The following is a 56412-nucleotide window of genomic DNA, read 5'->3' on the forward strand; positions in this document are numbered from 1 at the left end:
TTCGGGACATCCGCATTGATCGAGGCGGTGTTGATGATCGAACTGCCGGGCTTCATATGCGGCACCGCTGCGCGGGTCAGATAGAACATCGCATGGATGTTGACGCGGAAGGTCAGCTCCCACTCCTCGTCGGTAATGTCTGCGATATCCGGGAAGGAGGCCTGATGGGCGGCGTTGTTGACGAGAATGTCGATGCCGCCGAGCTCGTTGACCGCTGTCTCGGCAATTCGCTTGCAATGGGCCGACGTCTGGATATCGCCGGCCACGAGGACGCCTTTGCGTCCGGCCTCTTCGACGAGCGCCTTGGTCGATTTCGCGTCCTCGTGCTCATTGAGATAGGCGATCAGCACGTCGGCGCCCTCGCGGGCGTAGGCGATCGCCACGGCCCGGCCAATGCCGCTGTCTCCGCCGGTGATGATGGCTTTCTTGCCCTCCAACCGTCCCGATCCCTTGTAGGTTTTTTCGCCGTGGTCCGGCAGAGGCTTCATGCGCTCCGTGGTTCCAGGCATGGGCTGGCTCTGACGCTCGAACGGCGGGCGCGGGAATTTCTCCATGGTCCAAAACTCCTCTTGGATCTGTGCGACATGATTTCGGCCCATCCGGCAACGGCCGCAGCGTCCAAACTCGGGTTCGCCAGGCTTTGTTCCGATTGGAAGACCTGGGCTCGTGTGATGGAACTTCGCCTTGGGGCTGGCGTTCACCCAGCGACCACCCTGAGGAGGGCCGAGAAATGGCAAATGCTGAAAACAGACCGACGAACGTCCGGTCGGACAGCAGCGCGCCTGTCAAGACCGACAGCGACCTGCATCCGGAGGCCGCCACGCAGCCGCTGGAGCCGGACGAACTCATCAAAAAGCGAGCCGCGCGCGAGGCGATGCGCAGGAAGAGGGACGACTATGTCGTCGAATCCGACCTCGAGGATGAAGACCAGCGCTTCCCGCTGCCGACGATGAAGGACCAGGACTGACCGGCGGCCCGCAGAGGAGAAAGATCATGAAAACCCCAAAGGACGGAGCGCCCGGCACCACGGAACAATCGCCGCGGTGGGAAGGGCCGAAGGAGACCCGGCCGAGAGGCTACCTGCCGGCCAAGGACGACCCGGAGGATGACCGCGATGCGGCCGGCGAAAACTTGAAGGATCCGCATCGCGGCAAGGTCTCGGACGCACTCAAGACAAAGGACGATTGACCCCGCTTCGCACGACGTAGCGGGTCGGCCGTTGCGTGCTGTGCGCAGCGGAACCGTGACGCTGTTCGCTGGTTTGAAGCAGCGACAATGCTGAAGGAAGTCGAAAGAAAGGAGCACCAAATGGTCAAGAGAAAAGAGTGGAGGAGCGACGATCCCTATTGGCGTTCGCGTGAAGCCGGAAGGGATTGGTACGGCGATGAAAGACGCAGCCGGCGGCGCTTCGCGCAGACGGTCGAGCCGCGCGGAGCCGACTACGAGAACTCCGAGTATTTCCCGGATGCCGAGGCCGGCCCTGGCCCTTATCGCCGGATGGGCGAGGACTACGGGCGTTGGAGCCAGGATCGCCGACACGGCGACCATGGTTCCGACTACGGCTATCGGGGGCGACCTGCCTATTCGCGTCCCGGCCGGGACTGGGACGAGGACGAGGAGCGTGGCTTCTTCGAGAAGGCCGGCGACGAGGTGGCCTCCTGGTTCGGCGACGAGGAAGCGGAGCGCCGCCGCCGGATGGATCAGTTTCGCGGCAAGGGGCCGAAGGGCTATACCCGCTCGGACAGCCGTATCCAGGAGGATGTCAGCGACCGCCTGAGCGACGACGGAGCGCTGGACGCTTCCGACATCGAAGTCTCGGTCACCGGTGGCGAGGTTCAACTCAGCGGCTTCGTCGAGTCCAAATGGGCGAAACGCCGCGCCGAAGACCTGGCGGAAAACGTCTCCGGCGTTGGTCACGTCCAGAACAATATCCGCGTCCGGAGCGCCGGTGGATCGGCCGGCGGAACGCCCGGCTGGAACACTGGCGACACCAGCCGGAATCTGTGATCAGATGACGGCGGGGGCCAGTCCCGCCGTCATACCATTGATGGCGGCTGCCGCCTTCGGCTCCGATCGTACCGCGCGCGCAAGAAAAGTCAGCAGGCGCGCCTCTTCCACACGAAGTTCGGGCTTTGCACGCCCACGTCGACGCAACTGCTTGGCGGTCGCCGGGCAGGCCGTATCCGCGAGACCGATGATTTCCGGATGGATGTAGCTCTTGCGGCAGATTGCCGGCGTGTTGCAGAGGACTGCGGCGGCCGCCTCGCACATCCTCTTGACGGTCGGGCGCTCGCCCTTCTCCATCGCTTCCCGAGCGGCTGCGAAGGCGGCAACGCTCCCCGCCCAGGTCCGGAATGTCTTGGCCGAAACCGGGAAGCCGGCGACCTCCGCCAGGTAGCGGTTGAGACGACCCGAATCGACCGGGCGCAGCATATCGTTGTCGTCCCGCCACACGAAGAGCTGCCGCCCCGGCAGGTCGGCGATATCCTCGAGCAAGCGCTGCAGCTTCGGGCGCCGCAGCCGTCTCTGGACCCGTTTGCCTCCCTTGGCGGTGAACCGCAATTCTATGCAGCCATCGAGCAGCCGCAAATGGCGCTTCAACAGCGTCGTCGCACCATAGGTCGAATTCGCCTGGGCATAGGCGGGACTTCCCGTCCTGAGATGCACTTCGTCGAGCAAGGCGACCAGCGCGGCAAGAACTGTGCGTGCATCGTCGGTCCCGCCTTCCATGTGACGGCGAATCATGCGCCGGATCCTCGGCAGCGCCTTGCCGAACAGAAGAAGCTGGGCGAACTTGTCGCCGCTCCGCAGCGCCTGCCATTCCGAGTGATAGCGATATTGCTTTCGACCGCGTGTGTCATAGCCGGTCGCCTGCAGATGACCGTTCTCGTCCAGGCAGATCCACACATTCTCGTAGGCGGGCGGCAGGCCAAGCGATGCGATACGGGCCTTGACGGCCGGGTCGGTCAGGATGGAACCGTCCGGCAGCCGGTAGGCGAATCCCTTGCCGGAGCGCTGGCGTCGGATGCCAGGCTCCGAATCGCTGACATAGACGAGCCCGCTTTCCTTCGGCGGAACCTCGCCCACGGCCCGATCGCGCCCGTTACGGCTGCGCCCGGCGCCGGGCCGATCAGGCATCCTCGCCGCGCGGCGGACGGGGTTGGAAGCGATTTGCAGGGGCATCGAGCGGCCCTTCCTTCAGGCGGTGAAATTTCGACCGAAGACTAACGCACGCCCGTGTGGGTAAGGTTCCATTCCGGATGCGGCGCCGGATCGATTTAGGCACCGGGCCCTGCATTGGTAGCGGAACATAATCGGTCGCACGCGGTTCCACCGACACTTGATTGAGGAAGACGCACCATGAGGAAAGCGCTCAAAGATGCGGTGGTGGTGATCACCGGCGCCTCGTCCGGAGTGGGACAGGCGGCGGCGGAGGAATTTGCCCGCCGGGGATCGAAACTCGTGCTGGCCGCGCGCGACGCGGTGGCGCTGCAGCGGGTGGCGCGGACCTGCCGAGACGTTGGAGCGGCCGTGCTGGTCGTGCCGACCGACGTGACGGACGCCGACGCGGTCAAGGAACTGGCAAAAAAAGCCCTGAGCTTCGGCAAGATCGACGTCTGGTTCAGCAATGTCGGCGTCGGCGCGGTCGGGCGGTTCCAGGAAACCCCGATCGAGGCTCACGAGCAGGTCATTCGGACGAACCTGATCGGCCACGTCAACGATGCGCATGCCGCCATTCCGGTTTTCCTGAAACAGGGCCGCGGCACGTTCATCAACATGATTTCGCTCGGCGGCTTCGCCTCGACGCCCTTTGCGGCGGCCTACAGCGCCAGCAAGTTCGGGCTTCGCGGCTTTTCCGAAGCGCTGCGCGGCGAACTCGCCGACGAACCGGATATTCACATCTGCGACGTCTATCCGACCTTCCTCGACACGCCCGGCGTCGCCCATGGCGCGAACTATACCGGCCGGAGGCTCAACGTTCCCCCACCCGTCTATGATGCGCGCCGGGCGGCGCGCGCCATCGTTCGCCTGGCTGAACGCCCACGCAGCGCCGTCACCGTCGGCGCCGTCGCCGATCTGGCGCGGCTGGCACATTTTCTCGCCCCCAACACCACCGCCCGCCTCCTGGCGCGCCTGACCTCGTCCTATCTCAGGCGAGCGCCACGCGCCGAAAGGAGCAGCGGCAACCTGTTCAAGGCTCCGGTCAATCCCGGCGGCATCGAAGGCGGCTTGCGTTCGGATCGCAGACTCCCGATCGCCGCCGTTGCGGCCGCGGCGGTCGTCGGTCTGGCACTTGCGGCGGTGATCGGCGGCCTACCCCGCACCTCATACCGGCGACACTGAAAACCGCCTCGGCCCGACACAGTGGAGGAATCCCGCAATGAAGGCTTTGACCTGGCACGGCAAAGGCGACATCCGCTGCGAGAGCGTTCCCGATCCCAACATCGAGGCCGAAGACGACGCGATCATCAAGGTCACCGCCTGTGCGATCTGCGGCTCCGACCTGCATATCTACAACGGCCTGATCCCGGCAATGGAGCGCGGCGACGTCATCGGCCACGAGACCATGGGCGAGGTGGTCGAGGTCGGCAAGGCTGCCGCCACGAAGCTGAAGGTCGGCGACCGCGTCGTCGTGCCTTTCACCATCGCCTGCGGTGCTTGCTTCTTCTGCGAGCGGGGCTTCTACTCCGCCTGCGAGCGAACCAATCCGGACCGGGAAAAAGCGGTGAAGATGTGGGGCAATTCGCCCTCCGGCCTGTTCGGCTACTCGCATCTCCTCGGCGGCTACAGCGGCGGACAGGCGGAGTATCTGCGCGTGCCGCATGCCGATGTCGGGCCCATCAAGATCCCGGAGGAGCTCACCGACGAGCAGGTCCTGTTCCTCTCGGATATCTTCCCGACCGGTTACATGGCCGCCGAATTCTGCGACGTTGAGCCCGGCTCCACGGTCGCCGTCTGGGGCTGCGGGCCCGTCGGCCAGATGGCCATCCGTTCGGCCTTCCTGCTCGGGGCGGAACGGGTCATCGCTGTCGACACCGTTGCCGAGCGGCTGCGGCTTGCCGAAACGGCGGGCGCGGCGACGCTCGATTACATGCAGGAGGACATTTACGACCGGATCATGGAAATGACCCATGGGCGCGGCGCGGACGCCTGCATCGACGCGGTGGGGACCGAGGCGGACAGCCGCGCAAGCCTCGATTCGCTCGTCGACCGCGTCAAGGTCGCCACCTATCTCGGCACCGATCGTCCGCATGTACTGCGCCAGGCGATCCATTGCTGCAGGAACTTCGGAACGGTTTCCATCGTCGGCGTCTATGGCGGCTATCTCGACAAGATACCCTTCGGCTCGGCGATCAATCGGGGACTGACCTTCCGGATGGCGCAGACACCCGTCCAACGCTATCTGCCGGTGCTGCTCGACCGCATCCGCAAGGGCGAAATCGACCCCTCTTTCGTGATCACCCATCGTGGCTCGCTCGACGACGGACCGGACCTCTATCAGACCTTCAACAAGAGGGCGGACGGCTGCGTCAAGGTCGTCCTGAAACCTTGAAGGGAAGTCCGGCCTTAGAGCGGGATGAGGAAAAGTGTGTGCGGTTTTCCGCCCGCATCCCGCTCTAACCTATTAGAATCGATCACGTTCATGATTTTAGGTCGATCCGACCTAAAATCATCGTGATCTAGCGTGATCAGAATTCCAGGATCGCGTAGGGCCGGCCGGTCGGCTTCTCGACATGGGTGGCGACGTTGAAGACGGGCGCGCCGCCCGGCGTGGTGCCCTTGTACGTGCCCTTGTGAGCGTGGCCGTGGACGACGGCGCTGACACGGAACCGGTCGATGGTTTCCGCAAAGCGCGAGGAACCGAGGAAGGGATAGATCTCTTCCGGCTCTCCTGCGACAGTCTCGGCGATCGGCGCGTAGTGCAGCACGACCACGGAATGCTGGGCGCTGGTTTTGCGCAGGGCGTTTTCGAGGCGCATCGCTTCGTCGACGGTCGCCGATACCATGGCTTTCAGGGCGGTCTCGCCGAAAGAACCGAGCATGTGCCGGCCGAAGCCGCCGACGAACCCCTTCGTGCCGGCAAAGCCGATGCCGGCGATCTCGACCGCCTGCCCATCCAGCAGATGGACACCCGCCTTCATGAGGATCGACGAGATCTCCTCGACGGCATCGCATTGGTGGTCATGATTGCCGAGAACCGCCACCACCGGGACCGTGCAGTATTTCAGGTCGGCGGCGAGAAGCTCCGCTTCGGCCGGCTTGCCGAGATCGGTCAGGTCGCCGGCGATCACCAACACATCGGCGACTTTTGAAATCTCCGAAAACAGTTCGGTATAGGAGACCGAACCATCCTCCTTCATATGGAGGTCCGCGACCGCGGCTACTTTCAGCTTGCCCATGGCAGCAACTCCCTATTTTCCTGGCCGCATCTCGAGGTCGCCGCCGACGTCGGCAAACCCCCATTCGGTGACGTCGATCTCATAATCGCGCCGCGAGTAAAGCCGGCCGCGGCAGATCTTCGTCTGGGGCAGCGGCAGGTCACGCTGCGCCGCCAGTCGGCTCAGCAGCTCGTCCATCAGCCACAAGGGCACCCTGTCGCGCTCCGAGGGATAGATCCACCGGAAATTGAGGAGATGGATCAAGAGCACTTCCCAATGCACTTCCATGTATTCGAGCAGCCTGCGCCAATCGATCCGGTCGTGGGTCTTGAGGATCGTGTGGGCTACGTCGGCGCCGTCATAGCGCTCGCGAAGCTGGATGAAGGACTTGGACCAGACCAACTCGGTCGGAGCGACGATCGACACGGGCGAGGCGCTGATCTCGACCGGCAAGGCGTGCTCGAACCAGGCGTCGTTGACGAGCATCGTTCCGTTCGGCGAGGCGAAGATGACGTCGAAGAAGAACTTGCCCTTGTAGACTTTGCCGAGCCACCGGTCGTCCTCGATCTCGACCGAGTAGCCGAGCGACTTGAAGTATTGAAGGATGCGGGTGTAGTCGCCTGCCTTGCAGAAGACGTCGAGATCCTTCGTCGGTCTCGAAATGCCGGTATAGGCGCTGACGGCGAAGGTCCCGGCGACCAGAAACGGGATCTTGGATTTGACGAGCTCCGTTATGGCGGTGGCGACGAAGGCTTCGGCTTTCTCGTCGACAAGCTGTGGCAGCGCGAGTGGCGTGCGGACCGTTCGCGGCGATTTCGACTTCGGTGGCATTGCCGATCGCATGCTTTCTCTCCTGCGAAGGAATACCTACGAGAACACGCGAGAACTCGGCTAGGTTCCGCAGCATCGAAGCGATCGCCGCGGGAGTGGCGGCGGGAGAGGAAACGCCGGCGCAGCCGCTGGCGACTGCGCCGAGAGAAATGCCGAACCGCTTATAGTGCCGGTGGACGGTAGCGGTCGCGCTCGCGCTCAACCTCATCGAGGCTCAAGGGCGCCGACGCCGCGTCGAAGGTGCTCCAGCCTTCTTCGACGTAGGCGCGCCGGCGAACCGAGGTGTCGACGGCATTGCGGTTCCTGAGGATCGCATCGGCCTGCGGCAGCAGGGCCTCGTCGACCTTCGCCACCACCAGCGTGCCGCCGCGGCGCACGCCCTCGGCGTAAAGATGCGCGTCCTCGTCCGGAATGCCCGAATCCGTCAACGACCCGATGATGCCGCCGGTCGCGGCACCGGCCACCGCCCCGGCAATCGCGCCCGCCGCTGTCGATGCGAGCCAGCCGGCGGCGACGACCGGCCCGACGCCGGGAATGGCCATCAGCCCCAGCCCGGTCAAGAGACCGACCGCGCCGCCGCCGGCCGCACCCAGCCCTGCCCCGACCCCTGCCCCTTCAGCGGCTCCGGAACTCTCGTCCGCATGGCGATCGCCGGCATTGTTGGCGACGATGCTGATATCCTGCGTCGGAATGCCGGCCGTCTCGAGGTCGTTCACCGCCTGTCGGGCGTCGTGATAATCGTCGAAAAGCCCTGCCACAGTTCTCATCTTCTTCTGCCTTTCTGTCGCGCTGGAGGGGAAGCGAGCGGATTTTTGCCCGTCTGCCCGCAATCATTGATCAGAGCACGGTGACGTTGCCCTGGTAGTCGAGAGAAACGGTGACGGTCTTGCCGTCCTTCATTGCCGTTCCCCGCCAGACCCCCTGGTCGTCGAGCTTCAGTCCCTTGACGTCGGCGTAACCGGCTTCCTGGATCCGCTCGCGCGCCTGGTCTTCCGTAAAACTGTTCTTGCCGGCGACCGGCGCTTCAGGATTCTGCGTACCCGGCGTGGTGATCGCCGGTGTGCTTCCGCCCGAGGTCGCCGATTGCGCAAAGGCCGGCATTGCTGCAGCGCTCAGGAGCACGGCAACGCCAAAGATCATGGTTTTCATCGTTTTTCCTCTCTCGGGGATGCTTTTCCCAACCAACCAAACCGGCCCGACATGGTTTGGTTCCGAGGTGTTTTCCAGGAAGAATCGAAGTGAGAGGGCACCCGGGAAAGGCACGTCCTGCGGAACTTTCTTGCGACTTGCCGGTTGCCGCTGCCGTGAACCGAGACCTTCGAGGAAAGCGCAATGGCAACCAACGTGAAGGACGGCAAGGCGCCCAAGAGTTCCGATGGAACGCGTGGCGGAAACCGTGCCGGCGACAAGGGCAAGAGGGACGCGGCCCGGAAAGACGAGGCCAAGAAGAGCAGTCAGGCGGCCGGCAAGGACCCGCAGCGGGGCAAAGGCTGACGGCACCCCAAACAAAAAGGCCGGGCTCAGCCCGACCTTTCATCGTCCCTCCCGCCGCTGCCAGTACATCCGTGGTCAACGACGAGAGGGACAGTAAGGAGAGTGTAGGCGCCGATTGTTACAGTGGCAAGACTGTCCGAAAGGGTGAGGTCGACAAAACCTGTTCGAGGCTCGCACCTTGATCGCGATCGACTGGCTTTCGCGCGCCCTTGGCTTCGCGACCGATTGTCGGTGCTTCCGGGAAAACAAGGAAATGGTGATCCCGGCGCGATTCGAACGCGCGACCCCCAGATTAGGAATCTGGTGCTCTATCCTGCTGAGCTACGGGACCACTTGCTATAGACCCATACAAAAGCAAGGCCATTTCGCCAAGTGTTTTTGCGCCCGCGGCCGGCGGTTTGCGAAAAGTCGGATGTGGCGATGCGAAATCATGGGGCTAGCGTGATCGACAAAGTGAGTGCTAAGCAGAAGCCGGCGGCGGTCGGAGGCGATGCCGCCTTTCCCGAATCCATCCTGGGACCTATCCGCATATGCTTATCGGAATCGATTGGGGCGGCACCAAAATGGAAGTCATTGCGCTCGACCGCAATGGCGGGACGCGTGCCCGGCACCGTGTTGCAACCCCGACCAGCGGCTATGACGCGTGCATCCGCGCCGTGGTCGAGCTCGTCGCCGCGGCCGAAGACACGGCCGGTGAGCGCGGCTCGATCGGCATCGGCATTCCGGGCAGTCCCAATCCGCGCACCGGCATCGTGCGCAACTCCAACGCCGTGCTGATCAACGGCAAGCCGCTCGGGCGCGACCTCGAGGCCGCCCTTGGCCGCCAGGTTCGGCTTGCCAACGATGCCAATTGCCTGGCGGTCTCCGAGGCGGTCGATGGGGCCGGCAAGGATGCGCATGTCGTCTTCGGCATCATCGTCGGCACCGGGCACGGCGGCGGGTTGGCGATCGACGGGAAGGTGCATGCCGGCTACCAGGGCGTCGCCGCGGAGATCGGTCATTATCCGCTCCCCTGGATGAAGCAGGACGAGTATCCCGGTCACAAATGCTGGTGCGGCAAGTTCGGCTGCCTCGATATGTATGCCTGCGGCACCGGGCTCGAGCTCGACTATCGCCTGACGACCGGCGTCGAGCGCCGCGGCCGCGACATCATCGAGGCGAAGCGTGCCGGCGATCCGGCCGCCACCGGCGTCTACGACCGCTTCGTCGACCGGCTGGCCCGCAGCCTGGCGCTGTTGACCAATATCGTCGATCCGGATGTCTTCGTGCTCGGCGGCGGCATGTCGAATGTCGACGAAATCTATGGCGAATTGCCGGAGCTGATTACCAAATATCTGTTCGGCGACAGTTTCGAAACGCCGATCCGCAAGGCCGTGCATGGCGACAGCTCCGGCGTGCGCGGCGCCGCCTGGCTGTGGAAGGAGTAGCGCGTGTCGAGTTTCGGCGGCCGCCCTGTTTCCCCCTCTGGCCTGCCGGCCATCTCCCCCACAAGGGCCCACAAGGGGGAGAATACGGGCGGCTCACCTCTCTCTCTCTCCGGCCGAGACGCTGCTGAACACGAAACTCTTAAGTGGATGCGTAGACCGTGCCACATCCTTTCCCCCCTTGCGGGCCCTTGCGGGGGAGATGGCGGGCAGGCCAGAGGGGGCATCGCCATCACCCCAGTCCCATCCGTCCAGCTCCCCTAACGACAGCGGAGGCATCATGAACAATATCGACAATGATCTGCGCCGGATCGCGCTCCAGGAACAACAGTTGCAGTTCGAGCGCTTCGACCTCGACACGGCCTGGACGCTCGGCTCGACGCTCCGCCGTATGGCGGCCGAGCGCAAGCACGGTGTCGTCATCGACGTCACGCTGTTCTCCATGCAGGTCTTCTATGCGGCGCTCGACGGCGCAACGCCGGACAATCCGAACTGGGTGCGGCGCAAGCGCAACACGGTTTTCCGGCTGTTCAGAAGCAGCTATGCCACCGGTCTCGGCCTTCTCAAGCAGCAGACCAACCTGCAGGCGAAGCTCGGCCTGCCGGATCAAGAGTTCGCCGCGCATGGCGGCAGCTTTCCGATCGTCGTGAAGGGGACCGGCTGCATCGGTGCCGTCACGGTGTCCGGACTGCCGCAGCGCGACGACCACAATTTGGTCGTCGAAGCGCTGGCCGAACTCCTCGGCGCGGATCACGATGCGCTGAAACTCGAGAATTGACGGACGGGCCGATGGACGTTTCTTTGCAGGCGACGGAGTTCGGCCGCTGGCTCATGGAAGCCGCCCTGCCGCTCTGGCGCGAAAAGGGGTTCGACGCGGCCGGCGGCGGCTTCGTCGAGACGATCGACATGGCCGGCGAGCCGACGCAGGCCAATCGCCGCTCTCGCGTCCAGCCCCGCCAGGTCTATTGTTTCGCGGAAGCCGGGCGGCGTGGCTGGCAGGGAGACTGGCGCAGCGTCGCGGAGGACGGACTCGCCTATTTCGATCGCATCTATCGGCAGCCGAGCGGCTTCTACGGCGCGCTCGCCAAGGCCGACGGGGAGATCATCGATCGGTCTTTCGACCTCTACAACCAGGCCTTCGCGCTGCTCGCCTTCGCCTATCTGGCCGAAGTCCTTCCGGATCGGAAGACCGAGATGATCGGCCGCAGCAATGATCTCCGGCAGAAGCTCGAAGCCCATTGCAAGCATCCGGTCGCCGGCTTCGAGGAGGACAACCCGCCGCGCCTGCCGCTTGGCTCCAACCCGCATATGCACCTCTTCGAAGCCTGTCTCGCCAGCGAAGTCGTCGACGGGTTCGACCGGGTCGCCTGGGCCAATCTCGCCGACGAGATCGCCCATCTGGCGATGGATTGCTTCATCGACGCAAGGACGGGCGTGCTGCGGGAATTCTTCGACCGCGACTGGACGCCCTTTCCGGGCGAGAAGGGCCGCATCGTCGAGCCCGGCCACCAGTTCGAGTGGGCATGGCTGCTCCTGCGCTGGGCGGAACGGCGCGGCAATGCGAAAGCGATCGTCAAGGCGCGGCGGCTGTTCGAGATCGGCGAAGCGCACGGCATCTGCCCGAGGCGCGACGTGGCGATCATGACGCTCTTCGACGACCTGTCGGTCGCCGACCCGGTGGCGCGGCTCTGGCCGCAGACGGAATGGCTGAAGGCGGCAATCCGCTTCGCCGCGCTTTCGGACGGCAGCGAACGGCAACGCTATCTCGCCTCGGCCTCGCGCGCCGCGGCAGCGCTGCAACGGTTTCTCGAAACTCCGGTCCGCGGGCTCTGGCGCGACAAGCAGAAGGCGGACGGCAGCTTCGTCGACGAGCCCGCGCCGGCCAGCAGCTTCTATCACATCGTCTGCGCGATCTATGAGCTCAAGGATTGCCTGAAGCGGATGTGACGGGCGTTGATTGCCCCTCACCCTCGCCCTCTGCCTGCGGGGAGAGGGGACTTGGGCGACGCGACATATCGCTTCGCCCCGCTTGCGGGGAGAAGGTGCCGGCAGGCGGATGAGGGGGATACGCCGGCTCCGCGAACGTCATGACGGATATCCAGTCAGCCCGCCGCGCTCGCGGCGGCTTTTTTCTTGCCCTCGCGGTATTATTATGATCGTATGTTGACATAAAGATATCTTTATGTGACTTAATCGACAAAATAATTGTCGTTTTCAGAACGGGAGATTTCCCATGTCCGCCGCGTCCCTCTTCGGAGAACTCTCCCCCAAGCCCGACGGCTCGGAAATCTTTCGGGCGCTCAACCAGGCGGCGGCCGAGCGCATCCTGATCATGGATGGGGCGATGGGCACCGAAATCCAGCAACTCGGTTTCGTCGAAGACCATTTCCGCGGCGAGCGCTTCGGCGGTTGCGCCTGTCACCAGCAGGGCAACAACGACCTCCTGACGCTGACGCAGCCGAAGGCGATCGAGGAGATCCACTATCGCTACGCCCTTGCCGGCGCCGACATTCTCGAAACCAACACCTTCTCCTCGACGCGGATCGCCCAGGCCGACTACGGCATGGAGGACATGGTCTACGACCTCAACCGCGACGGCGCCCGGCTGGCGCGGCGGGCGGCGAAGCGGGCCGAAGCGGAGGATGGCCGGCGACGCTTCGTGGCCGGCGCGCTCGGGCCGACCAACCGCACCGCGTCGATCTCGCCCGACGTCAACAATCCCGGCTACCGTGCCGTCAGCTTCGACGATCTCAGGCTTGCCTATGCCGAACAGGTGCGCGGCCTGATCGATGGCGGCGCCGATATCATCCTCATCGAGACGATCTTCGACACGCTGAACGCCAAGGCGGCGATCTTCGCGACGCAGGAAGTGTTCGCCGAGAAGAAAATCCACCTGCCGGTGATGGTTTCCGGCACGATCACCGATCTTTCCGGCCGCACCCTCTCCGGCCAGACGCCGACCGCCTTCTGGTACTCGGTGCGCCATGCGGCGCCCTTCACCATCGGGCTCAACTGCGCGCTCGGCGCCGACGCGATGCGCGCCCATATCGACGAGCTTTCGACCGTCGCCGACACGCTTGTCTGTGCCTATCCGAATGCCGGCCTGCCGAACGAATTCGGCCGCTACGACGAAAGCCCCGAAACGATGGCGGCACAAATCGAGGCCTTTGTCCGCGATGGCCTCGTCAACATCGTCGGCGGCTGCTGCGGCTCGACGCCGGCCCATATCCGCGCCATCGCCGAAGCGGTGCAAAAATATCCGCCGCGCCAGGTGCCGGAAATCGAACGCCGCATGCGGCTCTCCGGCCTCGAGCCCTTCACGCTCACCGACGAAATCCCCTTCGTGAATGTCGGCGAGCGGACCAATGTCACCGGCTCGGCGAAATTCCGCAAGCTGATTACCACGGGCGACTATGCCGCGGCACTCGACGTGGCGCGCGACCAGGTGGCCAACGGCGCGCAGATCATCGACATCAACATGGACGAGGGGCTGATCGATTCGACCCGCGCCATGGTCGAGTTCCTGAACCTCGTCGCTTCCGAGCCGGACATCGCCTGCGTGCCGGTGATGATCGATTCCTCCAAATGGGAAGTCATCGAGGCCGGGCTCAAATGCGTCCAGGGCAAGGCGCTGGTGAACTCGATCTCGCTCAAGGAAGGCGAGGAGGCGTTCCTGCATCACGCGCGGCTAGTGCGGGCCTATGGCGCCGCCGTCGTGGTGATGGCTTTCGACGAGAAGGGCCAGGCCGACAGCAGGGCGCGCAAGGTCGAGATCTGCCGGCGCGCCTATCGGCTGCTGACCGAAGAGGTCGGCTTCCCGCCGGAGGACATCATCTTCGACCCGAACATCTTCGCGGTCGCCACCGGCATCGATGAGCACAACAATTACGGCGTCGATTTCATCGAGGCGACGCATGAGATCATCGCCACGCTGCCGCATGTCCATGTCTCGGGCGGGGTGTCGAACCTCTCCTTCTCCTTCCGCGGCAACGAGCCGGTGCGCGAGGCGATGCACGCCGTCTTCCTCTATCATGCGATCCAGGCGGGCATGGACATGGGCATCGTCAATGCCGGCCAGCTTGCCGTCTACGACGCGATTGACCCGGAGTTGCGCGAGGCCTGCGAGGACGTGGTGCTGAACCGCCGTCCGGATGCGACCGAGCGCCTCCTGGAGATCGCCGAGCGCTACCGCGGCCAGGGCGGCGCACAGGGCAAGGAGAAGGACCTCGCCTGGCGGCAATGGCCGGTTGCGAAGCGGCTCGAGCATGCGCTCGTCAACGGCATCACCGAGTTCATCGAGGCGGATACGGAAGAGGCGCGGCTTGCCGCCGAGCGCCCGCTGCACGTCATCGAAGGACCGCTGATGGCCGGCATGAACGTGGTCGGCGACCTCTTCGGCGCGGGCAAGATGTTCCTGCCGCAGGTGGTCAAGTCGGCGCGCGTCATGAAGCAGGCGGTCGCCGTGCTCCTGCCCTACATGGAGGCGGAAAAGCTTGCGAATGGCGGCGAGGGCACCCGCGCGAGTGCCGGCAAGATCCTGATGGCGACCGTCAAGGGCGACGTGCACGATATCGGCAAGAACATCGTCGGCGTCGTGCTCGCCTGCAACAATTACGAGATCATCGACCTCGGCGTGATGGTGCCCTCGGCGAAGATCCTCGAGGTGGCGCGGCAGGAAAAGGTCGATGCGATCGGGCTTTCCGGGCTCATTACCCCGTCGCTCGACGAGATGGTGCATGTCGCCTCCGAACTCGAGCGCGAAGGCTTCGACATTCCTCTGCTGATCGGCGGAGCGACGACCAGCCGCGTGCATACGGCGGTCAAGATCAACCCGCGCTACGGCCTCGGCCAGACCGTCTATGTCACCGATGCCAGCCGCGCCGTCGGCGTCGTGTCGAGTCTGCTCTCGCCGGAGGCGAGGGACGGCTACAAGGAGACGGTCCGCGCCGAGTATCTGAAGGTTGCCGATGCACATGCGCGCAACGAGGCGGAAAAGCGCCGCCTGCCGCTCTCGCAGGCCCGCGCCAATGCGTCGAAACTCGACTGGGACGCGTATCGGCCGAAGACACCCTCGTTCCTCGGCACGCGCGTCTTCGAGAGCTGGGATCTGGCGGAGCTTGCCCGCTATATCGACTGGACGCCCTTCTTCCAGACCTGGGAGTTGAAGGGCGTCTATCCGCGCATTCTCGACGACGAGCATCAGGGTCCGGCCGCACGGCAGCTCTTCGCCGACGCACAGGCGATGCTCGAGAAGATCATCGCGGAAAAGTGGTTCGCGCCGAAGGCGGTGGTCGGTTTCTGGCCAGCCGGCAGCGCCGGCGACGACATCCGCCTCTTCACCGACGAGAGGCGCGAGCGCGAGCTTGCCACCTTCTTCACGCTCCGCCAGCAATTGGCGAAGCGCGACGGCCGGCCAAATGTCGCGCTCGCCGATTTCGTCGCTCCGGTCGAGAGCGGCAGGCGCGACTATCTCGGCGGCTTCGTGGTGACGGCCGGCATCGAGGAAGTGGCGATCGCCGAGCGCTTCGAGCGCGCCAACGACGATTACTCCTCGATCCTCGTCAAGGCGCTTGCCGACCGCTTTGCCGAGGCCTTTGCCGAGCGCATGCACGAATATGTCCGCAAGGAGCTGTGGGGCTATGCGCCGGACGAATCCTTCACCCCACAGGAACTGATCGCCGAGCCCTATACGGGGATCCGCCCGGCGCCGGGCTATCCGGCACAGCCGGACCACACCGAAAAGGAAACGCTCTTCCGGCTGCTCGATGCGGAGGCGGCGATCGGCGTCAGGCTGACGGAGAACTACGCCATGTGGCCGGGCTCCTCCGTCTCGGGTCTCTATGTCGGCCATCCGGACGCCTACTATTTCGGCGTCGCCAAGATCGAACGCGACCAGGTCGAGGATTACGCAACTCGCAAGCGGATGGGGGTTCGCGAGGTCGAGCGCTGGCTCTCGCCGATCCTCAACTATGTGCCGATGCGGGAGACGCAAGCGGCCGAGTAGGCCGCTACCGGTTTGCCGCGACGATCATCGCGGCTGCCTTTTCGGCGATCATGATGGTCGGCGATTGGTGTTGCCGGAGGTGATCTCTCGCGGCTGGCCCGCGCGCGCTTCGTCACGCCGTCATGCTGGAACTCGACGCCGGCGACACGCGCCCCTTCGAGGATCAGCTTGCGGACATGCGCCTTGGTCAGGATCGTCAGGTTGCGCCGCTGCCTGGCGGGCTTCAGAAAGGCCTTGGCGGTGTTCCAGCGGATGCCGGAGCGCTGGTTGACGTCGAAATAGCCGGAACCTTCATTGGTGCCGCGGTTGAAATCGTCGGTTTCCGGAATGCCTGCCTCGGTTGCCGCCTTCTGGAAGGCGTCGAGCACCGCCCAGCGGACGCGCGCCTTCTCGACCCGCCACTCGCCGCCGGCGCCGTGCATGTCGTCGGCACCGCGATAGTGATCCTCGGATTTTTTGAAGAAGGGCAGCACCTCGTCCCAGTTCCAGCCGGTGCAGCCGAGCTGGCGCCACAGGTCGTAGTCGCGCGCCTGGCCGCGCATGTAGATCATGCCGTTGATCGACGAGCAGCCGCCGAGCACCTTGCCGCGCGGATAGAAGAGCGACCGGCCGTTGAGGCCCTCCTCGGCGGCGGTGGTGAAACACCAGTCGGTGCGCGGATTGTTGATGCAATAGAGATAGCCGACCGGAATGTGGATCCAGTGATAATTGTCGCTGCCGCCCGCCTCGAGCAGCAGGACGCGATGCGCTGGGTTCTCCGAAAGACGGTTGGCGAGAACGCAGCCGGCGCTCCCCGCTCCGACGACGATATAGTCGAACGTTTCCATTGGCTTTCTCTGATGTCGGGTCCCGACCGTGGCGGACCGATCTGTCTATTTGTGCCGGTGCTCGAAGCCGAGCCTGCGGCCGAGGCGCGAATTGTAGAACTCGCCGACGATGCCGCGGCGGAACAAGAGGACGCAGACCATGAAGACGACGCCGGTAATGATCGTCACCGGAAATTCCGAGGTCGCCAGGTAGTTCTGCAGCGTCACCACGAGTGCTGCGCCGAACAGCGGTCCGATCAGCGTTCCGATGCCGCCGAGCAGCGTCATCAGGATCACCTCGCCCGACATCTGCCAGCCGACATCGGTCAGCGTCGCGAACTGGAAGACCAGCGCCTTCAAGCCCCCGGCCAGGCCGGTCAATGCGGCCGACATGACGAAGGCGCCGAGCTTGTAGTTCCTCACCGAATAGCCGAGTGAGATCGCCCGCGTCTCGTTTTCCCGGATCGACTTCAGGATCATGCCGAAGGGCGAATTGATGATCCGCCAGATGATGGCGATGCCGATGACGAAGACGGCCAGCACGAAGTAATACATGTTCGAGGACTGCGAGAGGTCGATGAAGCCGAACAGATGGCCGCGCGGCACCGACTGGATGCCATCCTCGCCATGCGTGAACTCGGCCTGCAGGCAGAAAAAATAGAACATCTGCGCCAGCGCCAGCGTGATCATCGCGAAATAGATGCCCTGGCGGCGGATGGCGAAGAAGCCGATGACCGCGCCGAGCAGGGCGGCGCCGGCGACACCGGCGAGAAGCCCGAACTCGACCGGCAGGCCCCATTCCTTGACGGCATGCGCGGTGAAATAGGCGGCGCCGCCGAAGAAGGCCGCATGGCCGAAGGATAGCAGCCCGGTATAGCCGAGCAGCAGATTGAAGGCGCAGGCAAAGAGGGCGAAGCAGAGGATCTTCATCAGGAAGACGGGGTAGAAAAACAGCGGGGCAACCAGGAGAAAGGCGAGACCCGCCCCAAGAAACACCGTCTGGGCGACGACCGGTGTGCGTTCCTTCTGGTTCTGAAGTTCGAGTGTCAGCGTCATATCAAGCATCCCGGCCGAAGAGGCCGGCAGGCCTCAGCAGGAGAACGATGGCCATGATCACGAAGATCACGATGTTGGAGGCCTCCGGATAGAAGACCTTGGTCAGGCCCTCGGCGACGCCGAGCAGGTAGCCGGTGACGATCGCCCCCATGATCGAACCCATGCCGCCGACCACCACCACGGCGAAGACGACGATGATGATGTTCGATCCCATCAGCGGCGAGACCTGGTAGATCGGTGCGGCGAGCACGCCGGCAAGCGCGGCAAGTGCGGCGCCGAGGCCATAGGTCAGCGTCAGCAGGAACGGCACGTTGATGCCGAAGGATTGCACCAGCACCGGGTTTTCGGTGGCGGCGCGCAGATACGAGCCGAGCTTGGTCTTCTCGATGACGAGCCAGGTACCAATGCAGATGAACAGCGAGAAGACGACCGCCCAGCCGCGATAGATGGGCAGGAACATGAAGCCGAGATTGGCGCCGCCGGTCAAAAGCGCCGGCGTCGCATAGGGCTGTCCGGAAGCGCCGTAAAAATAGCGGAAGGTGCCTTCGACCGTCAGCGCCAGGCCGAAGGTGAACAGCAGGCCGTAGAGCGGGTCCAGCGAATAGAGCCGCCTCAGCATGGTGCGCTCGATGGCGGCCCCGATGAGACCGACGAGAAGCGGCGCCAGGATCAGCGCCGGCCAGTAGCCGATGCCGAAATGCGCGAGCAGCAGCCAGGCGATGAAGGCGCCGAGCATGTATTGCGCGCCGTGGGCGAAATTGATGACGCGCAACAGGCCGAAGATGATGGCAAGGCCGAGGCTCAAAAGCGCATAGAAGGAGCCGTTGATGAGGCCGATCAGCAACTGTCCGAGAAAGGCCTGGAGCGGAATTCCGAAGATCGTCGTCATCACTTACACCCCGAGCACGTCGTGCAGCATGTCCATGCGCGCGGCAAGCTCCGAGACCGGAAACTCGCCCGCGACCTTGCCATGATCCATGAGATAGAAGCGATCGGCGACCTTGCTGGCGAAGCGGAAGTTCTGTTCGACCAGCAGAACCGTCATGCCGCGCTCCTTGAGTGTCTTCAGCACCTCGCCGATGCGCTGGACAATGACCGGGGCGAGGCCTTCGGTCGGCTCGTCGAGCAGCATCATCCTGGCGCCGGTGCGCAGGATGCGGGCGATCGCCAGCATCTGCTGTTCGCCGCCGGAGAGTTTCGTTCCCTGGCTGTTGCGGCGTTCGTGGAGATTGGGAAAGAGCTCGAAAATCTCGTCGATCGTCATGCCGCCTGCAGCGACGGCCGGCGGCAGCAACAGGTTCTCGTAGACGGAGAGCGTCGAGAAGATGCCGCGCTCCTCGGGAATGAAGCCGAGGCCGCGATGGGCAACGCGATGGAGCGGCACGCGCATCAGGTCCTCGCCGGCAAAGGTGATCTCGCCCTTGCGCTCGCGGACGATACCCATGATGGCGCGCAGCGTCGTCGTCTTGCCGACGCCGTTGCGGCCGAGCAGCGTTACCATCTCGCCCTCGCCGACGACCATGTCGACACCATGGAGAATGTGGCTCTCGCCGTACCAGGCATTGAGGCCGGAGACCTTGAGCAGCGGTTTCATCTAGAGGCCTCCTCCGTGCCCATGTAGGCGGTGCGCACCCGCGGATCCTCCGACACGGTGGCATAGTCGCCCTCGGCCAGAATTTCGCCGCGCTGCAGCACGGTGACGTGATGGCAGAGCGTGGCGACGACGGAGAGATTGTGCTCGACCATCAGCACGGCGCGCTCGCGCGCCACCTCGCGGATGATCTCGGCGACCATGCCGACATCCTCGTGGCCCATGCCGGCCATCGGCTCGTCGAGCAGCAGCACTTTCGGATCGAGCGCCAGCGTGGTGGCGATCTCGAGGACGCGCTTGCGGCCGTAGGAGAGATCGGCCGCCAAGGCGTTGCGCTCCTTGTCGAGGCCCACCGAGCGGATCAACTGCTCGGCCTTGCCGTTCAGGGCGTCGAGCGCCGACAGCGGCTTCCAGAACTGCGTCGCAAGCCGGTTCGGCCGCTGCAGGGCGACGCGGACATTGTCGATGACCGTCAGGTGCGGGAACACCGCCGAGATCTGGAAGGAGCGCACCAGGCCCAGGCGGGCGACCTTGTCCGGCGCGGTGTTGGTGATGTCCTGGCCGAGCAGCGTGATCGTCCCGCGGGTCGGCTGCAGGAACTTGGTCAACAGGTTGAAGACGGTCGTCTTGCCGGCCCCGTTCGGACCGATCAGCGCATGCACGCGGGCATGGTGGACATCGAGGTCGACGTCCTTGACGGCCGTGAAGCCGCCGAAGTCACGGCGGAGACCGCGGGCGGACAGAACCACCCGCGGTGCTCCATTCTCCAAGGGCGCGGCGACGCTCATTCGTCGGCGCCGGTCAGGATTTCACGAGTTCGCAGCCGCTCTGGGCCGGATCGATGAAGGCCTCCTTGCCGGGAATGGTCGCCAGAACCTTGAAATAGTCCCAGGGCTCCTTGCTTTCGTCCGGCTTCTTGACCTCGAGCAGGTACATGTCGTGGATCATGCGGCCGTTCGGCGCCACCGTCCCATTTTCGGCAAAGACGTCGCTGACGGGCATCGCATGCAGTTCCTTGGAAACAGCGTCCGCATCGTCGCTGCCGGCCTTCTCGATCGCCTTCAGATATTGCGTGACGGCCGAATAGGTGCCGGCATGAACCATGTTCGGCATCTTGCCGGTGCGCTCCATGAAGCGCTTGCCGAACTTGGCGCTCTCCTCGTTGCGATTCCAGTAGAAGCCCTCGGTCAGCGTCAGGCCTTGCGCCGCCTCGAGCCCGAGACCATGCACCTCGGCGAGCGTGAAGAGCAGGGCCGCCAGGCGCTGGCCGCCCTGGACGATACCGAACTCGGCCGCCTGCTTGATGGCGTTCGAGGTGTCGAGGCCGGCATTGGCAAGTCCAATCACCTTGGCGCCGGAGGATTGCGCCTGCAGCAGGAAGGACGAGAAGTCGGTGGTGGCGAGCGGATGGCGCACCGCGCCGACCACCTTGCCGCCGTTTTCCTTGACGTAGTTGCTGGTGTTCTCCTCCAGCGAATAGCCGAAGGCGTAGTCGGCGGTCAGGAAGAACCAGCTGTCGCCGCCCTGCTTGACCAGCGCGCCGCCGGTACCGACGGCGAGCGAATGCGTGTCGTAGGCCCAGTGGAAGCCATAGGGGCTGCATTGCTTGCCGGTAAGCTCCGTCGTCGCCGCTCCGGTGACGATGTCGATCCTCTTCTTCTCCTTCGAGATCGCCTGGACGGCGAGCGCCACCGAAGAGGTGGTGAGCTCCATGATGCTGTCGACCTGTTCGGTGTCGTACCATTGCCGGGCGATGTTGGAGGCGATGTCGGGCTTGTTCTGGTGGTCGGCGGTCACCACCTCGACCGGTACGCCCAGCACCTTGCCGCCGTAGTCCTCGACCGCCATCAGCGCCGCCTCATAGGAAAACTTGCCGCCGAAATCGGCATAGACGCCGGACTGGTCGTTCAGAATGCCGATCTTGACCTTGCCGTCGGATGCATCGGCAAGGGCAGCGGTGCTGCTGGCAAGCAGAATTGCAAGCGCAGCGATCAGTTTCTTGTTCATGTGTCCTCCTCCCAAAGGATGTTCAGGGCGATGCGGGGCCGTCATGCGCAAACACATAGGGCCCGGCCGCTGCCTTTCGAGGCCCCGGCCGTTTCCTTGCGTCGCTCTGTTCAAATTTGGCCAGACATGCTCCTCAGATGTCGGCACGGCGCCTACCATCGGGAAAATTTCGCTTGGAAGCAAGCGGCCGAAACCGTAAATTGCAAACAGCATCTGTTCATTTTTGAACAGAGAGGAGAGGCATGAACCCGAATTTCACCTGGGACGACCTGCAGTTCTTTCTGGCGGTGGCGCGCACCGGCCAGCTTTCCACCGCGGCGCGGCGGCTCAGAACCAGCCATGCCACCGTTTCCCGCCGCATCGACCGGCTGGAATTTGCCCTCAAGGTCAAGCTCTTCGAGCGCAATCCGCGCGGCTACGTGCTGACGGCGATGGGTCAGCGCTTCGTCGAGACGGCCGAGCGGATCGAGCGGGAAACCGAGCAGCTCCAGTTCGACATCAGCGACGGCATGACCGCCCAGCGCGGTGTCGTGCGGCTGAGCACGCTCGAGGGGTTCGGCAATTTCTTTCTTTCCGACCGGCTTGCCGAATTCGCCGGCCGCTATCCGAACATCTCGCTGGAGCTCGTGGCGATCCAGCAGATCATGTCCTTGTCGCGCAAGGAGGCGGATATCGCCGTGGCGCTCGCCGCGCCCAAGGCTGGACCGTACCATTCCGAGGTGCTCACCCCCTATACCTTGCATGTCTACGGCGCACGAAGCTATTTGGCCCGGCACTCCAAGATCCGCACGCGCAATGATCTGAGCTCGCACCGCTTCGTCGGTTACATCGAGGACATGATCTTCACGCCGGGGCTCGACTATCTCGGCGAAATCCAGCCGGGCCTGCGCGCCCATTTCCAGAGCTCCAGCATCCTGACGCAGCTGAAGGCGGCGCGTCAGGGGCTTGGCCTTTGCGTGCTGCCCTATTTCATGGCGAAGGACGAAACCAATCTGGAGATCGTGCTGCCGGAGGAGATCGAACTGAAGCGCACCTATTGGCTGATCTGCCACCGCGACCAGATGGCGATGCCGCGGGTGAGAGCGGTGCGCGATTTCCTGGTCGAAGCGGTCAAGGAGAACCGCGGCTCCTTCCTCAGAGACGGTTTGCCGACGATTGGCCAGAAGCGCCCGCTCGAAGAGCGATGAATTGCAAGCGCGGCCAGATGACCCTCAAAGCTCGGTAGAAATAATGTTGTCGACGGCGATCCGACCGGCAATCACGCCGCGATCCGAGCCCGGCGGTGCCGGCCCCTCCTCTATCACCGTATAGAGCCTTTCGCTGCGGAAGGCGCTCGCCATATCGGTGGTCACGCCTTCTGCCGGCTTTGCGTCGATCTCGCGGAAATCGAGCTCAGCCTCCGAGGCGACGATCCGGGCGTCACCGCTGGAACGCGCGACGACAACCACCTCCCCCTGGTACCTGGCGTTCTGCCAGTTCGGGTCCTGCGGCTCGGCCAGCGGCGTCAACCGGTAAATCTTCAATACGTCCTGCATGGGCTTCCTCGATGGGTCATTCCGACTGGTCGATCGCATGCGGTGCCGGCTGACCCTCTTCGGCCGGACCGTCGAACGGAAAGATCGTCCAGAGCACCGCAACCAGCACCAGGACGACGATCACGGCTGCGGTCACGGTTTTCGACATCGTACCTTCCCGGCAATTGTTGTGAATCGATTCACAAAACCTACGGTTTTGCCGCTTCCACTATCAATCGCCGGAGATTGGAATTGTTCCCAGGCCCTTCGCTCCGGTCCTGCACCTTCTCGCTGCAGCCGGTGGGAGGCGGCTCGGCCCGCTTGGCAAAATCGGGAACAAAGTGCCCGCCTCCGCTTTCCTCCCTAGACAAGGAAGGAAGGATATGATGGCACGCAACAGCTCCAACGAGCCGGCCCGCAGAGACCCGGCTCCGCCTCCCGAAAAGGAGGTGCCGGTCCATACGCCGAAGAGCATGCAAGTACGGCCGGTCGTGCAAGGCCGCGTACCTCCGGTGCGCAGCCGAGACGAGCAGAACGTCGACCCGGACGAGGCGCTTCCGAACGACGAAGAGGAGCAGTCGATCTCCGACAACCTGTCACGCGAGGAAGTGCGCTTTGGCGACGTGAAAACGCCGAAGCCTGACTGACTCCGGGCGACGCCGGAGCGTCCGCCGTGCAAGCCGGTTGTTGCGGCAGAAAGGAGCAAGCATGTCCAAGATCCCCGCGACGGCAAGCAACCCGGCACAGGTGCGCGGGGACATCCAGCAGGGACGGACCGGCGACAAGAAGCCGGGCTTCGACCCGGCGGCGGCACCGCTTGAGACCGACGGCGAGGCGGCTGGAACTCCGCTCGATCCCGAGGCGACGCGACAGGCGAGGGCAGCGCAGCTGCAAGACAAGCCAGTTGAGGTCGCGACCGAGTTCGGCGATGCGATGCGCCCCTTTGACGCTGCGCAATCCGCTCAGTCGTCGAGGCCGCGGCTCGGACTGTCGCTGCTGATCTCCGGCGTCGTGCTCACGGCAACCTTTCTCGTCTACGCCGTCGCCGCTGGCTGGATATGACGCCGACCGACGGCAGTCGCCCGGGGGATGTCGCTCGGGCGCAGATTGAATCGCTCAGTCGAAGATCGCCCCTTTTGCACCTTCGTATTCACGCGCCAGGCTCTCTATGGCAGCCGACGCCTCTTTGAAGCTCCAGCCGGCCTCTTCGGCCCTGTGCGCCAGAGCGACCAGATCTCCGGTCATGTCTCCGCCAATGGCCGCAACGATGCTCTCCTGGGACACTGCAGCGAGGTCCGCGACGGCCGGCCTCAGGGCGGCGATGCAGTCTGCCTGCCGACCGGAATAGTCGGCGTCCCGTTGCGGCCGGGAAATCGCCTGTGATTCCTCCATGTCTCTCTCCTTCGAAGTGGATCCCTCTACGCCGCGCGCGCGTGGAGGGAATAATGGTCGGATTGCGAGAATTGTTCCTGCGGCGATGACCCCGCCGCTATTTAATCACCGCCGACCGCACGAGAGGGGCGGCAATGTGGCCGATCGAGCCGGCGTCGCTTTTCAGGTTCCGGAACAATTTTCCGCGTCGCGAATTACTTAGGTATCGCTCCACAAATGGGGAGCGACAATCAAGTCCCCCACCTTCGCTGTAAGGCAGTGTCCGCGTCCCGCGGGCACTGCTGGCGAGCACCTTGCGGCGATCCGCTGCCAATCTCTCGTATCGGCACCCTCGACAGGGCCAATGCTACGACGCACTGGAAAACGGGGATGCCCGAGCACGTCAGGCGCGATGCCCAGCAATGAAGAGCGGCCCGGAAGGGAACCGCGAGTCCTCGGGCTTATCCCCGCCTCTCGCACAGGATGCCGGGATCCTCCTCCCCTTTCGAGACATCGAAGAGCGTCGCCTCATCACCCTCGGTCCACCAGATGTAGCGGTCGCCCGCATATCTTGCCCCCGACCCGGAAAGCACGCCCGACGCGACGATAAAGTGGCCGCCGGTCGAGAAGGTGACGAGTGAGACGGAGCCGGCATTGATGTATTCGGCTTCGACCGTCTCCCCACCGCAATCGTAACGAACCCTCTGCCGATCGGCCGCGCCGGCGCCGGGAATTCGCAGCGTCAGCTCGGCCATCCCGGAGGAGGCCGACTCCGCCGAAACAAGGCGCATGACGGGCGCGCCATTCGACCCTGTCAGAGTGAGTCGCCTGCCATCCACTTTCCAGCTGACCTCGTTTTTCAGCGTGTCTAGAAACTTCTGCTCCTGCTCCATGATGGCGGGGGCGCACAAGGTGCGCGCCGCGGCGGTGGGGCCGAAGGTGATCGTTCTCTCCGAGAGGCTGAAGACGCCGGTGAACATGTTGCAGCCGCCCATCCCGCCATAGGTACCGTCCTCGTGAATGTCGAGCACCGTCTCCAGATCGTCGATGACCCCGCCGCCGCCGATGTCCTCGGCGAGCCAGGAACCGATCAGTTCCTGCGGCACGTTTTCGGCGGCGACCGATTGCATGGAGGCGAGCTCGATCATCACGCAGGCACAGGACGCGGCTGTCAGGGCTTTGAGCATCGGGAACTCCTTACGCAAATCGGCGCGGCTTTGCCGCCACATCGATTCTTACTCCAGCGGTGCCGCATAGAGAAGAGCGGCCGCTTCTTCGCTTGTTGCCGGCGGGTTTCGGCTGTAGAGCCTATCTAAATCGTTCGAACGAGAAGAATACGGGATTTGGCAATGGCATCCGGCGACGAGAGCAAGCGCCGTCTGACGATACTGGGCTCCACCGGGTCGATCGGAACCAACACGCTCGACGTCGTCGAGCGGCTCGGCGGGCGCAACCGTTTCGAAATCGCTGCCCTGACGGGCAATGGCAACATACCGCTCCTCGCCGACCAGGCGCGGCGGATGGGTGCGGAACTGGCCGTAACCGCCGACGAACACCGCTACGGCGAACTCAAGGATGCGCTTGGCGGCAGCGGCATCGAAGTGGCCGCCGGGCGGAGCGGCCTGATCGAGGCGGCCGAACGGGATGCCGGCTGGCTGATGGCGGCGATCGTCGGCAATGCGGGGCTCGGCCCCACGCTTGCGGCTGCCCGTCGCGGCGCCGATATAGCGCTTGCCAACAAGGAATGTCTCGTCTCCGCCGGCAGCCTGTTCATCGAGGCGGTCGCCAAGGGCGGAGGCCGGCTGCTGCCGGTCGACAGCGAGCACAATGCGATCTTCCAGGTCCTGGAGAACGACCAGCGTCACGCCGTCGAGCGCATCATCCTGACCGCGTCGGGCGGCCCGTTCCGCACCAAGTCGCTCGAGGAGATGCGGCATGTGACGGCCGACATAGCGCGCGCCCATCCGAACTGGTCGATGGGCCTGAAAATCTCGATCGACAGCGCTTCGATGTTCAACAAGGCACTGGAAATGATCGAGGCGCGCCATCTCTTTCGCCTGCGCCCCGACCAGATCGAGGTGATCGTCCATCCGCAGTCGGTCATCCATTCGATGGTCGGCTACAGCGACGGATCGGTGCTTGCGCAGCTCGGCTGCCCCGACATGCGGACGGCGATCGGCTATGCGCTCACCTATCCGAAGCGCTGCGATCTGCCGATCGAGCGGCTCGACTTCGCCAAGCTCGCCCGGCTCGATTTCGAGGCGCCGGACGAGGCGCGCTTCCCGGCTCTCCGCCTGGCGCGTCGCGCCATGCAGGCGGGTGGCATTCAGGGCGCGGTGCTGAACGGCGCCAAGGAGACGGCGCTGGAGGCCTTCATCAAGGGCCGCATCGGCTTCCTTGCCATGGCGGAGATCGTCGAGAAGGTGATGGACAGGCTCTCCGACCTGCCGGCCGCCGTGACGATGGACGACGTCTTCGCCGCCGACGAAAAAGCCCGGCTGACGGCTGCCGGGCTCATTCAATAGAGCGACATGAAGCGCTTCGCATGAATGCGATGATCAGCACCCTTACTCCGGCTTTGATCCATCGGTGGTAAAGATAGCTGAAAAGGTCCTTCCGTCGCCAATTCTCCCGCTGCAGGTCACTGTCGCCGGCTCTCCGGTGAATGGGTTCGTGTACATACACTTGCCGTCTGCCTCGAAGTCCTCAGCTCCGTCGCCTCCCTTGACGTTGATGATCACCTTGTCGATCAGCGACACATCAGCATCCTTGGCCGGGTTCTCACCGTCCATTCCGGAGAAAGAGATGGCTATACCTTCTTGAGTTGAAAAATGGAAACCGACGCGGCCATTCGGGTATGAAGTGCTGACAAGACCCGGCGCACAGGGCGCGTAAATCTCGTCGCCGACCACAAGTTTGTCGCAGGTTCCCTTCAAAAGGTACACGTCTGCGCCGTTCAATTTCCTGGCTAAGGATGGCGTGGATGAGAATGCAATTCCAACGGCAACCACTAAGATATGCTTCTTCATAATTCACCCTTGAGAACTATGAAGAAACACTAACTTTGAACATTGGAATGCGCAATCTCCGGCTGTCTAGGCCACGGCCCGCGCCAGCGCGCAGCGCGACCACAGCGAATGCAGGGCGCCGACCAGGTGGTCGATATCGGCATCGGAATGCAGCGGCGTCGGCGTGATGCGCAGGCGCTCGGTCTTCTTCGCCACCGTAGGATAATTGATCGGCTGGACATAGACGCCGAAATTGTCGAGCAGCAGGTCGGAGATCCACTTGCACTTGGCCGCATCGCCGACGATCACCGGGACGATATGGCTCGGATTGACCATGTGCGGGATGCCGCGCTGATCGAGCAGCGAGCGCAGCCGCCGCACGCGCTCCTGATGGGCGAAGCGTTCGCGCTGGCTTCCCTTGAGATGCCGGATCGAGGCGAGCGCGCCGGCGGCCAGCGCCGGCGGCAAGGCGGTCGTGAAAATGAAGCCGGAGGCGAAGGAGCGGATGAAATCGCAGAGTGCCGCCGAACCGGTGATGTAGCCGCCCATGACGCCGAAGGCCTTGCCGAGCGTGCCTTCGATCACCGTCAGCCGGTGCATCAGCCCTTCGCGTTCGGCAATGCCGCCGCCGCGCGGGCCATACATGCCGACCGCATGCACCTCGTCGAGATAGGTCATCGCCCCGTATTTGTCGGCGAGATCGCAGAATTCCTTGATCGGCGCGATGTCGCCATCCATCGAATAGACGGACTCGAAGGCGATGATCTTTGGCGCACGCGGATCAGCCGCCGCAAGCTTCGCCTCGAGGTCGGCCACCGAATTGTGCTTGAAGATGACGCGCTCGCATTTCGAATGGCGGATCCCCTCGATCATCGAAGCGTGATTCCCGGCGTCCGAGAAGACGATGACACCGGGAATCTTCGAACAGAGGGTGCCGAGCGCGGCCCAGTTGGAGACATAGCCGGAGGTGAAGAGCAGCGCCGATTCCTTGCCGTGCAGGTCGGCGAGTTCGCGCTCGAGCAGGACGTGGTAGTGATTGGTTCCGGAGATGTTGCGCGTTCCGCCGGCGCCGGCGCCGCATTCGTCGATCGCCCGCTTCATCGCTTCGGTGACGACCGGCGACTGGCCCATGCCGAGATAATCGTTCGAGCACCAGACGGTGACTTCCTGGCTGCCATCGGCCGTGTAGCGCGTCGCCTTGGGGAAATCGCCGCGGTGGCGGGCGAGATCGGCGAAGACCCGATAGCGGCCTTCCTGGTGCAGACCGTCCAGTTCGTTTTTGAAGAAACTCTCGAAATCCATCATCATCTCCGATGCCCTGCCGCCTTTCATTCATTCAAAGCGACCAGGGGTCAACCCCGGAATGGGCCCGCGCGCGCAGCTGCGGCAAAAGGCCCCTAGTTTTGAACTATTCCAAAACGACTAGCGCAACTCAATCCCTTCAACTTTGATCGAAGTCAAGCAATTGTGACAAAGGACGGCCGCAGCCGCCCTTTTTCGAGACTAAAGTCGCCCCCTCAGGTCGCCGCGACGGCGCGCTTGGTCATAACCCTGACGAGATTGGCGCGATAGGCCGCGCTGGCATGAAGGTCTGTCAGCAAATCCGATGCATCGACCGTCACATTCGCCACCGCATCCGGCGACCAGTTGGCGGCGAGCGCCGCCTCGAGGCCCGGATGGCGGAAGACGCCGCTCGAGCCGGCCCCGGTCACCGCGACGCGGACATCACCATTGTCGCGCCGGGCGACGAAGACCCCGGCCATGGCGTAGCGCGAGGCCGGATTGGCAAACTTCTGGTAGGCCGCCTTCGCCGGCGCATCGAAGCGAACGGCCGTGATGATCTCGCCCTCCTCCAATGCCGTCTCGAACAGGCCCGTGAAGAACGCGTCTGCCCTGATCTCGCGCCTGTCGGTGACGACCACCGCATCGAGCCCCAGCAGGGCGGCCGGATAGTCGGCCGCCGGGTCGTTGTTGGCGATCGAGCCGCCGATGGTCCCCATGTGGCGCACGGCGGGGTCGCCGATGTGAGCGGCGAGGCCGCAGAGGGCCGGACAGGCCGCGCTCAACTCGGCGGAGGTGGCGACCTCCTCATGCGTCGTCGCGGCGCCGATCCGGACCGACCGGCCGTCGACGGCGATCCCTTTCAGTTCGGCGATGTGGCGAAGGTCGACAAGATCGCTCGGCGCCGCCAGCCGCAGCCGCATCGTCGGGATCAGCGTCATGCCGCCGGAGAGATATTTGCCCTCCGCCGCGGCGCCCATCATTTGCACCGCCTCCTGGATGGAGGAGGCTCTGTGATAGTTCGTCTCGTACATGTGTGTTCCTCCCCGTCAGTTGCCGGTTTGAGCGGCTGCCCAGACCTTTTCCGCGGTCGCCGGCATGGTCAGCTGGTTGTTGCCGATCGCGTCGGTGATCGCGTTGATCAGCGCCGGCGGCGAGCCGATCGCACCCGCCTCGCCGCAGCCCTTGACGCCGAGCGGGTTGTTCGGACAGGGCGTGTTCGAGGTCGACACCGTGAAGGACGGCAGGTCCTCGGCGCGCGGCATGGCGTAGTCGAGATAGCTCGCCGTCAGCAATTGGCCGCTGTCATCATAGCGGACCTCCTCGAGCAGGGCCTGGCCGATGCCCTGTGCGATGCCGCCATGCACCTGCCCCTCGACGATCATCGGATTGATGATGTTGCCGAAATCGTCTGCCGCGACGAACTGGATGACCGTCGTCCGGCCTGTCTCCGGATCGACCTCCACCTCGCAGATGTAGCAGCCGGCCGGGAAGGTGAAGTTGGCGGGATCGTAGAAGGCGCTCTCCTTCAGCCCCGGTTCAAGCCCGGGTGGCAGATTGTGGGCCGTATAGGCGGCGAGCGCCATCTGGAACCACGGGACGGACTTGTCGGTGCCGGCGACCTTCAATGCGCCGTCTTCGATGACGATGTCGCTCTCGTCCGCCTCCATCAGATGCGCCGCGATCTTCTTCGCCTTGGCCTCGACCTTGTCGAGCGCCTTGGCGAGAGCCGACATGCCGACCGCGCCGGAGCGTGAGCCGTAGGTGCCCATGCCCATCTGCACCTTGTCGGTATCGCCATGCACGATATTGATGCTGTCGATCGGCAGGCCGAGCCGGTCGGCGACGAGTTGGGCGAAGGTCGTCTCGTGTCCCTGGCCGTGGCTATGCGAGCCGGTCATCACCTCGATCGTGCCGACCATGTTGACCTTGACCTCGGCCGATTCCCAAAGACCGACCCCGGCGCCGAGCGAACCGACCGCCGCCGAGGGCGCAAGCCCGCAGGCCTCGATGTAACAGCTCATGCCGATGCCGCGTTTCATTCCGCGTCCTTCTGCCTCGGCCTTGCGTGCCGCAAAGCCGCTCCAGTCGGCCGCCGCCATCGCCGCGTCGAGCGACGCTTCGTAGTCGCCGGCATCGTAATTCATGATGACCGGCGTCTGGTGCGGGAAGGAACGGACGAAGTTGGTGCGACGGAGCTCGGCCGGCGAAAGGCCGAGCTCGCGCGCCGCCGTCTCCATCGTCCGCTCGAGAAGGTAGGTCGCCTCCGGGCGCCCGGCGCCGCGGTATGCGTCGACCGGCACGGTATTGGTGTAGACGGTGCGGACATTGGCGTGGATCGCCGGGATGTCGTATTGGCCGGAAAGCAGCGTCGCATAGAGGTAGGTCGGCACGCAGGAGGAGAACAGCGACATGTAGGCGCCGAGATTGGCGATGGTGTCGACCTTGAGTGCGGTGATCCCATTGCCGGCGTCGAAGGCCATCTTCACGGTCGAAACGTGATCGCGGCCGTGTGCGTCGGTCAGGAAGGCTTCTGTCCGATCGGACGTCCACTTGACCGGCACACCGGTCCGCTTCGAGGCCCAAAGACAGACGATCTCCTCCGGATAGATGTAGATCTTCGAGCCGAAGCCGCCGCCGACGTCGGGCGCGATCACCCTCAGCTTGTTTTCCGGCGCGACATTGTAGAAGGCGCTCATCACCAGCCGCGCCAGATGCGGGTTCTGGCTGGTGGTGTAGCAGGTATAGTGATCGTCGCCGGCATCGTAGATCCCGAGCGTGGCGCGCGGCTCCATCGGATTGGGCGACAGGCGGTTGTTGAAGATCTTCAACTCCGTCACGTGCGCGGCGGCGGCGAGCGCCCGGTCGACGGCTGCGGCATCGCCGAGCTCCCAGTCGAAGATCAGATTATTGGCGGCCTCCGGGTGAAGCTGCGGCTGCCCGTCGGCGAGCGCCTGCACCGGATCGGTGACGACCGGCAGGGGCTCGTAGTCGACGACGACCGCTTCCGCCGCATCGCGCGCCTCGGCGACACTGTCGGCCACGACGATCGCCACGGCGTCGCCCACATAGCGCACCGTCTTGTCGGCAAGCGGCCGCCAGGCGCCCATCTTCATCGGCGAGCCGTCCTTGGAGTGGATCATCCAGCCGCAGATCAGGTTGCCGATCCCGTCGGCCAACAATTGTCTGCCGTCGAGCACGTCGATGACGCCGGGCATCGCCCTGGCTGCCGTCGCGTCGATTCCGGCGATCGTCGCATGCGCATGCGGACTGCGCACGAAAGCCGCGTATTTCATGCCGGGCACCGACATGTCGTCCGTATAGCGCCCCTTGCCCGTCAGGAAACGCCTGTCTTCCTTGCGCGCCACACGCGCGCCGATCCCATCAACGCCCATTGCCTATCTCCTCCCGAGACCAAGCGAGATCCTGGATTGTTTTCAGCGGCTTGCCGCTCATTCCGCGGCCTGACGCACGCCGCCCATCTCATGGGCCGCGGCGAGGATCGCCTTGACGATGTTGTGGTAGCCGGTGCAGCGACAGATATTGCCTTCGAGTTCGGCGCGCACCATCGCCTCGTCGAGAGCGCTGCCGTGACGTCGGATCATGTCGACCGCCGTCATCACCATGCCGGGCGTGCAGAAGCCGCACTGCAGGCCGTGATGCGCCTTGAAGGCCGCCTGCACCGGATGGAGCTCGCCGTTCTGCGCCAGCCCCTCGATGGTCGTGATCGCCGAACCCGCGGCTTGCGCGGCAAGTATGGAACAGCTCTTCACCGATTGGCCGTCCATGTGGACGACGCAGGCGCCGCACTGCGACGTGTCGCAGCCGACATGCGTACCTGTCAGTCCGAGATTTTCGCGGATAAAGTGCACCAGCAGCGTCCGGTCATCGCAGACGCCGCTCACCTGGCGGCCGTTGACCGTCATCGTTATTTTCGCCATTTCGCTCCTCCGGTCGGTCCGTACCAAGGCGAGCGCGGCTTCAAATCGGGTGAGATATGTTCACGCGACTGAAAGTACGCGCCCTGATATCAATGCCCTTTGCCAGCGGTCCGCTCCTCCCGGACTGCTTGGCGACGTTGTATCATTTGTCTTTTTTCCGAATGTCGCAACCGCCTCGGCTGCACAAGGGCAAAAAAATCCGATACCGCATGTAACGCCGGAAACAGCGCCTTCATCTTCTGTTCAGGAAGGATGGCATTATCTTGCGGCCGGACGATCGCGCCGCCTCCAGTAGACTTTCCTGGGCGGCGGGGTATTTTCCGCATTGCAAGTTCAAGTGGAGGGACGCCGGTTCCGTCTTTCCACCATCACTCAAAAGACGGACGAGGCGACAGGCTGACATCCGTAGAGATCGGAGAGGACTACATGAAGAAAGCCATCGCACTTGTTCTGGTCGCCCTGTCGGTCGCAAGCTGCACGCAGACGGAAAAGGGTGCCGGCATCGGCGCCGCGTCGGGCGCGATCATCGGCGGCGCGATCACCGGCGACGTGCGCGGTGCTGCCGTCGGCGCAGCCATCGGCGGTGTTTCCGGCGCCGTCATCGGCCATGTCACCGACCAGCCGGGCCAGTGCTACTACCGCGATCGCTACGGCCGCCGCTACATCGACGCCTGCTGATTGCCGCGGCAATCGTCGGACGATCGGCCCCGGAGCGATCCGGGGCTTTTTTGTGTTCGGAGGCGGCGACGGCCGCCGTGCGGCTGACGGGCGGCGCGCCGCAAGCTCGAGAGGTCGGCTGCACGAGCTGATCAGGCGCCCTTCGCTTTCTTCTGAGAGCGTCCAGCAGCTCTTACCGACAGGTTTTGGGGCCACGGCGGCGCGAATGAGTGCCTTCAACGCCCGTTCATCGATCCTGTCGCCCTCATGGATATCGATCGCACGCCGGGTATTGCCCTCCAGGCTGGAATTGAAGAGGGCCGAAGGGTCCTCCAACGAGGCGCCCTTGGCGAAGGTCAGCTTCACGACACTCTTATAGGTCTCGCCGGTGCAGATGATTCCGCCGTGCGACCACACCGGAACGCCTCTCCACTTCCACTCCTCGACCACTTCGGGGTCGGCTTCCTTGATGAGCCTTCGGACCCAAGCGAGCGTCTCGCCGCGCCAATCGTTCAACTCTTCGACTTTCGCGTCGATCAGCTGAGAGGGAGCGCTTTCTCCTTCGTTCGAGCCGTTCATCCTCATCTCCGTGTTCGTTTCACGTTTTTCAGGGGTGCTGTCGCGCACGTCGCCCTCGCCGCTCACATTCGTTCGCCGGGCAATTGGCTGGCCTGCTTCACCCAGGCGGCGAACTGAGCCTCGTCGAGTTCATCGCCCTCGTGAATATGGAAATAGCGCACCTCCTTCTGCTTCGACTCGCCGGGCGGCACAGGACTGAGCGACGCACCGCGAAAGAAGGCCACCTTGATGTATTTCGTGAAGCAGTGGATGCCGAGGAACCAGCACTGCTCTTCCATGCCGTATAGCGGCGAGTTCCATTTGACCGCCTTGCGCACCTCGGGGACGGTGCGCTCGATGAGCGCGTCGAGGCGACGCCCGACGTCGCTCTTCCAGTCCGGCATGGCCGCGATGTAGGCCTGCACGGGGGCGTCGCCGTAGCCCTTGGCGATCTGCGGGTTGCCGCCTGAAAGAAGGGTCGGCTTCGCGGCCGTTGCGGGGCCGTTGCCCTTGGTTGCCGTGGCTTTGCGCGCCGCCGGCAATCCCTTGGCCGCGGCCTTGGCGGGCTTGCGGGCAGATGACTTGGCGAGCGACTCGCGCGGCTTGGCCGCCTTCTGAGCGACCTTCGTCGGCTTGATGGGCACCTTGTCGGCCATGGAATTCCTCCGCTGATAGACGACAGGTGACCGAAGATAGTTCGATTTCCCGTGATGTCGACCGACTACGGGACCGCGCGTCCTGTTGGACGGTCAGCTCGGCCGGTGCTTCCGGGGCGCAGACATTCGCGCGATGACAATCGTCGTGCCCCTAGGGCCCGCGCTCGTCTCGAGCTCTGCATTCAATTGCTCGACAAGCGCCTTGACGATCGTGGTCCCCAGTCCCGGGCTCATCGCCGGATCCGATTTGCCGATACCGTTGTCCGACACCGTCAACTGCCAATCGGCGGCATCGGCTTTGTATGTGACGAGAACCTGGGCATCGGCACGCGGCGTCGGGAAAGCGTGCTTTATCGCGTTGATAAGGAGTTCCGTTACGATGAGACCGATGTTGACCGCTCCGCCCGAATCCACCTCCGCATGGTCCGCAAGCACTTTGACGGCGATCGGCTCCCGTCCCCCGATCATTGATTCTGCAAGGCTCTGGCACAGCTTGCTCAGATAGGGACCTACCTCGACCTTGTCGACGGCTGCGGACGAGTTCAGGTGCTGCTGCACCGCCGCGACGCTCATTACGCGCTGTCGGGCATCCTCCAGGTGGTCCCGGGTTTCTTCGGAGTTCACCGCGCGGGCCTTGAGCATCAGAATGCTCGCAATGATCTGAAGGCTGTTGGCGACGCGATGCTGGAGTTCCTGAAGGAGAACATTCTTCTGGCGCAGCAATTCTTCGGTCTGCGCGTGGAGCTCTTCCTTCTCGCGCTCCGCCAGGCGACGCGCGGTGACATCGACGAAACCGAGCAGGACTGTCGAGTTCGTCTTGCCGTCAAAGAGCACGCTGCGCGCGCTCAAGAGCATGATCTTCTGGCCGACATTGGGAAAGTCGTGCTCCACCTCGAAATTCTCCATCGGCGTCCTTTCGCCCACGACCTTTCCGAGAAGGAGACGCAGCGCGGGAATATCCCACTGGCCGTTGCCAAGTTCGTAGATCGGCCGATTGAGCGTCTCGGCGGGATCGACCTTGAAGCTCCGATAAAAGGAGCGGCTGGCCATGATCACCCCGAGTTTGTCGTCGAGCACGACAAAAGGTTCCGGGATCGTCTCAACGATCGCGACCGCCAGGCTGCGCGCGTCCTCGACGCTTTTGATCCTCGAAATCATCTCGAAGCCGTCCGGAAAAGAGGTGGAACGGAGGGGAGCCCAATGTGTTTTACTTTGTACGATGAACGCGCCCGGTCCACAAGAAATCGCCAGCTGTCATCGATCGAGATAGCGACATTGATGCCATCGTCCGTGCTCGCGTCCCGGCTGCAAACAGCGATGCCGTCGGTATACCGTCACACTTGTTACTCGCACCATCGGTTTTCCGGTGCCAGGCTATCCGAAGACCAACAATGAGCGTTCGACAGCGAATTGGGCCTCGAACGCGAGGCGCAGCAATTCGCACAGGAGTGGAGGTTTTAAAGCCATGACGATATCAACCGAGGCCGTCATGCACACGCCACCGGTTGTCTCGACCGAGGTGTGGGAGACGGCACGCAAAGAGCTGCTCGTCAAGGAAAAGGCCCAGACGCGCGCCCGTGATGCGCTTGCCGCCGAGCGACGGCGGATGCCGTGGATGGCGGTTACAAAGGACTACACGTTCGAGGGGCCGGCGGGCAAAGTGAGCCTCACCGACCTGTTCGACGGCCGGCGCCAGCTGATCGTCTACCGCGCCTTCTTCGAGCCGGGGGTGTTCGGCTGGCCTGACCGGGCCTGCCAGGGCTGCTCCATGGTGGCCGACCAGGTCGCCCACCTCGCCCACCTGAACGCCCGAGACACCACCCTCGTCTTCGTCTCGCGGGCGCCCCAGGCCGATATCGCGCGGCTGAAGAAGCGCATGGGCTGGGAGATGCCGTGGTTCACCATCACGGACAGCTTCGATGCCGACTTCGGCGTCGACGAATGGCACGGCACGAATGTGTTCTACCGCGACGGCGACCGCGTGTACCGGACCTATTTCATCAACAACCGCGGCGACGAGCAGATGGGAAGCACCTGGAACTACCTCGACATCACGCCGCTCGGCCGGCAGGAGGTCTGGGAAGACTCGCCCGAAGGCTATCCTCAGACCCCGCCCTACAAATGGTGGAACTGGCACGACAGCTATGCCGAGGGTGCTGCGCCCGACAACAAGTAGGTTGAGATGCCGGATGCCGGAGAGGCGGCGTCCGCGACGAGCGCGCCATAGCCCGAGCCTCTTCCGGAGGATCAACGGGCTTGGCGGGCTGTCGATCAAAGGCCCATCCCGGCCATCCCGGATCAGCGGCCAAAGCCCTTGAGGCCCTGAAATCGCCCCAAGCGTAAGGGCGATCGGCCTTTATTTTTGTGCCCGAAGCACCACAGAACGAGTCCATTGTGCCCGAAATCCAACCCGAATCGCCCCTTCGGGGGTGGATGCGGCCGACCCTGATCGTTAACAAATGGAAAACTTTGCCCTGCTAGAGTGCCCATTGCCGCACATGCAGGCAGTGAGTAAGGAGTCGCCTGAAACGGGATGCGGAGGATGTCTCCACCACGCTCGGGTACTGCGTATTGGAAGGCGGCGACAGCACTTGCTCTTGCGGCCTCGACGGCGCTCGGCCCGATTTTCGCCGGCCAGGCCCATGCGATCCGGATTTTCGGCATGCGCTTTTTCGAGAGCGCCGAAGAGCAGGTGCAGGTTCTCGACCCCGTCAACTACACGCTTACCTTCGAGCCCGGCACGGACGACGAGGAGTTGCGCGAGGCACTCGAAAACGCGTCGCAGCTCAACCAGGATCAGGAAAAGCCGGTCTCCGGCGACCTCGGACTTCTGATCAAGGCGCGCGACGACCGGGAGCGGCTGCTTGCCGCGCTCTACGAGAAGGCCCGCTACGGCGGCACCATCACGATCCTGATCAATGGCCAGGACATCGACAGCCTGCCGCCCGACCCTTCCTTCCCCGACGGCCAGGCCGTGCCGGTGACGGTGCGCGTCGCGCCGGGGCCGGCCTTCACGCTCGATGCGATCAAATTCGAGGGCGATGCCGCGGGGCTCGACCCGGCGACCTACGACCTGACGCGCGGCGCCCGCGCCGACTCGACGCTGATCATCAAGGCGGGCGAGCAGATCGTCATCGATCTCAAGGAACAGAGCCGGCCGCTCGCCAGGATCAGCGAGCGCAGCGTCGTCGCCGACCATGCCACCTCCACGGTCGACGTGACGATCAGGGCCGAATCCGGACCGGTTGCGCCTGTCGGCGACCTCACCGTCACCGGCACCAAGACCGTCGACCCGAATTTCGTGCGCGACTATTCGCGGCTCAATCATGGCCGGCCCTATTCGCCGGAAAGCATCCGCAAGGCGGCCGAGCGGCTCAGGACGCTGAACGTCTTCTCCAGCGTCACCATCGTCGAGGCCGATCAGCTTGCGCCGGACGGCACGCTCCCGATGAACATCCAGGTGTCCGAAGGCAAGCACCGCTACTTCGGTTTCGGCGGCCAGGTCTCGACGACCGACGGTCTCGGCCTGCAGGGCTATTGGGGGCACCGCAATCTTTTCGGCCGGGCCGAATCGCTCCGGATCGAGGGCTCCGTCGACCGGATCGGCGAGACCACCGATGTCGGCGGGCTCGACTATTCGGCCGGCATTCTCTTCGCCAAGCCCGGAGCCTTCGGGCCGGCATCGACCTTCACGGCGAGCGTCAAGGCGGCGATCGTCGATCCGGATGCCTATAATGCCAAGACGATCACCGCCGCTGCGGGCGCCGGTTTCGAGCTTACGCCCGAGGATACCGTCTCGGTCGGGGCGGAGCTGGGATGGGCGGATATCGACGATGCCTTCGGCTCGAATTCCTATCTGACCGCCGCGATCCCGCTCGAATATGTCCGCGACACCCGCGACGACAAGTTGAATGCCACGCAAGGCTACCGGGCGATGATCAACGCGAAGCCGAGCTACGAGATCGAGGGCCAGACCTTCTTCAGCTCCTTCGAGACCTCCGCCTCCGCCTATCATGCACTCGGCAGCGAGAACCGCTTCGTGCTGGCCGGCAAGCTTGGCGCCGGGGTGCTCGTCGGCGGCGACGAGCTTTCCGACATTCCGGCGACCCGGCGCTTCTTCCTCGGCGGTGGCGGCTCGGTGCGCGGCTATTCCTTCCAGGAGATCAGCCCGCGCAATGCCGACAACGAAGAGACCGGCGGCCGCTCCTATGTGAACGGCTCGCTCGAAGTCCGCATTGCGGTCACCGATACGATCGGCATCGTGCCCTTCATCGACGCCGGCAGCGTCTCGACCGGGACCGCACCGGATTTCTCCGACATACGCGCCGGGGCCGGCATCGGGCTGCGCTATGCGACGCCCTTCGGGCCTATCCGTCTCGATTTTGCGGTTCCGCTCAACAAATATCCGGGCGGCACCGAATACGGCATCTATGCCGGCATCGGCCAGTCTTTTTGAGGCTGAGCCGCGAAGCCATGGTAGAATAGCATTCCGTCCAAGCGCGATGCGCTTCCGTCCTGCCGATTCCAGAGCGGCGTAACATGGTCTATGGATAGGACATGAATCAGGTCATCGGCACATTTCGATCAGCGCTGCGCTACTTCTTCGCCTTCCTCGGCGTGCTCGTCGTTGCGCTGCTTCTCCTCGTCGCCTTCCTCGGCTTCACCGTGCCCGGCGCGCGCGTCGTCGCCTGGGCGATCGAAAAATATGCGGCCACACCCGACCAGATCGTCCGCATCTCCGATCCGGGCGCGCTGCTCACCGGCGATTTCACCGCCGGAACGGTGACGCTTTTCGACGGCGAGGGAATCTATGCGGAGGTTCGCGACCTGTCGGTGAACTGGTCGCCGGCCGAACTTCTGTCGATGCGCTTCGACGCGAGCCACATATCTGCCGCCTCCGTCCGCCTCGAACGGCTGCCGATCCCCTCCACCGAGACGAAGGAAGTTCGAAGCACGCTCGCCCTGCCCGTGGATGTGAAAATCGATGCCCTCGATCTCCAGGAGATCGTCATCGGCAAGGCGATCGCCGGCAAGGACCAGTTCCTGACCGCCAAGGGCAAGGTCGACGCGACCAACTCGAGCATCGCGCTCGCCTTCGATGCGGCCGAACGCGACCGGCCGGAAGCGCGCGCCGTCGCCGACCTCGTCTTCAATCCGGCCGGCAACGAGCTGAAGCTCGAGGCCGAGATCGCCGAACCGAAGGGCGGGCTGCTCGCCAAGCTGTTGCGGCTGCCGGGCGAACCATCGGTCGATATCCGGCTCACCGGACAGGGGCCGCTTTCCGACTGGACCGGCTCAGGCACCGCGTCGCTCGACGGCAGCGAGCTTCTGCGGCTGGAGGGCCGCCACGTGTTGGCGGCCGATGGCATGCACAACCTCAATCTCTCCGGCGGCGGTGCTTTCGCCACCCTGATGCCGACCGCCTTCAGGCCGCTTTTCGAGGGAACGACCAGCATCGACCTGACGGCCGCCTTCGACGGGAAGCGCAAGGTCCGGATCGACGCGGGCAAGCTTGCGACCGGCGCCTTGACGCTGAACGCCTCGGGAACAGTCGACAGCCGCGGCGAAAACAATCTTCAGGCAAGCGTCGCCGGCACGAGCGGCCCGTTCGATTTCCGCTGGCCGCTGAAGGACGGCGAGCTGCAGGCCCGCATCAACACGGCCAACCTGACGCTGATCGGCGAAGGGCAATCGGCGATCCTCGACATTGCCGCCGATATCGCCTCGCTCGGCCTGCCGCAGGGAAATCTCGGCGCTATCCGGCTCTCGGCGCAAAGTGACGCCTTCAACCTCGAAACGCAGTCCGGGTCGCTGAAGACGGCGGTGGAAATCGGCGAGACGCGCTTCGCAAGCGCCGATCTCGACCGGGCGATTAAGGCCCCCATGAAGCTCGCCGGCACCGTCGCGATCGCGCCGGAGGATATCCGCTTCGACCCGTTGACGATCGAAAGCCCCGGCATCGGCGGCTCCCTCACCGGCAGCCTCGATCGCACCGACACGACACTCGGGGCTGCGTTCAAGCTCTTCGCCGTTCCGGGCGTGCTGCCGCCGGCGCTCGCCGAAAAGTTCGAGAAGACGATCGCCGTCTCCGGCAATCTGCTGACCGAAGAAGACGGCAGCCTTCAGGTGAGCGGCCTCGAGATCAACTCCGAAGCCGTCGAAGCCTCCGGCTCGCTTACGCTTTCGGGCGAGACGCTGACGGCCGATCTGAAGGGCGCGGTTCCGGATCTCGGCCGATTTTTGCCCGACGCAAAGGGCAGCGCGGCCTTCCAGGCGGCCGCCTCCGGCCCCTTGGCCAAGCTCGGCGTCAAGGCGGAGATCACCTCGAGCGGCGCGACGCTCGCCGGACGCACGCTGAGCGATCTAACCATCAATGCCGATGCGACGGCGACGCCCGGCAGCCCCGAAGCGAAGCTCACCGCCACGGGCACGCTCGACGGCCAGGCGATCGACATTCGCGCCGACGTCGTTTCGAAGGACGGCCGCACCTCCGTTCCGGTGCTGGAAGCGAAAATCGGCGGCAACAGCCTCACCGGCACGATCGACCTGACGGCCGATTTCAAGCCGAACGGCAGGTTCGACTTCAACCTCCCCGATCTCGGGCTCCTTGCCGCCATGGCCGGCCAGCAGGCCTCCGGCGACCTTGCCGGTTCGGCGACGCTCGAGACCGTCAACGGCGTCACGTCGGTCGCAATCAAGGCCAATGGCAACACCATCGCGCGGGACGCGCTGACGATCGCCAAACCAGCCGTCGATCTCGGCATCGCCGACATTGCCAGACTGGCAATCAAGGGCAGCGTCAGGGCGGAAAGCATTGCGCAGGGCGACAACCGGGTTTCCGACCTCACCCTCGCTTTCGAACAGCAGGGAAGCCGGACCGGCTTTTCGGCCGAAGGCCTCTATGACGGCGCGCCGCTCAAGGCAGCCGGCGAGCTGACGAGCGACGCCGGCCGCACCGAGATCCGCCTTACCTCCGCCGCGGCGGCACCGAGACGCCTGCCGCTGAGCCTCGCCGGGCCGACCGTGATCGCCATCGAAAACGGCGTGGCTCATCTCGACGGGCTGACAATCCAGGCTTCGACCGGCACCGTCGCCGTTTCCGGCACGGCCGGCGATAACCTCGACCTCCGGGCGAGCCTGAACGACCTCCCCGCCGTACTCATAAACATCTTCGCGCCGACGCTCGGCGCCGAAGGCACCATTGCCGGCACGGTCGATATCGATGGCGAAGCGCAGGCCCCGGTGGTCGCCTACGACCTCGCCTGGAGCGGCGCCTCCATGTCCTCGCTGCGATCGGGAGGGCTTGCCCCGCAGGATCTGACCGCCAGGGGCGCGGTCACCATCACCGACGCGACGATCAGCTTCGACCCGACGACGATCGAGAGCCCCGGGTTCCGCGGTAATCTCGTCGGCAGCCTCGCCCGTGCCGAGAAAACGGCGACGGCGAGCTTCGACGTCCGGGCTGAGCCGGGCTTCCTGCCGCCTGGCCTTCAAGCGAGATTCGACGCGCCGGTGGCCGTGTCGGGCAAGGTCGAGACCGGCGGCGACGGCAGCGTCAAGCTGCGCGCCCTCGAGATCCAGTCCGGCACCGTCAACGCCAGCGGTTCGGCAACCATCGCCGAAGGTCAACTCACCGCCGACATGGAGGGTACGCTGCCCGATCTCGGCAAGCTGCTTGCCGATGCGGACGGAAAGGCCGGCTTCAACGCCGATGTTTCCGGCCCGCTCGATTCGCTGGCCATCAAGGGCGAGCTGACCTCGAGCGGCGCAAGGCTGGCCGGCCGCTCGCTGTCGGACCTGATAGTTACCGCGGACGCAACGGTCAAGCCGGGGAGCCCGCAGGCAAAACTCAGCGCGACCGGCGCGCTCGACGGCCAGCCGATCGATGTCCGGGCCGAAGTGGTTTCGGCGGAGGGCCGGACATCCATCCCCACCCTCGAGGCGAAGATCGGCGACAACCGCATCACCGGCGCGATCGACCTGACGGCGGATTTCAAGCCGAACGGCACCATCGACTTCAACCTTCCCGATCTCGGCCTGGTCGCCGCCATGGCCGGCCAGAAGGCGTCCGGCGACCTTGCGGGCTCGGCGAAGGTTGCGACGGCAAACGGCGTCACATCCGTGTCGATCAAGGCAAGCGGCAGCAGCATCAAGCGTGATGCGCTGGCGGTCACCAAGCCGGTGGCCGATATCCGCATCGCCGACATCGCCGCTCTGGCGATCCGTGGCACCGTCAGGGCCGACAGCGTCGCGCAGGGGCAGAACCGCGTCTCCGCCCTCAACCTGACCTTCGACCAGCAGGGCGGCCGGACGGGCTTCGACGTCGCCGGCCAGTATGACGGCGCTCCGCTTGTCGCCAAGGGCGATCTGTCGAGTGCCGGCGGCCGCACCGAAGTTCGTCTCGCCTCGCTTTCGGCCGCGCCGCGGAAGCTGCCGCTGAAGCTCGCCAGGCCGACGGTCGTCGCCATCGAGAATGGCGTCGTGCGCCTTGGCGACCTGACCATCCAGGCATCGAACGGCACGATTGCCGTCGCTGGAACCGCTGGTGAGAGGCTCGACATTTCGGCGAGACTCAATGCCTTGCCCGCCGCCCTGATCAACACCTTCGCGGCAACGCTCGGCGCCGAAGGAACGATCGACGGAACCGTCAATCTCAGCGGCACCGCCGCCGCGCCGGTCGTCAACTACGATCTGAGATGGAGCGGTGCTTCGGTCGCCGCCGCGCGCGGCGCCGGCGTGACGGGCCTGCAAATCGCGGCGAAGGGTCGATTTGCCAACAACCGCGTCACGCTCGACGCGACCGTCTCGGGGCCGGGTGGCCTCACCTTCCGGGGCGGCGGCCAGGTCGACGTTGCCGGCAACATGCCGATGTCGATGAAATTCGCCGGCGATGTGCCCTTCGCGCTGCTTGCCGGCATCATGGCGGAGCAGGGTTTCACCCTTACCGGTTCGGCGAGGGTCGATCTGTCCCTCTCCGGTTCGGCCAGGGCGCCGCAAATCGCCGGCACCGTTTCCACCACCGGCGGCCGGCTTGTCGACGTTCGGCGCAATCTGGCGCTTAACGACCTTGCGGCCAATGTCACGCTCGACGGCCGGCAGGCGACGATCACCAGGCTCTCCGGCAATCTCGCCAGCGGCGGATCGATCGAGGCAAGCGGCACGGTGGGCATTGTCGCCGGTTCCAACTTCCCGGCCGACCTCCGCATTCGCCTCAACAACGCCACCTATGTGGACGGCACCCTGTTCACCGCAAATCTTGCCGGTGACCTGACGCTCAAAGGCCCGCTCGTCGCGACGCCGGTGCTCGGCGGCGAACTGACGATCCGCAGGGCGGCGATTACCGTGCCGGAAAGACTGCCGACCTCGCTCGCGGCGATCGACATCAAGCACCGGAACGCGCCGGCCGGGGTCAGGCAGATGACGCGGGACGTGCGCAGGGAGACGTCCGGTGGTGCGAACGGCGTCAACGCCAGCGGTGTCATCGCCTTTGATCTCGCCGTCCGCTCACCCGGCCAGTTCTTCGTGCGCGGCCGCGGCATCGATGCCGAACTCGGCGGCGACCTGACGATCCGCGGCACCGCCGTCCGGCCGATCGTCTCCGGCGATTTCGACATGCGGCGCGGCCGGCTGGAAATCCTCGGCAAACGGCTGACCTTCACCGACGGCCATATCGGCTTCGGCGGCGATCTCGTGCCGACCCTCGACCTCGACGCCAGCTCGAGCGCCGGTTCGACCACCATCACCGTCAACATCGCCGGACCGGCCAATAACCCGACGGTGACCTTCTCCTCCTCGCCGGCGCTGCCGCAGGACGAGATCCTGGCGCAGCTGATTTTCAACCGGTCGCTCAACAACCTGTCGGCCTTCCAGATCGCCCAGCTCGCCTCGGCGGTCAGCCAGCTTGCCGGCGGCAGCTCGACGTCGCTGCTCGACGGCCTGCGCAACAAGCTCGGCGTCGACGACCTCGACGTCACCACCGACGAGAGCGGCGCCGCCCAGGTGCGGGCCGGCAAATATCTCAACGACCGGACCTATCTCGAGCTGCAGCAAGGCTCGGACTCCGCCTCCAGCAAGGCGATCATCAATCTCGACATCGGCCGCGGCGTGAAGCTGAAAGGCGAGGCCGCCGGCGACGGCGCGGCCGCCGGCGGCATCTTCTTCGAGCGGGAGTATTAGGCGGGACTTGTGCTGAAAGACCCCTCCCCAACCCCTCCCCACAAGGGGGAGGGGCTTTGGTGCCCGCTGCGCCCGACTGCCATTGCCCAATCGCAACCGCCGCCGGAACGGCTCAAAAGAGGCGGTGCGGGCGCGGCAGGTTAAGCCCTCCCACCTGTGGGGAGGGGGTGGGGCGGGGTCTAGAATCAGGAGCACAGCTGCCCCGATCAAGCAGCATTCCTCTCCACCCCGAAGACGTCCAAGTCGCTCTCATCGATCGCCATGAACAGCGCCCAGATATGGCCGAACGGATCGATGAGCGCGGCGACGCGGTCGCCCGTCGGCAGGGTCTCGACCGCATTGCGCAGGCTGGCGCCGGCGCCCATCGCCCGGGCGAGCACCCGATCCACATCGTCGACATGCAGCTCGAGAATCGCCGCCGTCGTGCCGAGCGCATGCGGCGAGCGCGGCCCGCCGAGGCGCGGCTCGGCATCGCGGCGCGGATTGGCGCCGGCCACCCGGAAGATCGAGGCGCCGATGCCGAGGTCGGCGCTCGTCAGAATGCCGCTCCATTCATGGCGCTGGAGGAGCTCGGCGCCGAAGACATCGCGATAAAATGCGATCGCCCGCTCCTCGTCGCCGTGCCTGACGAACAGTTTTATGCAGATCTGTCGCGCCGTTGCGCCGCCACCGGAAATGGCCATGACATCCTCCCTTGTTCGCTGAGACGCAGCATCTTAAACGAGCATGAGAACAAATCAAGAACAAACTCGACAGTGCGATCAGAAAGCGCCGGTCAATTTGCTGGTCTTGAGCAGAATGTTCGTTTCCGTGACGGTGATGCCGTCGATGAGCCGGATGCGGCGCAAGGTCTCGTCGAAGCTGGCGAGGTCGCGGTCCTCGAGTTCGGCGATGAAGTCCCATCGCCCATTGGTGCTGTGCAGCGCCCTCACCTGCGGCAGGCCGCGCAACTGCTCGGCAACCCGATCGGCCATCTTGCCATGAACCTCGATCATCACGACGGCGCGGACCCCCGAGGCAAGGATTTCCGATCCCGTCCGGATAGTGAAGGCCGCGATCGTTCCGTTGGCGACCAGCCGGTCGATGCGCGCCGCGATCGTGGCGCGCGATACCCCGGTCTTCGCCGAAAGCGTCGAGACCGGAATTCGCGCATTCTGCCGCAGGGCGCTGATGAGGGCCTGGTCGAGATCGTCCATTCTCTTTCACTTTGTCAGAGGCAGCTTATCAATATGCGAAGTATAGCCTTCTTATCCGCAGTTTTCCATCTTTTTGCTGTCACAGCCTTTGGCGATAATCCGTCTCGACCCTTGAGATTCCGATGAGAGAAGAGGCGGACATGAAGAGCATTACGTTGATCGGCGCACCCATCGAGGAAGGTTCCGGGCGCCGCGGCGCGGCCATGGGCCCGACGGCGCTGAGGATTGCCGGCATCGACACGGTGCTTTCCGAATTGGGCCATACGGTTCACGACGAAGGCGACCTGCGGCCACTGCCGGCCCGCGACCTTCCGAACCATGCGGGCGCGAACAATCTGCAGATGGTCGCCGCCTTCGCCCGGGCGCTCAACGACACGGTACATGACACGGCCCGCAAGGGACATGTCCCGATCATTCTCGGCGGCGATCATGCCCTGTCGATGGGCAGCGTCTCCGGCATGGCGCGCTACGCGCACGAGGTCGGCCGGCCGCTCTTCGTGCTCTGGCTCGACGCCCACGCCGACTTCAACTCGCCTTCGACGTCGCCATCCGGCAACATGCACGGCATGCCGGTTGCCTTCTTCTGCGGCGAAGCGGAATTCACCCCGATTCTCGCCGCAGATCGGCCGCTCGTCGATCCGAAAAGGGTCTACCAGGTCGGTATCCGTTCGGTCGATTCACGCGAACGCGAGGAGATCGCCGAGCACGGCGTCAATGTCTACGACATGCGGGCCGTCGACGAGATAGGCATGGCCCATATCATGCGGCAGATCCTCGACGACGTGCGCGCCGCCGACGGCCTCTTGCATGTCAGCCTCGACGTCGATTTCATGGATCCGGAGTTTGCCCCCGGCGTCGGCACCACCGTGCCGGGCGGCGCCACCTTCCGCGAGGCCCATCTCATCATGGAGATGCTTTGCGACAGCGGTCTCGTCTCTTCGCTCGACGTCGTCGAACTCAACCCGTTCCTCGACGACCGCGGCAAGAGCGCCCGCATACTGGTGGAGCTGACGGCGAGCCTCTTCGGCCGCCGCATCCTTGACCGGCCGACCCGGAGCGCCTGAGAATGGCCCGATCCCGGCCGCCGCCGAATCGAAGCGGCGGCCGGAGGAGATAGCGAGAGGCATCGATGAAGACCACGGCCGCCCTGATCGAGACCGAACATCTGCTCGGCGCACACAATTACAAGCCGCTCGACGTCGTGCTGACGCGCGGCGAAGGCGTGTTCGTCTGGGACATCGAGGGCAACCGTTATCTCGACTGCCTGTCGGCCTATTCGGCCGTCAACCAGGGCCATTGCCACCCGAAGATCTTCAAGGCGATGGTGGAGCAGGCGCAGAAGCTGACGCTCACCTCGCGTGCCTTCCGCAACGACCAGCTCGCGCTCTTCTACGAGGAGATCGCTGCGCTGACCGGCTCGCACAAGGTGCTGCCGATGAATTCCGGCGCCGAGGCGGTCGAGACGGCGATCAAGGCCGTCCGTAAATGGGGATACGAGGTCAAGGGCGTCGCCGCCGACCAGGCGGAGATCATCGTCTGCGCCAACAATTTCCACGGCCGCACCATCGGCATTGTCGGCTTTTCGACCGATCCCGACTCGCATGACGGATTCGGTCCCTTCGCGCCCGGCTTCAGGATCGTTCCCTTCGGCGACATCGATGCCTTCCGGGCGGCGATCAGCGAGAACACCGTCGCCTTCCTGGTCGAGCCGATCCAGGGCGAGGCCGGCGTCATCGTACCGCCTGCCGGCTATTTCGCGGAAGTGCGCGAGCTCTGCACGAAGCACGCCATCACGCTTGTCCTCGACGAGATCCAGACCGGTCTCGGCCGCACCGGCAAGCTCCTCGCGGAAGAACACGAGGCCATCGAGGCGGATGTGACACTGATCGGCAAGGCGCTTTCCGGCGGCTTCTACCCGGTTTCTGCCGTGCTTTCGAATTCGGAGGTCCTCGGCGTGCTGAAGCCCGGCCAGCACGGCTCTACCTTCGGCGGCAACCCGCTCGCCTGCGCGATCGCCAGGGCGGCACTGAAGGTGCTGACCGAAGAAGGCATGATCGAGAATTCGGCGCGGATGGGCGAACGCTTCATGACGGGGCTGACGGACATTCGCTCCAACATCATCAGGGAAGTCCGCGGCCGCGGCCTGATGCTCGCCGTGGAACTCGTGCCGGAGGCCGGCGGCGCACGCAAATATTGCGAGGCGCTGAAGGCGCGCGGCATCCTCGCCAAGGACACCCACGGCGACACGATCCGCATCGCCCCGCCGCTCGTCATCACCGCGGGAGAGGTCGACTGGGCGCTCGAGCAATTCGCGGCGGTGCTCGCTTCCACCTGAACCGTCCCACGCCAACTCGGCGATGCCTGGTCTTTCGCGGGGCATCGTAAAAAGCAAGTCTTAACGAATCCCGGCCTAGTATGCCGCCAAAGCGCAAGGCGGGCTCCCCGCGCATGATGCGGCTTGCGCCGCGCCGGATGTCGTCGGCGGTCCCATTACGAAGTCGCGCCTCGCGGGCGCCGACGGGAAGCCGGAAGGAGCTTTGAAATGACTGGCACGTTGAAAACGGCTGGATTTGACGGCGAGACGCTGGAGATCATCGCGTTCCGCCTCCACGATCAGGAATTCTGCGTCAAGACGACGACGATCCGCGAAATCCGCGGCTGGGCGCCTTCGACGCCGATCCCGCATTCGCCGCCGGAAGTGATCGGCGTCATGAACCTGCGCGGCACGGTTATCCCGATCATCGACCTCGCCCACAAGCTCGGCATGAAATCCACCGTCGCCAACGAGCGCAGCGCCATCGTCGTCGCCGAAGTCCACAACATGGTGATCGGCCTCGTCGTCGACCGCGTCTCCGACATCCTGACGGTCCAGGGCAGCCAGGTACAGCCGGTCCCGGAAGTCACCGCCTCCTTCGACAAGAGCTTCGCCGAAGGCATCATCGCCAACGAGAACGGCATGATCTGCTTCCTCAACCTCGCTCGCATGTTCAAGGAGCGCGAGGTGGAAGAGCTCGCCGCCTGACATCCGGCACCTCCAGCCGATCAAGGCCGTCTCGCTACTGCGAGGCGGCCTTTTTCGTTGGCCGTGCGTTGGGCGCGCCGGCTACGGCAGGTATAAAAGCGGAGCAAGTAGTACTACTTTTGATGAGACTGCAATTTTCTACAACTGATATTTGATTATTACTATTTTAATTTTGCATTAACTCACAAAATCTAACGTAGATTGTATAAGCGGCCGCGGGGCATGAAGCCCAGCATTTCCCGAGATCTTCCCAATGCATCAAGCGCTGACCTGTGGGGACGGCGCGCGGCCGACCAGACAGTCGACGCATCCCATCCTGTTCTTGTCCCCGGGGGCGTATGGCGAAGACCATCCGCACACCCGCCGATCAAGGTCCCATCCCGTATTGACTTCGATTCAGCAAGTGAAACGAGTTTGGAGAGCAATCATGTTTTCTTTTGCGAAGCGTTCGGATTCAAACCATATCATCGCGGCATTGTCGAAATCGCAGGCGATCATCCAGTTCGACCTCACCGGCAATATCCTCACCGCAAACGAGAATTTCTGCAAAGCGCTCGGCTACAGCCTTCAGGAAATCGTTGGCCAGCACCATCGCTTGTTCTGCCCCGCGGACTACGCCGCAACGCCCGAATATCGCGCGTTCTGGGCGCGTTTGGGCCGCGGCGAGTTCGACAGCAATGCCTATAAGCGTGTGACCAAGGGTGGGCGGGAAATATGGATACAAGCGACCTACAACCCGGTCCTTCGCAACGGCAAGCCCTATAAGGTCGTCAAGTTCGCCTCCGACATCACCGCAGCAAAACTCAAAGCAACGGAAGATGCGGGCAAGCTCGAGGCGATCTCCCAGTCACAGGCGGTGATCGAATTCACCCCGACCGGGGAGATCATCACGGCCAACGAGAATTTCTGCGGCGCCCTCGGCTACCGGCTCTCCGAAATCGAAGGGCGCCATCACAGCATGTTCTGCGAGCCGAACTACGCCCGCACGGCCGAATACAGCGACTTCTGGAGACGGCTCGCCCAGGGCGAATTCAGCGCAGGCGAATTCGTCCGCTATGGCAAGGGCGGCAAGGAAATCTGGATCCAGGCCGCCTACAACCCGATCCGCGACCCCAACGGCAAGGTCTACAAGGTGGTCAAGTTCGCGACCGACGTCAGCGAACGCATGGCGGCGATCAACGCGCTCGGCGCCGGCTTGCGATCGCTGGCGGAAGGCGATCTGACACGGACTCTGGAGACACCCTTCGTGCCGAGCATGGAGACGGTGCGCAATGACTTCAACGAAGCGATCGCCCGCCTCTGTCGTGCCATGCAAACGGTCGGGGAAAACGCCGGAGCGATTGCCGGCGGCGCACGGGAGATCAGGTCCGCCGCCGACGATCTGTCGAAGCGGACCGAACAGCAGGCCGCATCCGTCGAGGAAACGGCCGCGGCGCTCGACGAGATCACCACCACGGTCGCCGATTCGAGCCGTCGCGCCGAGGAGGCCGGCCACCTTGTTGCCAAGACAAAGGACGGAGCAGAACACTCGAAGCTCGTCGTCCGGAATGCCATCGGCGCGATGGATCAGATCGAGCAATCATCCCGCGAGATCAGCAACATCATCGGCGTGATCGACGATATTGCCTTCCAGACCAACCTGCTGGCACTCAATGCCGGCGTCGAGGCGGCCCGCGCCGGCGAAGCGGGCAAGGGTTTCGCGGTCGTGGCGACGGAGGTGCGGGAGCTCGCCCAGCGTTCGGCAAGCGCCGCAAAGGACATCAAGGCGCTGATCACCACCTCCGGCGAGCATGTCCGCAGCGGCGTCGCGCTGGTCGGCCAAACGGGCGCCGCGCTGGAGCAGATCCTCGTCCAGGTCCAGGACATCAACCTCAACGTCTCGGCGATCGTCGAAGCGGCGCGCGAGCAGGCGACGGGCCTCAAGGAGATCAACCAGGCGGTCAATGCGATGGATCAGGCGACACAGCAGAACGCCGCCATGGTCGAGGAAAGCACCGCGGCGAGCCACGCCATGTCGCGCGAGGCAGAGGCTCTCTACGGCCTTCTCCGGCAATTCCGCATCGGTCAGGATATCAGCGGCGGTCCGAGGGAAATGCGCGCTGATGCGCCCGCTTCACCCGACCGGCCGCATGCCGCAACGGCAACAAGAGGCGCCCAAAAGCGAAACCTTGCGGTCGTGCCGGCCGCCGACGCCTGGCAGAACTTCTGAGCGCATCCTCGAACCCCGCGCTCGGAGAAGGCGAAGGCGACACGGCAGTCGCCTTTCCCTGATGGCTTTCAAAGGTGAGGTTTAGTTAGGACTACGCAAGACACCCCTGCCCAACCCCTCCCCACAAGGGCCCACAAGGGGGAGGGGCGCCTGCCGCGCCCTAACTGCGCCCCCAAGACTTGAGTCTTGCAGCAGCGATCAAGAATGCCGGAGAAGCTACGGCCCCGGGAGCCCCTCCCTCTTGTAAGGAGGGGTTGGGGAGGGGTTTCCCGGTTTCGACTACGCCGCTTCCGGGCGGCGGATCTTCGGTGCGGCTTCCAGCACCAGCGGGTTCAGTCCCTCGCCGCCGTGATCGATATGCTCGAACAGCTTGCGGCGCATCCGCGCCTCCCAATATTTGTTGATATGCGTCGCCACGCCCTGCGCCGCCTCTGCCGCCGGCTGGCTCTGGAAGAAGGTGGCGATCTGGTTCGCCATGTAGATCAGCTTGGCGTTGGGATTTTCAGTCGACATCGGCGACAGCTCCGGTCTCTATTGCGTATCAGCGCGGGATGCGGGCGGAAAAGCGCGCGCACTTCTCCTCATCCCGCTCTATACGCTCGGCATGGGTGAAGATTTCGAATTCGTCGCCGCGCACCAGCGCGATCAGCGTCATGCCGGCTTCCTCCGCCGTCCGGATCGCAAGCGCCGTCGGCGCGGAGATGGCGATGATGACAGGACTTCCGGCGATCGCCGTCTTCTGCACCATTTCGACGGAGACGCGCGAGGTCACGACGACGGCGCCTTGCGCGCCCCTGAAGCCGGCCCGCGCGGCGGCACCGGTGAGCTTGTCGAGTGCATTGTGGCGGCCAACATCCTCGCGCACCGCGATCAGCCCGCGGCCCGGCACATAGAAGGCCGCGCCATGCACGGCGCGCGTCTCGAGATGCAGGGGCTGCTGGCCGTTGAGAAGCCCGACCGCCTGTACGACATCCTGCTCGGAAAGTCTCAGGGGCGAACCGGAAACATCCGGTGTCGTCCGCACCGCCTGCTCGATCGATTCGACGCCGCAGAGCCCGCAACCGACCGGGCCGGCCATATGGCGGCGGCGCAGGCGCAGGGCATCGTTCTGCTCCTCCCGGAGGGCGATCTGCAGGTCGATGCCCCTTTCCTCGGCGACCACGTCGACCGTCTCGATCTGATCCGGATCGGTGATGATGCCTTCGGTCAGACTGAAGCCGACGGCGAAATCCTCGAGATCGGCAGGCGTCGCCATCATCACCGCATGCGTCGAGCCGCCATAGGTCAAGGCGACCGGCGTTTCTTCCGGGACAACGCGCGTTTGCGAAACGAGCACGCCCGCGCGACGCGCCTTTTCCGGAACCTGCGCCGTTGTCCTGAAGAGGGTGCTGTCGGCCGCGCCGACCGTGACGGCAGCGGAAGAGGGCGGAAGTCGTTTGCCTGCCATTCCGCCTCCTACTCGGCCGCCTCCAGTTTGCCGGCGATCCGCCGCGACTGGCGGGCCTGCTCGTCATAGTCGACCTGCCAGTCGGACGGGCCGTTCGAAGGCGAGACCTGCACCGCCGTCACCTTGTATTCCGGGCAATTGGTCGCCCAGTCGGTGAAGTCGGTGGTGATGACGTTGGCCTGCGTCGTCGGATGATGGAAGGTCGTATAGACGACACCCGGCGCGACGCGGTCGGTGATCAGCGATCTGAGCGTCGTTTCGCCCGAGCGGCTGGCGAGCCTGACCCAGTCGCCGTCGCGAATGCCGCGCTGCTCCGCATCGTGCGGATGGATTTCCAGCCGGTCCTCCGGGTGCCAGACGACATTCTCCGTGCGACGCGTCTGCGCGCCGACATTATAGTGGCTGAGGATGCGGCCGGTGGTGAGCAGCAGCGGGAAGCGCGGTCCGGTCTTCTCGTCGGTCGCCACATATTCGGTGCGGATGAATTTGCCCTTGCCGCGCACGAAACCGTCGACATGCATGATCGGCGAACCGAGCGGCGCCTTCTCGTTGCAGGGCCACTGCACCGAGCCCATCTTGTCGAGATAGTCGTAGGAGACCAGGGCGAAACTCGGCGTCGTCGCGGCGATCTCGTCCATGATCTCGGATGGGTGACGATAATTCCAGTCGAGCCCCATGGCCTGGGCGAGCGTCTGCGTGACCTCCCAGTCGGCATAGCCGTTCTTCGGCCGCATCACACGGCGAACGCGATTGATGCGCCGCTCGGCATTGGTGAAGGTGCCGTCCTTTTCGAGGAAGGTCGAGCCCGGCAGGAAGACATGCGCGTAGTTCGCCGTCTCGTTGAGGAAGAGATCCTGAACCACGACGCATTCCATCGCCGCAAGACCGGCGGCGACGTGCTTGGTGTCCGGATCCGACTGCAGGATGTCCTCGCCCTGGATGTAGAGCGCCTTGAAGGTGCCGTCGACCGCCGCGTCAAGCATGTTCGGGATGCGCAGGCCCGGCTCGTTGCTAAGCGTCACACCCCAGAGCTTTTCGAAGATCTCGCGGGTCGCATCGTCGGAGATGTGGCGGTAGCCGGGAAGCTCGTGCGGGAACGAGCCCATGTCGCAGGAGCCCTGCACATTGTTCTGGCCGCGCAGCGGATTGACGCCGACGCCCGGCCGGCCGATGTTGCCGGTGACCATGGCGAGGTTGGCGATCGCCATGACGGTGGTCGAGCCCTGGCTGTGCTCGGTGACGCCGAGGCCGTAATAGATCGCGCCGTTGCCGCCGGTCGCATAAAGGCGAGCAGCGCCGCGCACCAGTTCGGCCGGAACGCCCGTATAGGCCTCGCTCGCTTCCGGGCTGTGATAGGGCTCTGCGACGAAGGCCGCCCAATCCTCGAATTCCGACCAGTCGCAGCGCTCGCGGATGAAGGCTTCGTTTGCAAGGCCTTCGGTGACGATGACGTGCGCCAGCGACGTCAAAATGGCGACGTTGGTGCCTGGCTTGATCGGCAAATGGTAGGACGCTTCGACATGGGCCGAGCGGACGAGGTCGATGCGGCGCGGGTCGATGACGATCAGCTTGGCGCCCTCACGCAGCCGCTTCTTCAGCCGCGAGGCGAAGACCGGATGGCCGTCGGTCGGGTTGGCGCCGATGATGATCGCGACATCCGTCTGCTCGACGCTGTCGAAATTCTGCGTGCCGGCCGAGGTGCCGAACGTCTGGTTGAGGCCGTAGCCGGTCGGCGAATGGCAGACGCGGGCGCAGGTGTCGACATTGTTGTTGCCGAAGCCGGCGCGCACCAGCTTCTGCACCAGATAGGTCTCCTCGTTGGTGCAGCGCGACGAGGTGATGCCGCCGACCGAATCGCGGCCGTATTGGTACTGGATACGGCGGAACTCCGAGGCGACATGGGCGAAAGCCTCCTCCCAGGTGACCTCGCGCCAGGGATCGCTGATCTTCTCGCGGATCATCGGGTTGAGAATGCGATCCTTGTGGCTCGAATAGCCATAGGCGAAGCGGCCCTTGACGCAGGAATGGCCGCGGTTCGCCTGGCCGTCCTTCCACGGCACCATGCGCACCAGCTCCTCGCCGCGCATTTCCGCCTTGAAGGAGCAGCCGACGCCGCAATAGGCACAGGTGGTGACGACCGAATGCTCCGGCTGGCCGATCTCGATCACCGACTTTTCGGTGAGCGTCGCCGTCGGGCAGGCCTGCACGCAGGCGCCGCAGGAGACGCATTCGGAGGAGACGAAATCCTCGTTCATCCCCGCCGAAACCTTGGAGTCGAAGCCGCGGCCGCTGATCGTCAGCGCGAAGGTGCCCTGCACCTCCTCGCAGGCCCGCACGCAGCGCGAGCAGACGATGCACTTCGCCGGATCGAAGGTGAAGTAGGGATTGGATTCGTCCTTCGGCGCCCATTGGCGATTGATCTCGCCATTGTTGCGCGCCTTGACGTGGTTCGCCCCGTCATAACCGTAGCGCACATCGCGCAAGCCGACGGCGCCGGCCATGTCCTGCAGCTCGCAATCGCCGTTGGCGGCGCAGGTCAGGCAGTCGAGCGGATGGTCGGAGATATAAAGCTCCATGACGCCGCGGCGCACATCCTTGAGCCGCTGCGTCTGGGTGGAGACGCTGATGCCCGCTGCCACCGGCGTCGTGCAGGAGGCCGGCATGCCGGCGCGACCCTCTATCTCGACGAGACACAGGCGGCAGGAGCCGAAGGCCTCCATCATGTCGGAAGCGCAGAGCTTCGGCACTTCGACGCCGGCTTCCATCGCCGCGCGCATGATCGAGGTGCCTTCCGGCACGGTGATCTCGCGCCCGTCGATCGTCAGCGTCACCAGCTTTTCGGACTTGGAAGCAGGAGTGCCGTAGTCGATTTCATGAATGAGAGACATTAGCGGGCCTCCTGCGAAGATATGTTCAAGGGGGCGGATTTACCCCCCTCTGGCCTGCCGGCCATCTCCCCCACAAGGGGGGAGATCGACCCGCGGCAAGCCGTCCGATCCGATAGAACGGTCAGCGAATGTCTAGCGGCGCAAAGGGCGTGCCGCACGTGTTCTCCCCCCTTGTGGGGGAGATGGCCGGCAGGCCAGAGGGGGGTGTACGTCGCCATCATTCCGCGGCCTCCACCACCGGTGCCGGCGAAAAGTCCTCCGGGAAATGCGTCATCGCGCTCGTCACCGGATAGGGCGTGAAGCCGCCGAGCGCGCAGAGCGAGCCGAATTTCATGGTGTTGCACAGATCGGCGAGCAGTTCGCGGTTCTTCTCCGGCTCGATGCCGGCCGCGATCCTGTCGGCCACCTCGACGCCGCGCGTCGAGCCGATGCGGCAGGGCGTGCACTTGCCGCAGCTTTCGACCGCGCAGAACTCCATGGCGAAGCGCGCCTGTTTCAGCATGTCGGCCGTGTCGTCGAAAACGACGAGACCGGCATGGCCGATCAGACCGTCCTTCGCCGCGAAGGCCTCATAGTCGAACGGAGTGTCGAACAGCGACCGCGGGAAATAGGCGCCGAGCGGACCGCCGACCTGCACCGCCTTGACCGGCCGGCCGCTGGCGGTGCCGCCGCCGATCTTATCGACGATCTCGCCGAGCGTCAGGCCGAAGGCTGTTTCGTAAAGCCCGCCATGCTTGACGTTGCCGGCGATCTGGATCGGGATCGTGCCGCGCGACCGTCCCATGCCGAAATCGCGATAGTAAGCGGCGCCCTTGTCCATAATGACCGGCACCGAGGCGAGCGAGATGACGTTGTTGATGACCGTCGGACAGTCGAACAGGCCCTTATGGGCCGG

50 protein-coding genes, 1 tRNA gene and 2 pseudogenes (2 of these 53 only partly in view) are annotated in these 56412 nt (G+C 64.4%); 22 read left to right on the forward strand and 31 right to left on the reverse strand.

Annotation, left to right across the window (positions count from 1 at the left end; genetic code table 11):
* Nucleotides 1–554 carry the 5' portion of an SDR family oxidoreductase gene (locus tag NGR_RS26330; protein WP_012709527.1) on the reverse strand. Its footprint begins 304 nt before the window's first position, so only the first 554 of its 858 coding nucleotides appear in the window; it begins with the start codon at nt 552–554; its stop codon lies off the left edge, out of view.
* Between the two features lie 176 nt (nt 555–730).
* Between NGR_RS26330 and NGR_RS26335 the strand changes: the two genes are divergently transcribed.
* The 3 genes from NGR_RS26335 (at nt 731) to NGR_RS26345 (ending at nt 2007) form a co-directional block, all read left to right on the forward strand.
* The gene (locus NGR_RS26335; protein WP_012709528.1) at nt 731–967 is read left to right on the forward strand and encodes a hypothetical protein; all 237 of its coding nucleotides are present in this window, start codon (nt 731–733) and stop codon (nt 965–967) included.
* A 26-nt stretch (nt 968–993) separates the two neighbouring features.
* Nucleotides 994–1188 (forward strand): hypothetical protein, encoded by a 195-nt coding sequence (locus NGR_RS26340; RefSeq protein ID WP_012709529.1) that lies wholly within the window; start codon nt 994–996, stop codon nt 1186–1188.
* Between the two features lie 120 nt (nt 1189–1308).
* A complete protein-coding gene (locus NGR_RS26345; protein ID WP_012709530.1) occupies nt 1309–2007 on the forward strand; it encodes a BON domain-containing protein in 699 nt (232 codons plus the stop codon).
* Here NGR_RS26345 and NGR_RS26350 read toward each other — a convergent pair whose 3' ends face one another.
* Nucleotides 2008–3183: a DNA topoisomerase IB gene (locus tag NGR_RS26350; RefSeq protein WP_012709531.1), complete on the reverse strand. Its 1176-nt coding sequence runs from the start codon at nt 3181–3183 to the stop codon at nt 2008–2010.
* Nucleotides 3184–3360: 177 nt separating this feature from the next.
* On the opposite strand from NGR_RS26350, the gene NGR_RS26355 reads away from it, so the two are divergent.
* Nucleotides 3361–4344 (forward strand): SDR family oxidoreductase, encoded by a 984-nt coding sequence (locus NGR_RS26355; RefSeq protein ID WP_012709532.1) that lies wholly within the window; start codon nt 3361–3363, stop codon nt 4342–4344.
* Nucleotides 4345–4381: 37 nt separating this feature from the next.
* Nucleotides 4382–5554 (forward strand): zinc-dependent alcohol dehydrogenase, encoded by a 1173-nt coding sequence (locus NGR_RS26360; RefSeq protein WP_012709533.1) that lies wholly within the window; start codon nt 4382–4384, stop codon nt 5552–5554.
* A gap of 136 nt (nt 5555–5690) precedes the next feature.
* Here NGR_RS26360 and NGR_RS26365 read toward each other — a convergent pair whose 3' ends face one another.
* The 4 genes from NGR_RS26365 to NGR_RS26380 all read right to left on the reverse strand — a co-directional run bounded on the left by NGR_RS26365 (nt 5691) and on the right by NGR_RS26380 (nt 8360).
* Complete coding sequence (locus NGR_RS26365) at nt 5691–6401, reverse strand: metallophosphoesterase family protein (RefSeq protein WP_012709534.1); 711 nt, start codon at nt 6399–6401, stop codon at nt 5691–5693.
* Between the two features lie 12 nt (nt 6402–6413).
* Complete coding sequence (locus tag NGR_RS26370; protein WP_012709535.1) at nt 6414–7223, reverse strand: hypothetical protein; 810 nt, start codon at nt 7221–7223, stop codon at nt 6414–6416.
* Between the two features lie 149 nt (nt 7224–7372).
* The gene (locus tag NGR_RS26375; RefSeq protein ID WP_012709536.1) at nt 7373–7978 is read right to left on the reverse strand and encodes a general stress protein; all 606 of its coding nucleotides are present in this window, start codon (nt 7976–7978) and stop codon (nt 7373–7375) included.
* Nucleotides 7979–8048: 70 nt separating this feature from the next.
* A complete protein-coding gene (locus NGR_RS26380; RefSeq protein ID WP_012709537.1) occupies nt 8049–8360 on the reverse strand; it encodes a PepSY domain-containing protein in 312 nt (103 codons plus the stop codon).
* Between the two features lie 183 nt (nt 8361–8543).
* Here NGR_RS26380 and NGR_RS32465 point away from each other — a divergent pair, with 183 nt between their 5' ends.
* On the forward strand, nt 8544–8705 hold the full coding sequence (locus NGR_RS32465; RefSeq protein ID WP_012709538.1) for a hypothetical protein: 162 nt from the start codon (nt 8544–8546) through the stop codon (nt 8703–8705).
* 254 nt (nt 8706–8959) lie between these two features.
* On the opposite strand, the gene NGR_RS26385 is transcribed toward NGR_RS32465, so the two are convergent.
* Nucleotides 8960–9036 (reverse strand) — tRNA-Arg (locus tag NGR_RS26385).
* A gap of 199 nt (nt 9037–9235) precedes the next feature.
* On the opposite strand from NGR_RS26385, the gene NGR_RS26390 reads away from it, so the two are divergent.
* The 4 genes from NGR_RS26390 to metH all read left to right on the forward strand — a co-directional run bounded on the left by NGR_RS26390 (nt 9236) and on the right by metH (nt 16133).
* Nucleotides 9236–10132: an ROK family protein gene (locus NGR_RS26390; protein ID WP_012709539.1), complete on the forward strand. Its 897-nt coding sequence runs from the start codon at nt 9236–9238 to the stop codon at nt 10130–10132.
* Nucleotides 10133–10409: 277 nt separating this feature from the next.
* Nucleotides 10410–10907 carry a heme-degrading domain-containing protein gene (locus tag NGR_RS26395; RefSeq protein ID WP_012709540.1) on the forward strand — a complete coding sequence of 166 codons (498 nt, stop codon included), beginning with the start codon at nt 10410–10412 and terminating at the stop codon, nt 10905–10907.
* Between the two features lie 11 nt (nt 10908–10918).
* Nucleotides 10919–12076: a mannose-6-phosphate isomerase Pmi gene (gene pmi / locus NGR_RS26400; protein WP_012709541.1), complete on the forward strand. Its 1158-nt coding sequence runs from the start codon at nt 10919–10921 to the stop codon at nt 12074–12076.
* Nucleotides 12077–12362: 286 nt separating this feature from the next.
* Nucleotides 12363–16133, forward strand: coding sequence for a methionine synthase (gene metH, locus NGR_RS26405; protein ID WP_012709542.1), 3771 nt, complete (start codon nt 12363–12365; stop codon nt 16131–16133).
* 50 nt (nt 16134–16183) lie between these two features.
* On the opposite strand, the pseudogene NGR_RS26410 reads toward metH, so the two are convergent.
* The 6 genes and pseudogenes from NGR_RS26410 to NGR_RS26435 form a co-directional block, all read right to left on the reverse strand.
* Nucleotides 16184–16960, reverse strand: a pseudogene (locus NGR_RS26410) (GMC family oxidoreductase); the annotation flags it as partial.
* Between the two features lie 45 nt (nt 16961–17005).
* Nucleotides 17006–18004, reverse strand: a complete 999-nt coding sequence (locus NGR_RS26415) for a branched-chain amino acid ABC transporter permease (RefSeq protein WP_164924506.1) — start codon at nt 18002–18004, stop codon at nt 17006–17008.
* A complete protein-coding gene (locus NGR_RS26420) occupies nt 17997–18884 on the reverse strand; it encodes a branched-chain amino acid ABC transporter permease (protein WP_012709545.1) in 888 nt (295 codons plus the stop codon). The genes NGR_RS26415 and NGR_RS26420 overlap by 8 nt, the downstream gene beginning before the upstream one ends.
* Before the next feature lie 3 nt (nt 18885–18887).
* Nucleotides 18888–19589: an ABC transporter ATP-binding protein gene (locus NGR_RS26425; protein WP_012709546.1), complete on the reverse strand. Its 702-nt coding sequence runs from the start codon at nt 19587–19589 to the stop codon at nt 18888–18890.
* Nucleotides 19586–20374 (reverse strand): ABC transporter ATP-binding protein, encoded by a 789-nt coding sequence (locus NGR_RS26430; RefSeq protein WP_012709547.1) that lies wholly within the window; start codon nt 20372–20374, stop codon nt 19586–19588. The genes NGR_RS26425 and NGR_RS26430 overlap by 4 nt, the downstream gene beginning before the upstream one ends.
* Nucleotides 20375–20387: 13 nt before the next feature.
* On the reverse strand, nt 20388–21593 hold the full coding sequence (locus tag NGR_RS26435; protein ID WP_012709548.1) for an ABC transporter substrate-binding protein: 1206 nt from the start codon (nt 21591–21593) through the stop codon (nt 20388–20390).
* 242 nt (nt 21594–21835) lie between these two features.
* Here NGR_RS26435 and NGR_RS26440 point away from each other — a divergent pair, with 242 nt between their 5' ends.
* Nucleotides 21836–22780 carry a LysR family transcriptional regulator gene (locus NGR_RS26440; protein ID WP_012709549.1) on the forward strand — a complete coding sequence of 315 codons (945 nt, stop codon included), beginning with the start codon at nt 21836–21838 and terminating at the stop codon, nt 22778–22780.
* A gap of 24 nt (nt 22781–22804) precedes the next feature.
* Here the strand turns inward: NGR_RS26440 and NGR_RS26445 are convergent, their stop codons facing one another.
* Both NGR_RS26445 and NGR_RS33600 read right to left on the reverse strand, forming a co-directional pair.
* Complete coding sequence (locus tag NGR_RS26445) at nt 22805–23128, reverse strand: hypothetical protein (RefSeq protein ID WP_012709550.1); 324 nt, start codon at nt 23126–23128, stop codon at nt 22805–22807.
* A gap of 16 nt (nt 23129–23144) precedes the next feature.
* Complete coding sequence (locus tag NGR_RS33600; protein ID WP_012709551.1) at nt 23145–23276, reverse strand: hypothetical protein; 132 nt, start codon at nt 23274–23276, stop codon at nt 23145–23147.
* Nucleotides 23277–23493: 217 nt separating this feature from the next.
* Here NGR_RS33600 and NGR_RS26450 point away from each other — a divergent pair, with 217 nt between their 5' ends.
* A complete protein-coding gene (locus tag NGR_RS26450) occupies nt 23494–23754 on the forward strand; it encodes a hypothetical protein (RefSeq protein ID WP_164924507.1) in 261 nt (86 codons plus the stop codon).
* 61 nt (nt 23755–23815) lie between these two features.
* On the forward strand, nt 23816–24169 hold the full coding sequence (locus tag NGR_RS26455; protein WP_012709553.1) for a hypothetical protein: 354 nt from the start codon (nt 23816–23818) through the stop codon (nt 24167–24169).
* A gap of 54 nt (nt 24170–24223) precedes the next feature.
* Here the strand turns inward: NGR_RS26455 and NGR_RS26460 are convergent, their stop codons facing one another.
* Both NGR_RS26460 and NGR_RS26465 read right to left on the reverse strand, forming a co-directional pair.
* On the reverse strand, nt 24224–24499 hold the full coding sequence (locus tag NGR_RS26460; RefSeq protein WP_012709554.1) for a hypothetical protein: 276 nt from the start codon (nt 24497–24499) through the stop codon (nt 24224–24226).
* 440 nt (nt 24500–24939) lie between these two features.
* Nucleotides 24940–25665 carry an META domain-containing protein gene (locus tag NGR_RS26465; RefSeq protein WP_164924508.1) on the reverse strand — a complete coding sequence of 242 codons (726 nt, stop codon included), beginning with the start codon at nt 25663–25665 and terminating at the stop codon, nt 24940–24942.
* A 162-nt stretch (nt 25666–25827) separates the two neighbouring features.
* Between NGR_RS26465 and dxr the strand changes: the two genes are divergently transcribed.
* Complete coding sequence (dxr, locus tag NGR_RS26470; RefSeq protein ID WP_012709556.1) at nt 25828–27003, forward strand: 1-deoxy-D-xylulose-5-phosphate reductoisomerase; 1176 nt, start codon at nt 25828–25830, stop codon at nt 27001–27003.
* Between the two features lie 42 nt (nt 27004–27045).
* Here dxr and NGR_RS26475 read toward each other — a convergent pair whose 3' ends face one another.
* From NGR_RS26475 to NGR_RS26495, 5 genes are all read right to left on the reverse strand, one after another.
* Complete coding sequence (locus tag NGR_RS26475; protein WP_012709557.1) at nt 27046–27507, reverse strand: hypothetical protein; 462 nt, start codon at nt 27505–27507, stop codon at nt 27046–27048.
* A gap of 66 nt (nt 27508–27573) precedes the next feature.
* Entirely contained in the window at nt 27574–28788 is a 1215-nt protein-coding gene (hemA, locus tag NGR_RS26480; RefSeq protein ID WP_164924509.1) for a 5-aminolevulinate synthase, read from the reverse strand.
* A 215-nt stretch (nt 28789–29003) separates the two neighbouring features.
* Nucleotides 29004–29801, reverse strand: coding sequence for an FAD binding domain-containing protein (locus NGR_RS26485; protein WP_012709559.1), 798 nt, complete (start codon nt 29799–29801; stop codon nt 29004–29006).
* Nucleotides 29802–29816: 15 nt separating this feature from the next.
* Complete coding sequence (locus NGR_RS26490; protein ID WP_012709560.1) at nt 29817–32162, reverse strand: xanthine dehydrogenase family protein molybdopterin-binding subunit; 2346 nt, start codon at nt 32160–32162, stop codon at nt 29817–29819.
* A gap of 57 nt (nt 32163–32219) precedes the next feature.
* Nucleotides 32220–32708, reverse strand: a complete 489-nt coding sequence (locus NGR_RS26495) for a (2Fe-2S)-binding protein (RefSeq protein WP_012709561.1) — start codon at nt 32706–32708, stop codon at nt 32220–32222.
* A gap of 426 nt (nt 32709–33134) precedes the next feature.
* Here NGR_RS26495 and NGR_RS26500 point away from each other — a divergent pair, with 426 nt between their 5' ends.
* Nucleotides 33135–33386: a glycine zipper domain-containing protein gene (locus NGR_RS26500; protein ID WP_064242601.1), complete on the forward strand. Its 252-nt coding sequence runs from the start codon at nt 33135–33137 to the stop codon at nt 33384–33386.
* 131 nt (nt 33387–33517) lie between these two features.
* On the opposite strand, the pseudogene NGR_RS26505 reads toward NGR_RS26500, so the two are convergent.
* From NGR_RS26505 to NGR_RS26515, 3 genes and pseudogenes are all read right to left on the reverse strand, one after another.
* Nucleotides 33518–33950: pseudogene (locus NGR_RS26505) on the reverse strand (DUF1801 domain-containing protein).
* Nucleotides 33951–34006: 56 nt separating this feature from the next.
* Nucleotides 34007–34579, reverse strand: coding sequence for a DUF1801 domain-containing protein (locus NGR_RS26510; RefSeq protein WP_012709563.1), 573 nt, complete (start codon nt 34577–34579; stop codon nt 34007–34009).
* 93 nt (nt 34580–34672) lie between these two features.
* The gene (locus NGR_RS26515) at nt 34673–35737 is read right to left on the reverse strand and encodes a sensor histidine kinase (protein ID WP_012709564.1); all 1065 of its coding nucleotides are present in this window, start codon (nt 35735–35737) and stop codon (nt 34673–34675) included.
* Between the two features lie 307 nt (nt 35738–36044).
* On the opposite strand from NGR_RS26515, the gene NGR_RS26520 reads away from it, so the two are divergent.
* The 3 genes from NGR_RS26520 (at nt 36045) to NGR_RS26530 (ending at nt 44755) form a co-directional block, all read left to right on the forward strand.
* On the forward strand, nt 36045–36755 hold the full coding sequence (locus NGR_RS26520) for a DUF899 domain-containing protein (protein ID WP_012709565.1): 711 nt from the start codon (nt 36045–36047) through the stop codon (nt 36753–36755).
* Between the two features lie 366 nt (nt 36756–37121).
* Nucleotides 37122–39035, forward strand: coding sequence for an autotransporter assembly complex protein TamA (locus NGR_RS26525; protein WP_012709566.1), 1914 nt, complete (start codon nt 37122–37124; stop codon nt 39033–39035).
* A gap of 101 nt (nt 39036–39136) precedes the next feature.
* A complete protein-coding gene (locus tag NGR_RS26530) occupies nt 39137–44755 on the forward strand; it encodes a translocation/assembly module TamB domain-containing protein (RefSeq protein WP_164924510.1) in 5619 nt (1872 codons plus the stop codon).
* 206 nt (nt 44756–44961) lie between these two features.
* On the opposite strand, the gene NGR_RS26535 is transcribed toward NGR_RS26530, so the two are convergent.
* Nucleotides 44962–45438: a VOC family protein gene (locus tag NGR_RS26535; protein WP_012709568.1), complete on the reverse strand. Its 477-nt coding sequence runs from the start codon at nt 45436–45438 to the stop codon at nt 44962–44964.
* A 78-nt stretch (nt 45439–45516) separates the two neighbouring features.
* Nucleotides 45517–45951 (reverse strand): Lrp/AsnC family transcriptional regulator, encoded by a 435-nt coding sequence (locus NGR_RS26540; RefSeq protein ID WP_012709569.1) that lies wholly within the window; start codon nt 45949–45951, stop codon nt 45517–45519.
* A 140-nt stretch (nt 45952–46091) separates the two neighbouring features.
* On the opposite strand from NGR_RS26540, the gene rocF reads away from it, so the two are divergent.
* The 4 genes from rocF (at nt 46092) to NGR_RS26560 (ending at nt 51182) form a co-directional block, all read left to right on the forward strand.
* The gene (gene rocF, locus NGR_RS26545; protein WP_012709570.1) at nt 46092–47015 is read left to right on the forward strand and encodes an arginase; all 924 of its coding nucleotides are present in this window, start codon (nt 46092–46094) and stop codon (nt 47013–47015) included.
* 65 nt (nt 47016–47080) lie between these two features.
* Nucleotides 47081–48286, forward strand: coding sequence for an ornithine--oxo-acid transaminase (rocD, locus tag NGR_RS26550; RefSeq protein ID WP_012709571.1), 1206 nt, complete (start codon nt 47081–47083; stop codon nt 48284–48286).
* Between the two features lie 207 nt (nt 48287–48493).
* On the forward strand, nt 48494–48973 hold the full coding sequence (locus NGR_RS26555; RefSeq protein WP_012709572.1) for a chemotaxis protein CheW: 480 nt from the start codon (nt 48494–48496) through the stop codon (nt 48971–48973).
* A gap of 427 nt (nt 48974–49400) precedes the next feature.
* Complete coding sequence (locus NGR_RS26560; protein WP_012709573.1) at nt 49401–51182, forward strand: methyl-accepting chemotaxis protein; 1782 nt, start codon at nt 49401–49403, stop codon at nt 51180–51182.
* Nucleotides 51183–51461: 279 nt separating this feature from the next.
* On the opposite strand, the gene NGR_RS26565 is transcribed toward NGR_RS26560, so the two are convergent.
* From NGR_RS26565 to NGR_RS26580, 4 genes are all read right to left on the reverse strand, one after another.
* Nucleotides 51462–51695 carry a formate dehydrogenase subunit delta gene (locus NGR_RS26565; RefSeq protein WP_012709574.1) on the reverse strand — a complete coding sequence of 78 codons (234 nt, stop codon included), beginning with the start codon at nt 51693–51695 and terminating at the stop codon, nt 51462–51464.
* 28 nt (nt 51696–51723) lie between these two features.
* The gene (fdhD, locus tag NGR_RS26570) at nt 51724–52629 is read right to left on the reverse strand and encodes a formate dehydrogenase accessory sulfurtransferase FdhD (RefSeq protein WP_012709575.1); all 906 of its coding nucleotides are present in this window, start codon (nt 52627–52629) and stop codon (nt 51724–51726) included.
* An 8-nt stretch (nt 52630–52637) separates the two neighbouring features.
* On the reverse strand, nt 52638–55517 hold the full coding sequence (fdhF, locus tag NGR_RS26575; RefSeq protein WP_012709576.1) for a formate dehydrogenase subunit alpha: 2880 nt from the start codon (nt 55515–55517) through the stop codon (nt 52638–52640).
* A gap of 217 nt (nt 55518–55734) precedes the next feature.
* Nucleotides 55735–56412 carry the final stretch of a formate dehydrogenase beta subunit gene (locus NGR_RS26580; protein WP_012709577.1) on the reverse strand. Its footprint extends 879 nt past the window's final position, so only the last 678 of its 1557 coding nucleotides appear in the window; its start codon lies beyond the right edge, outside the window; it ends in the stop codon at nt 55735–55737.

It is taken from the genome of Sinorhizobium fredii NGR234 (assembly GCF_000018545.1).
Taxonomy (GTDB): Bacteria; Pseudomonadota; Alphaproteobacteria; order Rhizobiales; family Rhizobiaceae; genus Sinorhizobium; species Sinorhizobium fredii_A.

What these genes read in the sequence shown, in the direction of transcription:
- NGR_RS26335 (WP_012709528.1), top strand. Translation starts at nt 731, where the DNA reads ATGGCAAATGCTGAAAACAGACCGACGAACGTCCGGTCGGACAGCAGC.
- NGR_RS26340 (WP_012709529.1), top strand. Translation starts at nt 994, where the DNA reads ATGAAAACCCCAAAGGACGGAGCGCCCGGCACCACGGAACAATCGCCG.
- NGR_RS26345 (WP_012709530.1), top strand. Translation starts at nt 1,309, where the DNA reads ATGGTCAAGAGAAAAGAGTGGAGGAGCGACGATCCCTATTGGCGTTCG.
- NGR_RS26350 (WP_012709531.1), bottom strand. Translation starts at nt 3,183, where the DNA reads ATGCCCCTGCAAATCGCTTCCAACCCCGTCCGCCGCGCGGCGAGGATG.
- NGR_RS26355 (WP_012709532.1), top strand. Translation starts at nt 3,361, where the DNA reads ATGAGGAAAGCGCTCAAAGATGCGGTGGTGGTGATCACCGGCGCCTCG.
- NGR_RS26360 (WP_012709533.1), top strand. Translation starts at nt 4,382, where the DNA reads ATGAAGGCTTTGACCTGGCACGGCAAAGGCGACATCCGCTGCGAGAGC.
- NGR_RS26365 (WP_012709534.1), bottom strand. Translation starts at nt 6,401, where the DNA reads ATGGGCAAGCTGAAAGTAGCCGCGGTCGCGGACCTCCATATGAAGGAG.
- NGR_RS26370 (WP_012709535.1), bottom strand. Translation starts at nt 7,223, where the DNA reads ATGCGATCGGCAATGCCACCGAAGTCGAAATCGCCGCGAACGGTCCGC.
- NGR_RS26375 (WP_012709536.1), bottom strand. Translation starts at nt 7,978, where the DNA reads ATGAGAACTGTGGCAGGGCTTTTCGACGATTATCACGACGCCCGACAG.
- NGR_RS26380 (WP_012709537.1), bottom strand. Translation starts at nt 8,360, where the DNA reads ATGAAAACCATGATCTTTGGCGTTGCCGTGCTCCTGAGCGCTGCAGCA.
- NGR_RS32465 (WP_012709538.1), top strand. Translation starts at nt 8,544, where the DNA reads ATGGCAACCAACGTGAAGGACGGCAAGGCGCCCAAGAGTTCCGATGGA.
- NGR_RS26390 (WP_012709539.1), top strand. Translation starts at nt 9,236, where the DNA reads ATGCTTATCGGAATCGATTGGGGCGGCACCAAAATGGAAGTCATTGCG.
- NGR_RS26395 (WP_012709540.1), top strand. Translation starts at nt 10,410, where the DNA reads ATGAACAATATCGACAATGATCTGCGCCGGATCGCGCTCCAGGAACAA.
- pmi (WP_012709541.1), top strand. Translation starts at nt 10,919, where the DNA reads ATGGACGTTTCTTTGCAGGCGACGGAGTTCGGCCGCTGGCTCATGGAA.
- metH (WP_012709542.1), top strand. Translation starts at nt 12,363, where the DNA reads ATGTCCGCCGCGTCCCTCTTCGGAGAACTCTCCCCCAAGCCCGACGGC.
- NGR_RS26415 (WP_164924506.1), bottom strand. Translation starts at nt 18,004, where the DNA reads ATGCTTGATATGACGCTGACACTCGAACTTCAGAACCAGAAGGAACGC.
- NGR_RS26420 (WP_012709545.1), bottom strand. Translation starts at nt 18,884, where the DNA reads ATGACGACGATCTTCGGAATTCCGCTCCAGGCCTTTCTCGGACAGTTG.
- NGR_RS26425 (WP_012709546.1), bottom strand. Translation starts at nt 19,589, where the DNA reads ATGAAACCGCTGCTCAAGGTCTCCGGCCTCAATGCCTGGTACGGCGAG.
- NGR_RS26430 (WP_012709547.1), bottom strand. Translation starts at nt 20,374, where the DNA reads ATGAGCGTCGCCGCGCCCTTGGAGAATGGAGCACCGCGGGTGGTTCTG.
- NGR_RS26435 (WP_012709548.1), bottom strand. Translation starts at nt 21,593, where the DNA reads ATGAACAAGAAACTGATCGCTGCGCTTGCAATTCTGCTTGCCAGCAGC.
- NGR_RS26440 (WP_012709549.1), top strand. Translation starts at nt 21,836, where the DNA reads ATGAACCCGAATTTCACCTGGGACGACCTGCAGTTCTTTCTGGCGGTG.
- NGR_RS26445 (WP_012709550.1), bottom strand. Translation starts at nt 23,128, where the DNA reads ATGCAGGACGTATTGAAGATTTACCGGTTGACGCCGCTGGCCGAGCCG.
- NGR_RS33600 (WP_012709551.1), bottom strand. Translation starts at nt 23,276, where the DNA reads ATGTCGAAAACCGTGACCGCAGCCGTGATCGTCGTCCTGGTGCTGGTT.
- NGR_RS26450 (WP_164924507.1), top strand. Translation starts at nt 23,494, where the DNA reads ATGGCACGCAACAGCTCCAACGAGCCGGCCCGCAGAGACCCGGCTCCG.
- NGR_RS26455 (WP_012709553.1), top strand. Translation starts at nt 23,816, where the DNA reads ATGTCCAAGATCCCCGCGACGGCAAGCAACCCGGCACAGGTGCGCGGG.
- NGR_RS26460 (WP_012709554.1), bottom strand. Translation starts at nt 24,499, where the DNA reads ATGGAGGAATCACAGGCGATTTCCCGGCCGCAACGGGACGCCGACTAT.
- NGR_RS26465 (WP_164924508.1), bottom strand. Translation starts at nt 25,665, where the DNA reads ATGCTCAAAGCCCTGACAGCCGCGTCCTGTGCCTGCGTGATGATCGAG.
- dxr (WP_012709556.1), top strand. Translation starts at nt 25,828, where the DNA reads ATGGCATCCGGCGACGAGAGCAAGCGCCGTCTGACGATACTGGGCTCC.
- NGR_RS26475 (WP_012709557.1), bottom strand. Translation starts at nt 27,507, where the DNA reads ATGAAGAAGCATATCTTAGTGGTTGCCGTTGGAATTGCATTCTCATCC.
- hemA (WP_164924509.1), bottom strand. Translation starts at nt 28,788, where the DNA reads ATGGATTTCGAGAGTTTCTTCAAAAACGAACTGGACGGTCTGCACCAG.
- NGR_RS26485 (WP_012709559.1), bottom strand. Translation starts at nt 29,801, where the DNA reads ATGTACGAGACGAACTATCACAGAGCCTCCTCCATCCAGGAGGCGGTG.
- NGR_RS26490 (WP_012709560.1), bottom strand. Translation starts at nt 32,162, where the DNA reads ATGGGCGTTGATGGGATCGGCGCGCGTGTGGCGCGCAAGGAAGACAGG.
- NGR_RS26495 (WP_012709561.1), bottom strand. Translation starts at nt 32,708, where the DNA reads ATGGCGAAAATAACGATGACGGTCAACGGCCGCCAGGTGAGCGGCGTC.
- NGR_RS26500 (WP_064242601.1), top strand. Translation starts at nt 33,135, where the DNA reads ATGAAGAAAGCCATCGCACTTGTTCTGGTCGCCCTGTCGGTCGCAAGC.
- NGR_RS26510 (WP_012709563.1), bottom strand. Translation starts at nt 34,579, where the DNA reads ATGGCCGACAAGGTGCCCATCAAGCCGACGAAGGTCGCTCAGAAGGCG.
- NGR_RS26515 (WP_012709564.1), bottom strand. Translation starts at nt 35,737, where the DNA reads ATGATTTCGAGGATCAAAAGCGTCGAGGACGCGCGCAGCCTGGCGGTC.
- NGR_RS26520 (WP_012709565.1), top strand. Translation starts at nt 36,045, where the DNA reads ATGACGATATCAACCGAGGCCGTCATGCACACGCCACCGGTTGTCTCG.
- NGR_RS26525 (WP_012709566.1), top strand. Translation starts at nt 37,122, where the DNA reads ATGTCTCCACCACGCTCGGGTACTGCGTATTGGAAGGCGGCGACAGCA.
- NGR_RS26530 (WP_164924510.1), top strand. Translation starts at nt 39,137, where the DNA reads ATGAATCAGGTCATCGGCACATTTCGATCAGCGCTGCGCTACTTCTTC.
- NGR_RS26535 (WP_012709568.1), bottom strand. Translation starts at nt 45,438, where the DNA reads ATGGCCATTTCCGGTGGCGGCGCAACGGCGCGACAGATCTGCATAAAA.
- NGR_RS26540 (WP_012709569.1), bottom strand. Translation starts at nt 45,951, where the DNA reads ATGGACGATCTCGACCAGGCCCTCATCAGCGCCCTGCGGCAGAATGCG.
- rocF (WP_012709570.1), top strand. Translation starts at nt 46,092, where the DNA reads ATGAAGAGCATTACGTTGATCGGCGCACCCATCGAGGAAGGTTCCGGG.
- rocD (WP_012709571.1), top strand. Translation starts at nt 47,081, where the DNA reads ATGAAGACCACGGCCGCCCTGATCGAGACCGAACATCTGCTCGGCGCA.
- NGR_RS26555 (WP_012709572.1), top strand. Translation starts at nt 48,494, where the DNA reads ATGACTGGCACGTTGAAAACGGCTGGATTTGACGGCGAGACGCTGGAG.
- NGR_RS26560 (WP_012709573.1), top strand. Translation starts at nt 49,401, where the DNA reads ATGTTTTCTTTTGCGAAGCGTTCGGATTCAAACCATATCATCGCGGCA.
- NGR_RS26565 (WP_012709574.1), bottom strand. Translation starts at nt 51,695, where the DNA reads ATGTCGACTGAAAATCCCAACGCCAAGCTGATCTACATGGCGAACCAG.
- fdhD (WP_012709575.1), bottom strand. Translation starts at nt 52,629, where the DNA reads ATGGCAGGCAAACGACTTCCGCCCTCTTCCGCTGCCGTCACGGTCGGC.
- fdhF (WP_012709576.1), bottom strand. Translation starts at nt 55,517, where the DNA reads ATGTCTCTCATTCATGAAATCGACTACGGCACTCCTGCTTCCAAGTCC.